Genomic DNA, 57,186 nt, shown 5'->3' on the forward strand with positions numbered 1-57,186 from the left:
ACCGTCCAGATCGACACGGTGCGGGCAGCCAGTTGCCAGGACAGGCAACGGTCGTCGAACGGCTGCGCCGCGTCGCGACGGAACCGGATCGGTTTGCCCTCGGCGGCCTGGCGCCTCTTCGAGGCTGGCTTGCCGAGGTTGCCGGCCTGGATGTTGGCCGTCAGGGTGGCGTACGCGCCGGACACCTTCCGGGCGACGTGGATGGCCGGCTGCGCGGACAGACCCATGTCCTTCAACTGGCCGTAGGTGAGCCGCTGCAACGACTGCTTGGCGAACACCCGCCGCTGGTACGCCAGCCCGGAGGCGACGTTCGCGGCGTCGTTGCACCGGTCCAGAGTGGCCCGCAACGCCGCCTGCTGAGCGGCGTCCGGGAACAGCCGGACCTGCACGACAATCTTCACCGGGCGTCTTCGTCGTCCGCGTAGTCCTCTTCGGCTGCCATCGACTTCGGCTTCGGCCAGCGGCACCACGCGGCCCGGTCAGCTTCGTCCTCGGAGCAGCGTGTCTCGATCATCAGGTGGGTCAGGGCGCCGTCGATGTACAGCACCGCCTGGTCGGCCGTGCCGAGGTCCGGCGCGTCGTACCCGAGACGTGCCAGTGCGACGTCCAGCTCCGCTGCCCGCGCCTCGCTGGCCTGCTGCACGCTGGCCGCGTGGCGGCGTCGCGCTTCGGTCAGCCAACCGGGCCTGCTGTCACGCAGCGACCGCACGTCCCGTTGGGTCCAGGGGCGGTCGAGTTTCGGCAGGTCCGCGTAGTCGATGCCGAGGACCTTGGCCGCCCATCTCGGCTTCACGACCTTGTCCAGTTTCGCAGGCATGCCCACACCGTCTCATCTTATCTATGTCACCACGATGGACCCCGGACCCGCATAGTCGCAGAGGTAGAAGCGTTGTCCACAACCTGCACGTACATCTTGTCTTCGTCACCACGTATCGGCGGGACGTCCTCAACGACGCGATGCTCACCCACTGCGAACAGATCATGCGGCAGGTCTGCGCCGACCTGGGCGCCGAGCTGCGCGAGTTCAACGGCGAGGACGACCACGTCCACCTGCTCGTGCACCACCCGCCCAAGCTACCGATCTCCACGCTGGTCAACCGACTCAAGGGCGTCTCGGCGCACTACCTGCGCAAGGAGTTCACCGGCCGGATCAACCGGCACATCATGCACGGGCATCTGTGGTCCCCTTCGTACTTCGCCGCGTCCTGCGGCGACGCCCCACTGGAAGTGATCAAGGACTACATCAAAGGGCAGAGACATCCCGGTCCGTAACGCGATTCCTCCCGGCCCTCAAGGACCGGGATTCTCGCTACATCCGGTTGAAGCCGATGTTGGCGGTGGCGCCGGCACCGAGGTTGCCGTTCCACGACTCGTTGGTGGCGGTGACCTGGTTGCCGGTCTGGCTCCACCGCGCCGACCAGCCCTGGGTGACCCGCTGGTTTCCGGGGAAGGCGAACATCAGCGCCCAGCCGGTGAGCGGGTCGCCGAGGTTCTTGATCGTCATGTTGGCGCTGAGGCCGGTGCTCGGACCCGCGTCGACGCGATCTGGCCCCTGTCGCATTGAATCGACAGTCAACCATGGAAGCGTTCCCACAACAAGCGCGCAGCGAGCCGAATAAGCCCCATGTTTCGATCTCGTTTTGGGTCTTTCACAAAGCCGTGACGGGCGTTACAGTCGCATCATCATCGATGGGAGCGCTTCCATCGATGATGGTTCCAAGTAGAAGATCACCGGGACCGTCTCTGACGAGCCCGGGGAACCAGCCCGAGGGCTGACGACGGGCCAGCCCGGACGCCGCCGTCAGCCATCATCCCGCCACAGGGAGGGAGGTGGAACCAGAGCCACTCGCGTGGCCCGGCTCCCGCGCGACACACACGGCAGGACCCACAATCCGCCCGTGTGTGTGCAGTTGCGGTGGGGACGGGGGTTGCCCTCCCCCGTCCCCACACTAAACCCCCGTACACGATGGGAAAAGAGGCCGACGGGACAGGCGCTCCGCGCCGCCCGGTCGGCCTCGTTCGCTGTCCGGGGCCCAGACCGCCGCAACCCGCCACCGCCGGCCGACACGACGGCCGGCTGACCGGGTCGGCCGCCCCTGCCCTATTGTGGGAGCGCTCCCGAAACTTCGGCGGTTGCCCCGTATCCACGAGGAGAATCCATGTCGATACCTACCGGGCCCGCCGGCCCGCTGCGCTTCCCCCGCGACTTCGGTTGGGGCGCGGCCACCTCCGCGTACCAGATCGAGGGCGCCGCCAAGGAGGACGGCCGCGGCGAGTCAGTCTGGGACACCTTCAGCCGCACCCCCGGGCGCACCCGCAACGGCGACACCGGCGACGTGGCCGCCGACCACTACCACCGCTACGCCGAGGACCTCGACCTGATGCGCGACCTCGGGCTGCGCAGCTACCGCTTCTCCATCTCCTGGCCCCGGATCCAGCCCGACGGCACCGGCGCGCCCAACCAGCGCGGGCTCGACTTCTACCGCCGTCTCCTGGACGGCCTGCACGAGCGCGGCATCGCCCCGATGGCCACCCTGTTCCACTGGGACCTGCCGCAGGCCCTGCAGGACGCCGACGGCTGGGAGTCCCGCGACACCGCCCACCGCTTCGCCGACTACGCCGACGCGGTGTTCCGCGCCCTCGGCGACCGCGTCCCGGTCTGGCTGACCGTCAACGAACCTAAGACCGTGGTGCAGAACGGCTACCTCGGTGGTCACCACGCCCCCGGCCGGCAGGACCCGGACGCGGCCTACCTCGTCGCCCACCACCTGCAACTCGCCCACGGGCTCGCCGTCCGGGCGCTGCGCGCCGCCGGCGGCACCGGCCGGATCGGCCCCGCGCTCAACCTGCACCCCTGCTACCCCGCCGACGATTCACCGCAGGCCGCCGCGGCCGCCCGGCTCTACGACGGCTACGAGAACCGCCTCTACCTCGACTCCCTGCTCAAGGGCAGCTACCCCTCGGATGTGCTCGCCGACCTGGGCCCGCAGAGCCGGATGGCACGCGGCATCCGCGACGGCGACCTGGCCGTGATCTCCTCGCCGGTCGACCTGCTCGCCGTGCAGTACTACACGCCCATCTACGTCACCGCCGACGGCGGCACCGTGCAACGGTGGCCGACCTCCGAAGCCGAGTGGCAGCAGATCTACCCCGACGGGATGTACGACATCCTGACCCGGGTCACCCGCGAGTACGGCCCGATCCCGCTCACCGTCACCGAGAACGGGCTGCCCACGCCGGACGCCATCGCCGCCGACGGCAGCGTCGACGACGCCAGCCGGATCAGCTTCCTGCGCGACCACCTGGCCGCCGCGCACCGGGCCATCGCCGCCGGGGTGCCGCTGGAGAGCTTCCACGTCTGGTCGCTGTTGGACAACTTCGAATGGGATGAGGGATACGACCAGCGGTGGGGACTGGTCTACGTGGACTACCCGACCCAGCGGCGGGTGCTCAAGAGCAGCGCCCACTGGTACCGCTCGGTCATCGCCGACGGCGGCTTCTGAGCGGGCCTCCGCCCGGGCCCCGGCGGCCGGCTCCGGTGAGCCGGTGACCGTCCGGGGCACGGCCGGGGCCGGTCAGCGGGGCAGCGCCTGCTGCAACTCCGCCCGCAACGCCGGGGTGAGCATCTCCCCCGCCTGCTTCGCCAGCCGGGCCATCTCGTAGCCCACCACGCCGATGTCCGCGTCCCCGGCGGCGAGGGTCGCCAGGATCGACCCGTCCCGGACCTGCATCACCAGGAAGTAGCCCCGGCCCATCTCGACCACCGTCTGCTTGACGACGTCACCGTCGAACATCTGGGCCGCGCCCGCGGTGATGCTCATCAGCCCGGAGGTCACCGCGGCGAGCTTGTCCGCGTGGTCGCGGGGCAGGTTGTCGGAGATCGCCACCAGCAGCCCGTCGGAGGAGACCACCACCGCGTGCGCCACGCCCGGCACCCGCTCCGCGAACGCGCTCACCAGCCAGCTCAGGTCCCGTGCCTCCTGGCTCAACGTCGTCACTGTCGTCGTCCCCCTTCATCGTGCCCCCCGGACGGCGGCACGGGTATCTCGGTGGTGTCCTCGGCCTTGGCACGCCGTACCCCGCTGTAGAGCCGGGAAAGCATGCCACCGACCGCTTCCGGGTCCAGGTCGTCACGCGCCGGCGCCGCCTCCGGCCGGGCCGGGCGCGTGACCGAGGAGAGCTGCGCCATCGGCACCCGCATCGGCAGGCCCTGTTCGTTCGTGCCGGCGGTCACCGGGGTTGCCGGCGGCACGACCGGCCCCGGCACCGCCGGCCCGGACGGGCCCTCCCGGGACCACCAGCCGCCGCCGTTACCCGACGAGGCCGGGGTGAGCACGTCCTCGGCGCGGACCGGCACCGGGCGGGCCTGACGCGGCACGGCGGCCCCGGGCCGGCGGCCCGCGATCGGCAGGTCCAGGGGCGCGACCGCCGGCCCGGACGCGGCCCGGGCACTCCCGGACATCCGCTGCGCGCCAACGCCCCGAGCGGCGCCGGCCGCCAGCATCCGGGCCGGGGCGGGCGGATCCAGCTCCACCGCGCCCGCCGGGGCCAGCAACGCGGCGGGCAGCGCGAGCCGGGCGACCAGGCCGTTGTGGCCGCCGTCCAACCGCACCCGCACACTGAGCCGAGCGGCCAGGTGGCTGACCACGAACAGGCCCATCCGCTCGACCGTCGCGACGTCCGCGGCCGGCGGGCTGGCCAGCACCTCGTTCGCCTCGGCCAGGGCGGCCGGGCTCATGCCCAGGCCTTGGTCCGTGATCTCGATCAGCGCGCCCGCGGCCTCGACCCGGGCGGTCACCGCCACGACGGTGTCCGGGCGGGAGAACGCGGTCGCGTTCTCCAGCAACTCGGCCAGCATGTGCACCAGCTCACCGACGGCATGCCCGACCAGGTACACGTCGCCCACCGACTCCAGGCGAACCCGCTGGTACTGCTCGATCTCAGCCGCGGCCGCCAGCAGCACCGGGCCGAGGCCGACCGGCCGGTTCCACCGGCGGGTGGACTCGGTGCCGGCGAGCACCAGCAGGCTCTCGTCGTTACGGCGCATCCGGGCAGCCAGGTGATCGAGCTTGAACAGGTTCTCCAACTGATCCGGGTCGCTCTCCTCGCGCTCCAGGTCGTCCAGCAGCTCCAGCTGGCGCTCCACGAGCACCTGGCTGCGCCGGGCCAGGTTGACGAACATCGCGTTGACGTTGCGCCGCATCGTCGCCTGCTCGACAGCGACGGTGACCGCGCTGCGGTGCACCGCCACGAACGCCTCCGCCAGCTCGCCGATCTCGTCGAGCGAGCGGACCACAGCCGGCGCGACCTCGATGCCCGGCACCCCGCCGGTGACGGTCCGCAGCCGGTCCAGCGCGTCCGGCAGCTCGACCTGCGCGATCCGCAGCGCCTGGCTGCGCAGCAACCGCATCGACCGGGCTACCGAGCGCCCGACGAGCAGCGAGATCAGCAGGGCGGCCAGCAGCACGGCGACGATCCCACCGGCCACCAGCAGGGTGGTCCTCAGCTGGCCGCTGCTGGCGCCGTCGGCCTGCCGGACAGCGTCGTCGAGCACCCCCGCCTCGACCTGGCGCAGCAGCTCCTGGCGCTGCTCACTGGCCCCCCACCACTGCTCCGAGGGCAGCACCTCGGGCGTCGCGTCACCGGCCGGCAGGCTGCGCTCCTCCAGTTGGGTGGCGACCAGGAACAACGGGTCCACCGAGGTCTCGTCGTACCGGCGGATCTGGTCGGTGGTGGCGGCCACCCGGAACGCGCCGAGCGCGGTCAGCTGCTGGGCGCGCAGGTCGGTCAGGAGCACCCGGTCCTCGGTGCCGTACCGACCGGCGCGGGCGGCGGCGTAGAGCTGGGCCCGGACCCGCGAGGAGAGCTCCTTGACCCGGGCGATCTGGACGTAGCGCAGCACCGCGTCGCTCAACGCCGGCCGCTCCTGCCCTGGCGTCGGCTCGGCGAGCAGGTCGAGCAGCGTGTCGACGGCGCGGTGGTAGTTGCTCAGGATGGTGTCGGTGCTGAGCACCGCGGGCGGGATCGCCGGCCGGATGTCGACCACCTGGTCGTACGCCTCCAGCACCTCCGAGAACGCGACCCGCCAGGACGCGTCCGCGTCGGCCAGTGGCTCAGCCGCCCGGCGCAGGTCCACGATGGCCCGATCGGTCGCCGCCTGCAACGGCTTCAGGGCGGTGGACGCGGCCTCCCGGTCACCACCCCTGCGCAGCTCGCCCAGCTCCCCCGCCGAGCGGTCCCGCTCCTGCTGGAGCTGGTGCACGACGGCGGTGATCTGCCGGCCGATGCCGACCTGCCGGGCGAAGTCGTTCAACGCCGTCGTCCGCCCCACCAGCGCGCTGGTCTGCACACCGGCGAGCACCAGGAACGCCACCGACGGCACCACCAGCACGGTGGCCAGCTTGGTGCTCATCCGCCAGTCCCGCAGCCGGAACGGCGAACGGCGCCGGTGCGGAACAACCCGGACGTCGAAGCGACGCCGGCGATGGTTCGACACCGCACCGTTCACCGGGTCGGGACCTACCGCCACCCTGCCTCCTCCGTCCTGCCGCGTCCACCGCGGTCCGGGGAGTCGCAGTCCATCCAACCAGGCTCGGGAGCGCTGTCAACGGCCCGGTCGGAGCAAAACTTGAGCAGTTGATACCGACGGGAACACCGGCCGTTTACGGCTGGGAGGAACGCCGGTATGCCCCTCACATTGGTCGCTGCTGTCATCCAGGTACTCCTTGGCGCATCCTCACAGGTGCCGGCCAAGGTACGACGGCGACCACGGGTGGTTGACCAACAGGTAACGACGAAGGGCATCGTTTCCTGTCGCAGGTAGCCGGGCCGACACGCCCCTAAAACTGTTGACCGATTTCTGGGCAGGGCGACAGTGGGCGGGTAGTGCACGAACGAATTGGATGTCATCGGTGCTGTCATTGGCTCCGCATCACGGCGGCGAAGTCTGCGCACCGTTACAGTGAGCGCGTGAAGCTGGTTGTGCCGGTGAAGCTCCTGCCGACACCCGAGCAGGCGGCGGCACTCGAATCGACCCTGCGCGCGTGCAATGCGGCGGCTTGCGACGTGGCGACGGCGGCGCGTCAGGTTGACTGCTATCGCAACTACGAACTGCGCAAACACACCTACCAGGGCATCAAGGCCGAATACCGGCTCGGCGCCCAGGCAGCGCAACACGTCATCAAGAAGGTCGCCGACGCTTACGCCACCTTGACGGCGAACATCCGGGCCGGCAACCTCGGCAAGGCCGGCTCGAGACGGCGCTGGCGGGCCGAGGTCAGCCCGATCGGGTTCCGATGGAACGCAGCCCAGCCCTACGACGCCCGGATGCTGTCCTGGCACCACGACACCCGCACCGCGTCCATTTGGACGACTGCGGGCCGGCTAAGGGACGTGGCGTACACCGGCTCCGCCGGTCAGATCAAGGCCGTCGCCACCAGCAAGATCGGCGAGTCCGACCTGGTCTACCGCGACGGCATGTGGTTCCTGCACGCCACCGTCGAGGTGGCCGAGGCGCCGATGTACGAGCCGGACGGCTTCCTCGGCGTGGACATGGGCATCGTCAACATCGTCTACGACTCTGACGGCAACCGCTATGCCGGAACGCGGCTCAATGGTTACCGCCGCAGGCAGGCCCGGCTGCGGGCCAGGTTGCAGGAGAAGGGCACCAAGTCGGCCAAGCGACTGCTGGCCCGGCGCAACAAGAAGGAAGCGCGGCACGCCGCAAACGTCAACCACCACATCGCCAAGACCATCGTGACCGAGGCTGCACGCACCGGCCGTGGCATCGCCGTCGAGGAACTGACGGCGATCCGCGATCGGGTCCGGCTGAGAAAGCCCCAACGGGTCACGCTCCACTCGTGGTCGTTCCGCCAGCTCGGCAGCTTCCTGGCCTACAAGGCCCGCCGAGCCGGTGTACCGCTGGTCGAAGTCGACCCGCGTTATACCTCCCAGACCTGCAACGGCTGCGGTCACCGCGACAGGCGGAACCGGCTGGACCAGGAAACCTTCCATTGTCGGTCTTGTGGGGTCGTTGCCCACGCAGATCACAATGCAGCCCTCAACATCGCCAAGCGCGGTGTCGAGAGCTGGGGCGCGGTCAACCGCCCGCACGCGGCACCACCTCGCAGCCAGCGAGAGGTTGATCCGCAAGCTCGCCCATTCATCGGCGGGTAGTTGACGAAGGATACTGCGGCAAGACCAGCTCGTCCGTCCGGCCGATGTCGGCGAGCTCGACCGCGTCACCGAAACGGCCCAGCGCCACCAACGCGCCGCCGGTGGCGCCGATCTCCGGGTTGCGTTGGTGCGACACCGGTCGCGGCGCGAGCGCGGAGGCGAACGCCTGCCGCCACCACACCGAGGCGGCCACCGCACCGCCGCCCAGCACCACCTCGACCGGTTTGTCGATCGTGGACTCCAGCACGGTCAGATCTTCGGCGACCAGCTCGCACAACCCCTGCATCAGCCCGGCCAGGATGTCCACCGCGGTGGTGCCGAAGCTGAGCCCGCGCACCTCGCCGGTGCCCGCCGGCGCCAACCCCGGCGCCCGGTCGCCGCCGAAGCGCGGGTCCGCCGGCCGCCCACCGCCCGCCGGCACCAGCGCCAGCGCCGCGTCCAGCTCGGCGCCCCGGGGCAGCCGCAGCTCCCGGTCGGCCCAGGCGAACAGGCTGCCGCCGCTGGAGTACGCCGCGCCGGTCACCACGTGGTCGTGGTCGACCCGGTAGCGCCACAGCCGTTCGGGCAGCCGGGGCAGCGGCCCGCCGGCCGGGACGCGCTGCATCAGTCGTACGGCGGCGGAGGTGCCGACGGTGACCGCGGCGCGGCTCGGGTCGACGCAGCCCGAGCCGACGTTCGAGGCGGCGCCGTCGCCCACCGGCGGCGACCACCGAGCCTCGGCCAGCTGCGGCCACCGGCGGGCGCGGTCGGGCCGCAGCCGGCCGTGCCACGCCAGCTCGCCCAGGGCCGGCAGCTCCCGCGGTCGCGTGCCGGCCAGCGCCAGCGCCTCCTCGTCCCAGCGCAGGTTGCCCAGGTCCAGCAGGCCGGTGCCGGAGGCCTGGGAGACCGACATGGGCGCCGCTTCGAGCAGCTCGCCCAGCACGTACTCGGGCAGGCCGACGAACCGGGTGATCGGTGTGCCGGACATCTCGCGCAGCCAGGGCAGCCGCACCGACCAGTAGGAGCGGTGCCACCAGCAGCCGGTGCGCTGGTGGAAGTCGTCCGGGTCGGCCGGGCCGGGCGCCCCGTCGAGCGGCGCCGGACGGGTGTCCAGCCAGGTGATCACCGGGCCCAGCGGGGTGCCGTCGCGGTCCAGCGGGAGCACCGAGTGCCACTGCGCCGAGACGGCCACCAGCTCGACGTCGCGCAGGTGGCCGCCCTCGGCCAGCTCGTCCAGGCACTCGATCAGGCAGGCGAGGTAGCCGGGACCGGAGAGGGTGCCGGTGCCGTCGTCGCCGAGGGCGAGGCTGACCTTCCGCCGGGCCAGGGCGCCGGGCAGCGGTTGGGTGTCCCCGTCCAGCACCAGCCCACGTACCGAGGAGGTGCCCAGGTCGAGCGCGAGAATGTTCATCGCCGGTCAAGTTACCCGGTGCCGGGCGTGTCGGAACGCTGGTCGGGCCGGGCGCACCGGTACACCCGAACGGCTACCCGGCCGCCCGGTGGGCGCGTAGGGTGGATCGCATGCTCGCGCACCTGACCTGCTGGTGGCCCGCCGACCCGGCGGCCACCTACCGCGCGTAGCTCCATCCACGCGGCCGCCATCGAGGCGGCCGCCGGATCTCCCGGCCCCGATGGCCGCCCCACCGGCGGCGCCCGGCCCGACGGAGAATCCGATGACCCACCTGACCGACCTGCTCGCCGCCGTCACCCGCGGCGTCGACCCCGGCCCCTTCGCTCTGCTGCGCCGCGACGGCGCCGATGAATTGGAGCTGTTCACCGGCCCGGTCGACACCGTGGACCGGCTGGTGGACATCCCCCTGCCGCCGGGGCCCGGGGCGCGGACGCTGGCCGTCGTGCCCTACCGGCAGATCACCGAGCGGGGCTTCGCCTGCGTCGACGACGGCGCCCCGCTGGAGTACCTCCAGATCCGCGAGCACCACCGGATCGCCCTGGCCGACGTGCTGGCCGCGCTGCCCGACGAGCCGGTGCGCGCCGTCGACGCCGCGTTCGACGTCACCGACGAGGAGTACGCGGGGACGGTGCGGCGGGTGCTGGCCGAGGAGATCGGCCGCGGCGAGGGCGCCAACTTCGTCATCCACCGCACCCTGCACGCCACCGTGCAGGGCCCGCCGCTGGTGGCCGCGCTGGCCGCGCTGCGCCGACTGCTGGTCGCCGAGCGCGGCGCCTACTGGACGTTCGTGGTGCACACCGGCGAACGGACCCTGGTCGGCGCCAGCCCGGAGCGGCACGTCAGCGTCGACGACGGGCTGGTGATGATGAACCCGATCAGCGGCACCTTCCGGCCCGCCGACGGCACGCCGGACCAGGCGGCGCTGCTGCGTTTCCTCGCCGACCCCAAGGAGGTCGAGGAGCTGTACATGGTGCTCGACGAGGAGCTGAAGATGATGGCGACCGTCGCCGAGCACGGCGGCCAGGTGATCGGCCCGTACCTCAAGGAGATGGCACACCTGGCGCACACCGAGTACCTGCTCGCCGGGCGGGGCACCCGCGACGTGCGGGAGGTGCTGCGGGAGACGATGTTCGCCCCCACCGTGACCGGCAGCCCGATGGAGAACGCCTGCCGGGTGATCGCCCGACACGAGCGGGTCGGCCGGGGCTACTACGCGGGCGTGCTGGCCCTGCTCGGCCACGACGACGCGGGCCGGCAGACGCTGGACGCGCCGATCCTGATCCGTACCGCCGAGATCTCCCCCACCGGCCGGCTGCGGGTGCCGGTGGGCGCCACCCTGGTCCGGCACTCGACGGCAGCCGGCGAGGTGGCCGAGACGCACACCAAGGCGGCCGGGGTGCTGGCCGCGCTCGGTCTCGGCCCGGCGGCGCCCGTCGGCGGACGCGGGCCGCTCGCGCGGCTGGCCGACGACCCGGCGGTACGCGACGCGCTGGCCGCACGTAACGCCCCGCTGGCGCGGTTCTGGCTCGACCAGCGGGCACCGGACGCGCCGGGCCTGCCCGGGCTGGTCGGCCGCCGGGCGCTGATCGTGGACGCCGAGGACACCTTCACCGGGATGCTGGCCCACCAGTTGGGCGCGTTGGGTCTGGCGGTCACGCTGCGGCCGTGGCACGCCGGTGGCCCCCTCGACGCCTACGACCTCGTGGTGGCCGGGCCGGGACCGGGCGACCCGGGCAGCCCGGACGAGCCGAAGATGGTGGCGCTGCGAGCGCTGCTGACCGGGCTGCTCGCGAGCGGCCGGCCGACCCTCGCGGTGTGCCTCGGCCACCAGGTGCTGGCCGGGCTGCTGGGGCTGCCGCTGCACCGTCGGGAGGCGCCCTACCAGGGGTTGCAACGCGAGGTGCCGCTGTTCGGGCACGTCCGCCGGGTGGGCTTCTACTCCACGTTCACCGCTCGCGCCGACGCGGACCGGCTGGACACCGCGTACGGGCCGGTGGAGCTGGCCCGGGACGTGCGCGACGGCGCGGTGCACGCCCTGCGTGGGCGCGGCTTCGCCGGCCTGCAGTTCCATCCGGAGTCGGTGCTCAGCCCGGACGGGCTCGCCGTGCTGACCGAGCTGCTGGGCGACCTGCTGCCGGCGCCGCACCCGGACGAGCTGTCCGCCGCCGGCGGCCGGGCATAGTCACCCCCGCCCGGGGGTACGGCGGAATCGACCGGCGGCGCGGACGGGCCGAGAGCCCCCGCCCGCGCCGCCGGTCCCCTGCTGTGGACCGCGTCCCCGCTGCGGTCAGCCGGCCAGGCCCTTCTTCAGGGCGGTGCCGATCTGCACCGCCCGCCGGGCGGTGAGCGCGGCGGCGCCCAGCGCCACGCTGTCCGGGGCGATCTCCCCGTTGTTGCTGGTGTGCGAGGCGCCGTAGGGGTTTCCCGCGATGAACTGGCTGGTGTCGGTGTAGCCGGGGGTGACCACGATCCCGCCCCAGTGGTAGAAGACGTTGAAGAGCGAGGTCAGGGTCGTCTCCTGCCCGCCGTGCGCCGTCGCCGTCGAGGTGAAGGCGGAGTAGACCTTGTTGGCCAGCGCGCCCTGGGCCCAGAGCGGGCCGGTGGTGTCGATGAACTGCTTCAGCTGGGCCGCCACCAAGCCGTACCGGGTCGGCGCACCGAGGATCGCCACGTCGGACCAGGCCAGATCGTCGACCATCGCCTCGGGCACGTCCTGGGTCTCCAGGTGGTGCGCCTGCCACCCGGAGTTGGAGCGGATCGCCTCGTCCGGCGCCAGCTCGCGTACCTTGCGCAGGCGCACGTCGGCACCGGCGTCCCCGGCGGCCTCGCAGACGGCCTGCGCCATCTGGTACGTGATGCCGGTGGCGCTGTAGTAGATCACCGCTACCTTGGTCTGGGCAGCCATCAGATGTTCCCCTTCTCGTCTGAGTCAGCTCCGGCGACTACCCCCCACCCGCACCGTCAAACGAGATCCGGCCCCGCTGTCCGCACCGAGCGGCCCGGCCGAGGCCTCAATTTCTCCGCGTAGCGCGGTCAGGGGTCTGCCGGCCGGTCCCGCCCCGCTCAGCGGACCAGGGCCGCCATCAGTCGCTCCAACTCCGCCGCCGGGTCGGCGGTGAGCCCGGTGTGCACCGGCCCGGTCTGGATCATCGTGCTGCGCGGCGCGGCCAGCCAGTGGAACCGCTCGCCGAGCCGCATCCGGGTCGCCGGACCGTCACCGGCGCAGGTCCGGTCCCAGGATTCCAGCACCGCGGCCACCGCCGGCAGGTCGACGTCGGGTGCGAGCGCGCGGACCCGGTCGGCGTCCAGGTGCGTCCGCGCGGCCAGGAAGTCGCGCTGCTGGCAGTAGAGCAGCACCCCGACGTTGATCTGCTCGCCGCGCTCGATGCGGGGCACCAGCCGGATGACGGCGTACTCGAATGGTTGTCTCATGCCGCGCTCCCCTGCGGGAGCCAGTCGGCGGTGCGGGCGACCCGGGCGGACAGGTGCGCCAGGTACGCCTCCCGCGCCGCGTCGGCCGAATCGAAGTCGGCGGCGGCGGTGAGCCACTCGTCGGGCACCAGCGCCAGCACCTCGGTGAGCAGCTCCGGGGTGACCCGTGGCGCCAGCTCCGCGTCGGCCTCGGCCAGTCGGGAGGCGTACGGCGCCAGCACGTGGTCCTCGGCCCGGTACGCCCGATGCACGGCCGCGGCGGCGCGCGGCCAGTTGTGGTGGAAGTACAGGCAGGCGCCGTGGTCGATCAGCCACAGCTCCCGGTGCCAGACCAGCAGGTTCGGGTTGCGCCAGCTCCGGTCGACGTTCTCCACGTAGGCGTCGAACCAGAGCACCCGGGAGGCCAGCATCGCGTCGACGGGGTGCGCGACCGGGTCGAAGCCCAGCGCACCCGGCAGGAAGTCCATGCCCAGGTTCGCGCCGCCGCTGTTGCGCAGCAGCTCCTGCACCTCCTGGTCGGGCTCGGCACGCCCGATCACCGGGTCGATGTCGAGCACCACCAGCGGCGGCACCCGCAACTCCAGCCGGCGGGCCAGCTCACCGCAGATCACCTCGGCGATCAGCGCCTTGGGCCCCTGCCCGGCACCGCGGAACTTCGCCACGTACGTGCCGAGGTCGTCGGCCTCCACCACGCCGGGCAGCGAGCCACCCTCGCGCAGCGGGGTGACGTATCGGATCGCGGTGACCTGGCGGAGCACGTCGCCCACCCTACTGTGATCTCCGGCCGCGCCCGCCGGAAGTGTGCCGTGGACCGCGTCAACGGACCCTCTTGTGACCGGAGACGACGTGTAACCACGCGTGAAGTCTGGACGGGCTGCCACCCATGAATCGCGTCCTTTGCTCTGCTTACTCGGACGCAACACCGCGCTGAGCAGGGATTACGCCGCAGCTTCGCGCGAAGCTGCTCGGCAGGGCCGAACCCTGAGTAACTGTTGCGCCCGCCTAAGCAGTGCAAAGGGAAATGGGACAGTGGTCGGGAGCGCGCCGCGGGTCACCCGATGTGACGGGCCGAGGTGCTCCGTCGCCCACCGCGAGGGACGTCGCGCCCGCGAGGGACGTCGCGCCCGCGAGGGCGTCCGTCCGCCGCGCCGTGCCCGTCAGGGCCCTGCCCGCCCGCCGAGGCGGACGTGCCCAGCGTGCCACCGGTGTCAGTCGAGCTTGTCGCGCAGGTCGTCGACCTGCTGCTGGAGGCGGTCCACCGCGCCCTCGTTGTTGATGAAGGTGGTGATGCCCGCGGCGAGGCCGAGGCCGATCAGCACCGCCAGGATGCTCAACACGAGGCCGCCGACCGCCACACCCCGCCCGGTCACCCCTGGTCGCGCGGCCATCTTCAGCCCGACGATGCCCAGGATGATCCCGATGATCCCGAGCACCAGACCGAGCCAGGCCAGGATCGCGGTCAACACGCTGATCAGCCCGGACACCCCGAAGACCAGGGCGAAGGTGGCGGCCGCGCTGGTCTTGGCGCCGGTGCCCGCCCGATGGCCCTGGGACCCGGCAGTCACGCCGGATCCGCGGGCCGGTTCGCTTGCGGCAGTCATGACACTCCCTTCCGCACGCGCGGCGCGCGCACTTCCGGTCGGCCGCTTCCCCACTGCGCTGGCCGTTATGCCCCCGACTGCGATCCGGCGGCGGGTGCGCGGGGTGTCGTGTCGACCCGGACGTCGGTGGGTGGCCCTAGGCTGGCGGCCCCGACAACCGGAAGGAGCACCCGATGCCCGTCGACCTCAGCGCGGCCGACGCGTTGGCGCTGCGGATGACCAGCCTTCTGCTGCGCCCGCACCCGGTCACGCGACCCGGCACCGTCGGCGAGGTGGTCGAGTGGTTCGGTGCGATGCAGGCGCAGGACCTGGCCAGCGGGCTGTGGTCGCTGGGTGCCCGGCTGCCCGGGTGGACCGTGGCCGACGTGCAGGCGGCTCTGGAACGGCGCGAGGCGCTGCGCACGTGGCCGATGCGGGGCACCGTGCACCTCGTCCCGCCCACCGACGCGCGCTGGATGCTGGAGGTGACCGGCATCCGGTCGCTGGCCGGCGCGACGACCCGACGGGGGCAACTCGGGCTCACCGACGTCGACGCGGACCGGGCGGTGGACGTGCTCGGTGCGGCGCTGGCCGGCGGTGGCCGGCTCACCCGGGCGCAGTGTCTGGCCACCCTCCGCGCGGCCGGCCTGGGCACCGACGGTCAGCGGGGCTACCACCTGCTGTGGTACGCCAGCGTGCGCGGGGTGACCTGCCTGGCGCCGAACATCGGCACCGAGCAGACCTTCGCGCTGCTCGACGAGTGGGCGCCCGGGCCACGCCGGCTGGACCGGGAGGAGGCGCTCGCCCTGCTGGCCCACCGCTACGTGCGCGGGCACGGGCCGGTCAGCGCCCGCGAGTTCGCCGGCTGGACCGGCCTCACCCTGACCGACGCGCGGCGCGGGCTGGCCGCCGCCGGCGACGCGCTGACCGTGGTGCGGGTTGACGGCGAGGAGATGTACGTCGACGCGGCGTTGGCCGACGCGCCGCGCACGCCGGTCGACGACGTGCTGGTGCTGCCCGGCTTCGACGAGTACCTGCTCGGCTACCGGGATCGCGCGCTGATGCTCGATCCCGCGCACCAGGCGGCGGTCGTGCCGGGTAACAACGGCATCTTCCAGGCCACCGTGGTGCGGGCCGGCCGGGTGGTGGGCCTGTGGAAGCGGCGCATCGCCCGGGCCGCGGTCACCGTGGCGATCCAGCCGCTGACGCCGCTGGACTCCGGTGAACGTGCCCGGGTGGAGCAGGCACTGGGTCGGTACGCGGGCTTCCTCGGCCTGCCACCCCGGTTCGACTGGCCGGTCTGACCGGGGCTCGCCTCGGCGTCAGTCCTCGGCCGGGCGGGCCGGTCGCGGGCGGGCCGCGGTGGGCAGCTCGACGGGGCCGGCGGGTGAACCCCGCCGGCCCCACCATGATGGACGCCACTCAGTTGGCGAGCGCGCCGGCCGCCCGTCCCTCGTGCAGCGTGAGGTTGCGGCCGTTGGTCGGGTCGAACAGGTGGATCTTCTCCAGGTTGAACCAGACCCGGCGCGACTGCCCCTCGGCCACCGGTGACTCGGCCGACAGCCGGGTGACCAGGTTCCCGCCACCACTGGCGAAGTCGGCGGCGCCCGCGTCGGCGGCCAGCTCCTCCAGCTCGGCGGCGCTGGCCCGCTCCCCCTCGACGGTGAAGTAGACGTACTTGTCCGAGCCCATCGACTCGACGATCTCCACCGGCGCCTCGAACTCCAGGCCCCGGCGGCGGGTGTCCTCGTCGACGAGCTCGGCGTCCTCGAAGTGCTCGGGGCGGATGCCGAGGATCAGCTCGCGCGGCGCGTCGGCCGCCTCCAGCTCGCGGCGGACCCGGTCGCCGAGCGGCACGTCGCCCAACGCGGTACGCAGCCCGCCGTCCTGCACGGCGGCGTGCAGGAAGTTCATCGACGGCGAGCCGATGAAGCCGGCCACGAAGAGGTTGCGCGGGTGGTCGTACAGCTCCTGCGGGGGCCCGACCTGCTGCACCGCACCGCCGCGCATGATGACCACCCGGTCGCCGAGGGTCATCGCCTCGGTCTGGTCGTGGGTGACGTAGACGGTGGTGGTGCCGAGCTGCTTCTGCAACCGGGACACCACGGTACGCATCTGCACCCGCAGCTTCGCGTCCAGATTGGACAGAGGCTCGTCCATGAGGAACGCCTTCGGCTGACGGACGATCGCCCGACCCATCGCCACCCGCTGGCGCTGCCCGCCGGAGAGGTTCGCCGGCCTACGGTCCAGCAGCGAGGTCAGCTCCAGCACCTTCGCCGCCTCGTCGACCTTCTGGTTGATGGTCTCCTTGTCCAGCTTCGCCAGCCGCAGCGGGAACGCCATGTTCTCCCGCACGGTCATGTTCGGGTACAGCGCGTACGACTGGAACACCATGGCGATGTCCCGGTCCCGGGGGGCCTTGTCGTTGACCCACTGGCCGCCGATGCGCAGCTCGCCGGAGCTGATGTCCTCCAGCCCCGCGATCATGTTGAGGGTGGTGGACTTGCCGCAGCCGGAGGGTCCGACCAGGATGACGAACTCGCCGTCGGCGATCTCCAGGTCGACGTCCTGCACGGCGACGGTCCCGTCCGGGAACTTCTTGCTCACCTTGTCGAGCACGATGTCAGCCACGACTACTCACCTATCCCTTGACTGCGCCGGAGGTCAGGCCGGACACGATGCGGCGCTGGAAGAAGAGGACGAACAGGATGATCGGAACGGTGATCACGACGGCGGCCGTACAGATCGCCCCGGTGGGGTCCTCGAACTGCGACTCGCCGGTGAAGAACGACAGGGCGACCGGCACCGTACGAGCCCGCTCGGTGGAGGTCAGCGTGATGGCGAACAGGAAGTCGTTCCAGCAGAAGATGAAGACCAGGATCGCCGTGGTGAACAGCCCGGGCGCGGCCAGTGGGGCGATGACCCGTCGGAACGCCTGCCCCTGGGTGGCGCCGTCCATCTGCGCCGCCTTCTCCAGGTCCCACGGGATCTGCTTGAAGAACGCCGACAGCGTGTAGATCGCCAGCGGCAGCGCGAAGGTGATGTACGGCAGGATCAACCCGGGCCAGGTGTCGAAGAGGCCGAGCTGACGCTCGATCTCGAACAGCGGCGACACCAGCGATACCTGCGGGAACATCGCGATCAGCAGGGAGACGCCGACCAGCAGCCCCTTGCCGGGGAAGTCCAGCCGGCTGATCGCGTACGCGGCCATCGCGCCGAGCACCACCGCGACCAGCGTGGCGATCAACGCGATGCCGATCGAGTTGATCAGTGCCCGGACGAACTGGTCGGTGTCGAAGATCGTCCGGTAGTTGTCCAGCGTCCACTCCCGGGGAATGAAGTTCCCGTCGGTGAGGGTGGCCGGCGTCTTGAACGACAGCGACGCGATCCACAGCACCGGGACCAGCGCGAAGACGACCACGAGGATGTCCAGGAGACCCCAGCGCACCCGGGCCCGGGTGGTGGTTTCGGTACCGGTGGCCATGTCAACGCCTCTCGGAGTCGTCGCTGCCCGGGGCAGCGGTGCCGAACAGCTTCACGAAGACAAAGGCGATGATCGCCACGGTGATGAAGATCAGCACCGACATCGTCGACCCGATGCCGAGGTTCAGGCCCCGGATCAGGTTGTTGTAGGCCAGCATCGACACCGACGACGTCTCGTTGCCGCCGGCGGTCAGCACGAAGATGTTGTCGAAGACCCGGAACGCGTCCAGGGTGCGGAACAGCAGCGCGACCAGGATCGCCGGCTTCATCACCGGCAGCATGACCTTGGTGAACCGCTGCCACGACGTCGCGCCGTCGGTGGAGGCGGCCTTGAGCAGGTCCTCCGGGACCAGCGCCAGCCCGGCCATCAGCAGCAGCGCCATGAACGGGGTGGTCTTCCAGATCTCGGCGAGCATGATGATCGCCAGCGAGCTGGCCCGCTCGGTGAGCGGCGCCCCGTCGCTGAACAGGTTGGCCAGGTAGCCGGTGCCGGGCGTCCAGGCGTACCGCCAGGAGAACGCGGCGACGACGGTGACGATGCCGTACGGGATCAGCGCCGCGGTCCGCACGATGCCCCGCCCGACCAGCGTGCGGTGCATGATCAGCGCCAGCCCCATGCCGAGCACCAGCTCGACGGCCACGGTGACCACCGTGATCAGCATGGTCACCCCGAACGCGGTCCACCAGAACTCGTTGGTGAGCACGGTGACGTAGTTCTCCAGCCCGATGAACTCGCGCTCGTCGGGGAAGCGCAGGTCGAAGCGTTGGAGCGACAACCAGACCGAGTAGAGGATCGGGTACGCGGTCACCGCGACCATGACGAGCGCGGCCGGCGCGCAGAGCAACCAACCGAGCTTGCGTTCGGCCTTCTTGTTCTCGCTCAGCGGCGGCTTGCGACGGCCGGCGCGCTGGGTGGGGACGGTCGCGTGCCGGCCGGTGGAGCGGGTGGTCTCCTCGGCGGTCACGTCCGCCCCGGTCGGGGTCGCGGGCAGACTCATGGGAGAACCCCCTTGGACTGGAGGGCATCGGCGATGGCGGAGCGCAGCTCGTCCGCGGTCTGCTGCGGACGGATCGCCGACGGCGGCGACAGGATCGCCGACATCACGGTGGAGATGCTCTGGTAGGCCGGGGTCAGCGGGCGGGTCGCCGGCTCCTTCAGCTCCTCCAGGATGGTGTCCTTCATCGGGTACGCCTCGGTCATCTCCGGCTCGTCGTAGACGGCCTCGATGGTGGGCGGGACGCCGTCGTTGATGGCGGAGAACTTCTGGTGCTCGGCGTCGCGGATGCACCGGGCCGCCTCGAAGGACAGCTCCGGGTGCTTGGAGTAGGAGCTGATTGCCAGGTTCACCCCGCCGATGGTGACCTTGCTGGGGGTGTTCTCGTCGACGCCCGGGATCCGGGCCCAGCCGACCTGCTTCGCCAGTTCGGGGTTCGCCTCCTGAAGGGCCGGATAGACGAACGGCCAGTTCACCTGGAAGGCTCCCGCACCGGACTGGAACTCCAGCCGGACCGGATCCTCGATGGCGTTGGTGAACGACGGCGAGGTCACGCCCGACGTGGCGAAACGCTGCAACTGCTCCAGCGCCCGGACCGTGCCGGCGTCCATCACGGCCTGCTTGCCGTCGTCACTGAGGATCTTCCCGCCGGCGCTCTCGGCCAGGGTGTTGTAGAGGACGACGAGGCCCTCGTACTGGGCGCCCATGGTGAGCACCTGGTACGGCTTGCCCTGCTCCTTGAGCTGCTGGGCAGCGGTGATCATCTGGTCCCAGGTCTTCGGCGGCTGCGGCACCAGGTCCTTGCGGTACCAGAGCAACTGGACGTTGGTGTTCTTCGGCGCGGCGTAGAGCTTGCCCTCGTAGCGGGCGGTGTCCAGCGGCCCGGAGAGGGTGCCCTGCTCGACCTCGGTCTTGTCCTGGCCGGTCCACTCGCGGATCCAGTCCGCGCTGGCGAACTCCTGGGTCCAGGTGACGTCCAGGCCGAGCACGTCCATCCCGGTGTCCTCGGCGGCCAGCCGACGCACCATCTGCACCCGCTGTTCGTCGGCCTGCCGGGGCAGCACCTGGTAGGCGATCTCGTACCGCCCCTGGGCCTGCGCGTTGCAGTCGTCGACGACCTTCTGCAGGTTCTGCTCCGGCGGGTAGTACAGGTTGATCGTCGGTGGGCCACCAGCGTCACCGGAACCGCAGGCGGCCATGGGCGCCACCAGCGTCAGCGCGGCGGCTGCCGCCACCGCGCGTACCCGTGGTCGCCGTCGACGTCGGGCCTCGTCAGGGTCGCTCATCACCCCTCCCCTCTTGTCGGCCAGCCGCCGGGGAAACGCACCGCGCCCCGGCGCACGGCGAGACGATCGGGGCGCTGGACCAGCGGCGCGCGACCCCGGACGTTTCGTGGCCTTCACACTGCCCGACCTGGAAAGTCGCGAAACCTGACGCCAGTGGGGACCTGGCCGGCCGGCCCGGTGTGCGCGACGTCACTTCGGTCGGGTCGGAGGGGGCCGCGTACTCGAGGGCCGGGGGCCCGGCATGCTGTGCCGGTGATCGCACGCTTCAAGGACCTCTGCCTGGACGCCGCCAACCCGCGCCTGCTGGGTGCCTTCTGGGCCCGGATCCTCGACGCCGACGTGGCCGACGCCGGCGGCGAGGACACCCGCGTCGACCCTCGTGCCGCCCGCTCGGGCGCCGAGTCGATCTGGGTGAACCAGGTGCCGGAGCCGCGTACCGGCAAGACCCGCGTACACCTGGATCTGCGGCTGGCCGGCGCGGAGCCGTCGGCGCTGATCGCGGCCGGCGCCCGGCTGCTCCGCGCACCGTCCGGGGACGTGACCTGGTGGGTGCTCGCCGACCCGGAGGGCAACCCGTTCTGCGGGTTCGCGGCCCGCAAGGACACCCGGCCGGGCCCGTTCGAGCTGGTCGTGGACTCCGCCGACCCGGCGGCCCAGGCGGCCTGGTGGGCGGGGGTGGTCGGTGGCACCGCCGAGTACGGCTCCGGTACCGCGTCGCTGGTCGGCGCGGCCGGGTTCCCCTGGGAGCGCTGGGTGTTCGACGCGGTGCCCGAGCCCAAGACGGTCAAGAACCGGATGCACTGGGACGTCGATCTGGTCGACCCGGAGCCCGCGGCGCTGATCGCGGCGGGCGCGACGCTGCTACGCGAGCCGCAGGACGAGAGCCGCTGGTGGGTCCTGGCCGACCCGGAGGGCAACGAGTTCTGCGCCTTCGCGCCGCGTCCCATCGGGTGAGCGACCGACTACCCAGCGCGGGCACTGTCGACTAGCGTCTTCCTAGCGCCACAGCCAGCGCGTTCGCCGCCGACGTCGACACGCCTCCGGCCGACCCCAGCCTGCCCGTTCGGTTGGTAATCGCGGGAAGTCCCACCGCCATTCCCCCGGTTCGGCAGGATCGTCCCAACGAGGAGGTGCCGTCGTGCAGGACACCCGCGCTCTCGCCCTGACGTTCGAGGTGAGCGGCCTGCCACCGGTCAAGACCGAAGCGTTGTCCATCTTCGCCGCCGGGCACCGGCAGGCGACGAGGGTGCGCACCCTGCTCCAGGCCGCCCTGGCGGCGGCCCAACGCACCGGCTGGACGCCGTTGCCCGGGCCGATCGAGGTCGACCTGGTCCTGCGCTGCCCGCCCGGGCACCGTACGGCCGACGCCAGCGCCCTGCTCGGCGGCGTCTGCGCGGTGTTGCAGGACAAGAAGCGGGTGACCAGCATCGGCCTGGCCCATCTCGGCGTCCTGGTGGACGTCGCTCTCTTCGACGACGACCGGCAGATCCGCCGGTTGTCGTACCACGAGGAGCCGGCGGTGGACTTCTCGTACCAGGTGCGGGTCGCCGCCGTACCGGCTGAGGTTTGACCGACGGACGCGGTGGGGTACCGCCGACGCCGACGAAGGGAGCACCATGTCGGAGCCACATGTCACGCTCGACCCGCGCGGGCTCGACCCGGTGCAGCAGAAGCTGCGCGGCCCGTTGGAGGATCAGCTGACCTCGGCGCTCCAGGCCGCCACCGACCGGGTCCGCGCCGGTTACGCCGGCGAGCCGGTCGAGCAGGTCTGCCAGCGCCTGTTGGACGAGACACGCTCCGGGCTGCATCCTGACATCGCGGCCGGCTTCAACCCCGACATGGACGAGTTCTGCCGGGTGGCGGTGGCGATCGTCCGCGGCGGCGAGGTCTCCTGATCCACCGGCCCGCCCCGGGCTCAGCTCAGTAGCGGCGCATCTGGGCGTACGGGCTGAGCACGATGCGCGGCGACAGCGCCGGGTCCAGCCAGGTCAGCACATCGACCAGGTCATCGTGTGCGAGGGAGACACAGCCGGCGGTGGCGTTGCCGGCGCTGGTGCTGAACTGGTGCAGGAAGATGCCGCTGCCCGCGTTCGGCACCGGCTTCGACACGTTCGGCGGCATGTTGTAGGTGATCACCGCGAAGTGTGTGTACGCGGGCACCTCCGTCCACAGCGCCTCGCTGGCCCCGCCGGGGTTGGTCGAGCTGTGCTGGAAGGTGTTGTACAGCGACGACGACGGGTTCTCGTTCCACCAGTCACCGCTGACCAGCCGGTGGTACGGGTACCGCACGCCCGGGTTCGCGTCGATGCCGTACATGGTCGGGCCGATCGAGTAGACCCCGGTGGGGGTGGTCGGCACACCCTCCACGTGGTTGTCGCTGAACCCCTTGGAGCCGATCCGGGCGGGCACCAACCCCGAGGCGGGCATCCAGCGACCGCTGATCCGCACGTACGCCTCAAGGGTGGCGTAGGTGGTCGTGGAGCTGGTGGTGCCGACGATGAGCACCTGCTTCGTCTGCGCCGGCAGGGTTGTCAGCCGCGCGGCCAGGTTGCGGCGCGGCCAGACCGAGCCGGTGGATGCGGACACGGTCGCGACGCCCCGGGCCGGCGCGGGTCTGCTCGCGCCGAGCGCGGGTGCCGCCGGGCTGAGCAGGGTCGGCGCGGCCAGGCCCGCCGCGGCGCCGAGCAGGAGCGATCTGCGCTTCATTCCACCATCCTGACAGTCGGCCCGGCACGCGGCTGTCCCGCCCGCCGGGAGGAGTGGTCGATTGGTTGGCCGGGTCAGGACCGGGTCCGCAACTGCCCGGCCCTGACCCCCGGTCATCCGGCATGGGAGCGGACAGCTCCAGCACCCCTGCCGCGCGCGGGCGTGGCTCAACGCCCACGCGGCTCGACAGGGAGGCCGGCCGCCCTGCACTCAGCTCCACGGTGCCCACTCGCCGGACGCCCGTTCGCCCCCGGCACACCCCGAAAGGCCGTGGACGCCGGCACAGGCTAGGCAGGCCACGGCGGGTCGGACAAGCCAGGCAGGACCGCCGGTGGCAGGACTTATCTCACGGGGAAAAACCGTCATGTCGGCGTAACGCGACCATGATCGCCGACGCTGTTCGGTCTCAGAGCGGTCAGAAGTGCCGCAGCAGGTCGCGGAACGCGGCCAAGCGCAGCACGCGGGCGTCGGTCGGGTCCAGTTCGTCGTCCTCCAGCACCCAGGTGTTCTCATTCGGAATGAACACCGCGTTCAGCCCGGCCGCGCGGGCCGGCAGGATGTCCGACTTCGGAGAGTTGCCGATCATCCAGGCGCCGGCCGGCTCGAACCCGTGCTCCCGCACCAACCACCGGTAGGTGTCGACGTTCTTCTCCGCGACGATGTGCGCGGCTCCGAAGTGGTGCAGCAGCCCGCACGCGTCCAGCTTGCGCTGCTGCTCCACCTGGTCCCCCTTGGTCAGCAGCAGCAGTTCGTGCCGACCGGCCAGCTCGTCGAGCGCGTCGGCCACCCCGGGCATCAGCTCCACCTGGTGCTCGACCAGGGCCACCGCCAGCCGCTCGATCTCCTGGCGCTCGGCGTCGGTGGCCGGTCGCTCACGCAGCCGCTCCAGGCACTCCGCCAGGCTGCGCAGGAAGACCTTGCTGCCGTAGCCGTGCGCCACCGTGTTGGCCCGCTCGATGTCGTCGAGGACGGCCCGCAGCTCCACCCGGTCCAGTGTCGGGTGGTCGAGCCAGGCCAGGAAATCGTCGATCACCCGCTCGAACACGACGTTGTTCTCCCACAACGTGTCGTCCGCGTCGAAGATCAGCACCTGCGCCTGCCGGCGCGCCGCCTGGTCCACCGTCATGCCGCCCCCCTTGTGATCAACGCTCCTGACGGTTCGGGACCTTAGGGCATGGCGCGAGGCGCACCCAAGGATTTTCCATCCGACTCGGCCGCCAGGCAGGGCCACCGCAACAACCGTTCCGCGATCATCGTCTCCCGCTCCTCCTGCGCCTCCGGACGCAACCGGCCACCCCGGGTGAGCATGACCATGCCGTGCAACAGACTCCAGCCCACCTCGGCCAGGGTGTCCGGATCACGCCCCTCGGCCAGCGGGGTCAGGGCCGCCCGCAGCTCGGCGAACACGCCGCGGGGAGCGGCCGGCACGCCGTCCACGCCGAGGGCCAGGTCGGGGGTCAGCGCGAGCATCGCGTCGTAGACCTCCGGATTCGCGTACGCGAAGTCGAGGTACGCGCTCGCCACCGCTGGCCAGACCCGTTCCGGATCGCCGGTCGCCTCCGCGTGCGCCTCGGCCAGGTCGGCGGCCAGGTCGGCGAAGGCGCACACCGCCACGGCGGCGAGCAGCGCCTCCTGATCGGCGAAGTGCCGGTAGAGGTCGCCGACGTCGACCTCGGCCCGCTCGGCCAGCCGCCGAGGGCTCACCCCCGTCCAGCCCTCGACCTCGGCCAACTCCCGCGCGACCGTGACGATGAGGTCGCGTCGGTCCTCTTCGGTGGCTCCCTCGGCAGATCCGGACACGACCACGAGCGTAAGTCGAAGACACCGACGGCAGCCGCGCGGTGACAGATTGGTGACTGTCCGTGCCGGACGGTCAGTGCCGCACCCGGCGCTTGGTCGTTAGGTGATGGGATCACCGGGACGGGAGGGCACGTGGTCATGGGACGGCACCCGGCGGGCGGATGAGTGAGAGGGGCGACGCGCGGCTGCTCCGCACCGAGAGCAGTCTCCAGCGAGCCACCTTCCTGGAACTCTTCCTCGACTTGGTCTTCGTCTTCGCGCTCACCAGGATCTCGGCCCGGTTGATCACGGATTTTACCGGTACCGAACGCGGCGCGCTCGCGGGTCTCGGTCAGGCCCTGCTGCTGCTCCTGGCCCTGTGGGCCGTCTGGTCGTTGACGGTCTGGTCGACCAGTTGGCTGAATCCGGAGGCGCCGGTAGTCCAGACCGTCATCGTCATGACGATGGCCGGCGCCATGGTGATGGCCGTCGCGGTGCCCGACGGCTTCGGCGCGCGGGCCTCCCTCTTCGCCGTCACCTACGTGACCCTCCAGATCGGCCGGGTGCTGTACTTCCACATCGCCGGACACGGCCGGCCGGATTCACGGCAAACGATCCGGGTGCTGGTCTGGCTCGGCTTGAGCGCACCGCTCTGGGTCGTCGGTGGGCTGATCGACGATGGCACGGTTCGTGGGTCGCTCTGGACCATCGCCGCGCTGGTCGACTATGTCGGGTTGTTCCTCGGGTGGCCGACACCCCGGGTCGGCGCGCAACGGATCGGCGGACAGACGATAGCGGCCGAACACCTGGCCGAGCGGTACCAACAGTTCCTCCTCATCGCGCTCGGCGAGGCGATCTTCGTCATCGGGTTGGCCTTCAGCGGCAGCCAGTTCCACACCGCGCAGACGGCCGGCTTCACGCTGGCGTTGGCGACCACCGTCCTGCTCTGGCGGATCTACTTCCACCTGGCGGGAGGCGTGCTGGGTGCGGCCATCAGCCGTTCCCGGGACGCCCCCCGCCTGGCCACCGACATGGCACTCGCCCACCTGGTCATGATCGCCGGGGTCGTGCTGACCGGCGTGGGCTTCGAGCTGTTCATCACCGAGCCACTCGGTGACCTTCCGGCGCCCTGGCTCATCGCCGTCCTCGGCGGCCCGGCGGTCTTCCTCGCCGGACGATCGGCCCTCGAATACCAGGTCTTCGGTCGGGTGTCCCGATCCCGGACAGGTGGCCTGCTGGCCCTCGTGCTGCTGACGCCGGCAACGCTCCACCTGCCGCCCCTCGCGACCGGCGCGGCCACTGCCGTGGTGCTCCTGGGCGTCACCTACGCGGACGCGCGACGCTCACACCGCCGACCAGCGGAACAACCTGCACCACCGGTCTAGCCTGGCGGGGCTCAGTGCCAGTCGCTGATCCGGACGTCGTCCGGGGCCGGCCTGCCACGCCCGGTCTCCACAAGCTCCTTGAGACTCATGAGGAACATCGCCCACTTGGTGCTGCAGTGGTGCATGAACTCGACCGGCTCGCGCCAGCCCCCGTGGGTGAACTGGATGATGGTGTACTCACCGCGCTGGTCGAGGCGCCAACCGATCTCGGTGCCGATCCACTCCTCGGGGCCGTCAATGACCCGCCACCGCACGTGGCCGGAGGGGTCGAGCTGCACGACCTCCATGTCGAAGCCACCGACGTCGCCGAACCGGAAGGCCAGGCGGCCGCCGACCTCGCTCTTGCCGACCGTGTCGGTCGTCCACCAGCCGGCGATGCCCTCTGGAGTTGCCACCGCTCGGTAGACGTCGTCGAGTGAAGCGACGACTCCGACCCGGTGCAGGATGTCCACCATGTCACTCTCCCTGGTTGTCGTTGCGGTTGTGCTCGATGGCCTCGGCGATCCGCCTGATCCGGCGGAGGCGGGCGTCCCAGGTGGCACCGACCGCTGACATCTGGGCGGCGGCGCGGGCGAGCTGCGCCTCGTCGACCTGGTAGTGCCGCTCGCGACCGGCCGGCGCGGCGTGCACCAGACCGACCCGGTCCAGGACGGCCAGATGCTTCGAGACGGCCTGGCGGGTGACGGGCAGCCGCTCGCTCAGTGACGTGGCGGTGCCCGACCGCCCGGCGAGAAGAAGGTCGATCATCGTGCGCCGGATGGGGTCGCCGATGGCCGACCACAGGTCGTCGTCGACCGCGGTGCTCATGAGGTGGCGACCAGCCGCGCAACGTATGTGCCCAGCGCGGGAATGTAGTGGTCCCACCCGTTCACGTGGTCGCGGTACTGCTCCTCGATGACAGCGACCTCCCATCCCATCTCGCGGAACCCGGTCTCGGTCATGCGGATCTGGGTCCCCGTACCGGTCGGGGCCAGCTCGAAGGTGACCAGCAGCGAGGGCCCGCTCCGGGCCGGGTCCGAGTAGCACCACCGGAAAGAGAACCGCTTCGGAGGGTCGACCTCGACGACGGCGAGGGCGACGGTGTTCGTCTCGCCCGTCGCCGCGTCGCGCCACACGAGCTCACCGGGCGCGCCCGCGACCGGCTCGAACCGCGCGTCGTCGGGCCACCACTCCCGCATGTGCTCGGGCCGACTGATCACCTCGAAGACCACCTCGGGCGATGCGTCGACGTGAATGTCCCGCTCGATGGATCCGTGTTCCATGCCACCCAACCTTTCGCAACCTTTGGTTGCGTAAGGCTATAACATCCAGGACGCGACGCGCAACCTTTCGTTGCATGTTGAGTGGCGCGGCCAGCCCGCATGATCGGTGCTCGAACCAGGATCGAGTGGCCTCCGAACGCCGGGGACACCACTACAACATTGATCGAGCACGATCATGCCGGCGCCGCCGCCGACAACGCCGACGCCGCCGCCGGACGCGCGGGCGGCGGCGGGGTCAGCGGCGCAGGGTGAGGATCAGGTCGGCCACCAGCGCCGTCCAGCCCGTCTGGTGCCAGGCGCCCAGCCCGGCCCCGTTGTCGCCGTGGAAGTACTCGGGGAACGCGATCAGGTCCCGCCAGTCCGGGTGCGTCTGGAAGATCCGGCACGCGCCGTAGATCGGCCGCCGGCCCCAGTCGTCCTGCGTGAAGAGTGAGATCAGGCGTACGGAAAGGTCGTCGGCGATCTCGTCCAGCGTGCGCTTCACCCCGGAGCGGGTCGGGTACTCCACCTGAAGGTCGTCGCCGAAGAACGCCGCGTAGTCGCGCAGCGCGCTGATCAGCAGGAAGTTCGTCGGCATCCAGATCGGGCCGCGCCAGTTCGAGTTGCCGCCGAACAGCCCGCTGGTCGACTCCGCCGGCTCGTACCCGACGGAGAACTCCTGCCCACCGAGGGTGACCGAGAACGGCTTGTCGAGATGCGCGCGGGACAGCGTACGAAGGCCGAAGTCGGAGAGGAACTCGTCGCTGTCCAGCATCCGGGCGAGCAGCCGCACGACCTGCTCCGGGCCGACCATGGACAGCAGCCGCTGCTGGCGGCCGTCCGGGCCCAGCCGGCGGGTGCCGATCACCTCGGCGTACTCCGGTCGGTTGGTGAGGAACCAGCGCAGCCGGGCGCCCAGCTCCGGCAGCTGGTGCAGGGTCCGGGCGGTGAGCCGGGTGGTGGCGGCCAGCGGCAGCAGCCCGACCACCGACCGGACCTTCAGCGGCACCTTCGTGCCGTCGGCGAGCCGCAGCACGTCGTAGAAGAAGGCGTCCTCGTCGTCCCAGAGCCCCTGCTCGTACGCGGCGGCGGCGATGTACGCGAAGTGCTCGAAGAACTTGGTGGCCGTGTCCACCCAGGTGCGGTCGTGCTCGGCCAGCACGATCGCCATGTCCAGCATGTTCAGCGCGTACATGGCCATCCAGCCGGTGCCGTCGGACTGCTCCAGCACACCGGCCACCGGCAGCGCCGCCGACCGGTCGAACGGCCCGACGTTGTCCAGCCCGAGGAAGCCGCCCTCGAATACGTTGTTGCCGCCGGTGTCCTTCCGGTTGACCCACCAGGTGAAGTTGAGCAGCAGCTTGTGCATCACCCGGGCCAGGAACTCGTAGTCCCGGCCGCCGTCGATCTCGAACACCTTGAGCGCCGCCCACGCGTGCACCGGCGGGTTCACGTCACCGAACGCCCACTCGTACGCCGGGATCTGCCCGTTGGGGTGCAGGTACCACTCGCGCAGCAGGAGCAGCAGTTGCGCCTTGGCGAAGCCCGGGTCGACCCGGGCGATGCTCACGCAGTGGAAGGCCAGGTCCCAGGCCGCGTACCAGGGGTACTCCCAGGGATCGGGCATGGAGATGACGTCGAAGCTCGTCATGTGCCACCAGGCGCTGTTGCGCCCGTGGCGACGCCCGGCCGGCGGCGTCGAACCCGGGTCGCCGTCCAGCCAACGCTTGACGTCGAAGTGGTAGAACTGCTTGCCCCACATCAGCCCGGCGATGGCCTGCCGGGCCACGAGCGCCTCGTCGGGCGTGGCGGCCTCCGGGATCACGCCGGCGAAGAAGCGGTTCGCCTCGGCACGCCGCGCCCACACCACCGCCTCGAAGCCGTCGCCGAGATCCGCCCGGGGCGGCGGGGCGGCGGCCGGCGGCGACGCGGTGCGGGTCAGCCGCAGCCGGATCTGACGCTGTCCGCCGGCCGGCACGTCGAGCACGTAGTGCAGTGCGCCCTTGGTGCCCTCCCTGGCCGGGTTGACCGTGGCGGCGCCGTTGACCACGTGGTCGTTGATGCCGTCCTTCGGGTAGCGGGACCGGCCGGGCAGGCCCCAGAGACGCTCGGCGTTGGTGTCGTTGTCGCAGAGCAGCGGCACCGGGTCTCCGTCGCCCTCCAGCAGCAGTTGGCCGAGCACCCGGTGCTCGCCGACCAGCCGCGCGCCCTCACCGGTCAGCCGGGGAATCCGGTCAGCGCCGGGCAGGCCCCAGGCCCAGGTGTTGCGGAACCACAGGCTGGGCAGCACGTGCAGGGTGGCGGCCCGGTCGCCCCGATTGGCCACGGTCACCACCATGCACAGGTCGGTCGGGGACGCCTTGGCGTAGTCGACGCTGACCGCCCAGTACCGGTCGTCGTCGAAGATCCCCGTGTCCACCAGCTCGTACTCGGTGTCGTCCCGGCCGCGCTGCGCGTTCACCGCGACCAGCTCGTCGTACGGGAAGGCGGCCTGCGGGTAGTGGTAGCGCCAGCGCATCCAGGAGTGGGTGGGCGTGGAGTCCTCGTACCACCAGTACTCCTTGACGTCCTCGCCGTGGTTGCCGCCGTCACCGCCGAGGCCGAACATCCGCTCCTTGAGGATCGGGTCCCTGCCGTTCCACAGCGCCAGGGCGAAGGCGAACGTCTGCCGGTCGTCGCAGACGCCGGCCATCCCGTCCTCATTCCAGCGGTAGGCTCTGGACCGCGCGTGGTCGTGCGGGAAGTAGTCCCAGGCCGTACCGTGCTCGCTGTAGTCCTCCCGCACCGTCCCCCACGCCCGTTCGGACAGATAGGGACCCCATGCGCGCCAGTCCTGCTCCCCCGAGTCGGCCTGGGCGAGCCGGAGCCGCTCGGCGTCGGGTGGCGAGGCGTCGGAGGACGAACGGTCAGAGATCACGTGCACATCTTTGACGTCGCCGCGGTACTTGACCACAGCAGCCATTCTCGTCGTGGCGTGTTACACCCCGCCGCCGGTGGAGGAAAGTTGATCGACATTCACTTCGGCCCGCAGGTGTGCGGCGAGCTGACCAGCGCGGCCAGCCGGGAGTGGCTGGTGCCCGACGGCGTCGGCGGGTACGCGATGGGCACCGTCGCCGGGCTGCGGACCCGGCGCTACCACGGTCTGCTGGTGGTGCCCGGTGAGACGCCGGCGTCCCGCCGGGTGGGACTGGTCAGCCTCGACCCGTCGGTCACCCTGCCGTCCGGCGCGCGGGTCCGGCTCGGGGCGCACGAGTGGTCCTCCGCGGACGTCGACCCGCGCGGCTTCGAGCTGCTGGAGCGCTTCGACCTGGTCGACGGGCTGCCCCGGTGGCGGTGGCGGATCGGCGCGGTGGTGATCGAGCGGGAGCTGGCGATGCTGCCCGGCCGCTCCTGCGTGGCGGTGGTGCACCGGCTGGTGGCCGGCGGGCCGGTCCGGCTGGAGCTCTCCGCCGCCTGCACCTGGCGTGACGCGCACGGCGAGCGGCGGGCCGACGGCCCGACGCCGCAGGTCGAGGCGGTGGCCGACGGCGCGGTGGTCGAGGGGGCGTACCGGCTGGCCGGCCCGGGCTGGACGCCCGAGGGGCAGTGGTGGCTGGGTGTGCACCACCGCGAGGAGGCGAGCCGGGGGCTGCACCCCGACGAGGACCTCTGGTACGCGGGCCGCTTCGCCGGCGATCTGCGGCGCCCCGGTGACACCGTGTCGGTGCGGGCCTGGGCCGGCCGGCTCGACGAGGAGCCGCCGCCCGCCCCGGAGATCGTGGCGACGGCCCGGCGGCGTAACCGTCAGGTGGTGGCGACGGCGAAGCCGGCGGACCCGGTGGAGGCGACGCTCGCGTTGGCCGCGGACGCGTTCGTGGTGCGTACCGGCCGCACGGCGGTCGACGTGGTCGCCGGCTACCCGTGGTTCGGCGCGTGGTCGCGGGACACGATGATCTCGTACGAGGGGCTGTTCCTCTGCACCGGCCGGGCGGACGAGGGTCGGGAGCTGCTGCGGGCGTACGCGGCGACGCTGTCCGAGGGGATGCTGGCCAACACGGCCGACACCGGGCGGGTGGAGTACAACACCGTCGACGGCACGCTGTGGTTCCTGCACGCGGTGAGCCGGCACGTCACCGTCACCGGTGACACCGACCTCGGCGACGAGCTGCTGCCCGCGCTGCGCACGGTGATCGACGCGCACGTTGCCGGCACCCGCTACGGCATCGCCGTCGACCCGGCCGACGGGCTGCTCACCCAGGGTGCCCCGGGCACCGCGCTGACCTGGATGGACGCCCGGGTGTACGGGGTGCCGGTCACCCCGCGTTCCGGCAAGCCGGTCGAGGTCAACGCGCTGTGGATCAACGCGCTGGCCGGGCTCGCCGAGCTGACCGAGCTGGCCGGTCGGGACGCGGCCGAGCTGCGGCGACGGCACGGGCAGGCCACCGCCTCGTTCCGGGACCGCTACCCCGCGCCGGGCGGCTGGCTGCACGACGTGCTGGACGCGCCCGCACCGGCGTACCCGCTGGGCGGGGCCGCCCTGCACGACGACGACTCGCTGCGCCCCAACCAGCTGCTGGCCTGGTCACTTCCGTTCGCGCCGCTGGAGCCGGACGAGGCGACGCTGCGCCGGGTCGCGGCCGGGCTGCTCACCCCGCTCGGGCCGCGCAGCCTCGCCCCGGAGTCGCCGGAGTTCGTCGGCCGGCACCGGGGCGGCCCGGCCGAGCGGGACGGCGGCTACCACCAGGGCACCGTCTGGCCGTGGCTGCTCGGCCCGTACGTGGACGCCTGTCGCCGGGGCAAGATGTCGGTCGATGACGTGTTCGTCGGTATTGAGTCCCATCTGACCGAGTTCGGGCTAGGCTCGGTGAGCGAGACGGCCGACGGCCTCGCGCCGCACGCCGCGACCGGCTGCCCGTTCCAGGCATGGTCGGTGGCCGAGCTGCTGCGGGTGCGCCGAAAGGGCCAGTAGCGCTTTACACGACCGCAACGGCGGTGTCTCCGCTGGTTATCTCGCCCCCGGCAGGATTGGTCCGAGATCCAGACGCGACGGCGGGCACCGGCTCCGGTGCGGTCGGCGCGCGCCCGGACACAACCAGAGGGGGCCGCATGTCACCCGACGCCCACGTGATCGACATCCACCCCGCCCGGCAGCTGCGGGTGCTGATGCTCTCCTGGGAATACCCGCCGGTGCTCGTCGGCGGCCTCGGCCGACACGTCCACGCCCTCTCCGTCGCCCTCGCCACCGCCGGCCACGACGTCACCGTCGTCACCCGCCACACCGACGGCGCACCCCTGGAGGAATACGCCGACGGCGTCCGCATCCTGCGCGCCCCCGAAGACCCCGTCACCTTCCCCCTGGCCACCGAATCCCTCCTCGCCTGGACCATGGCCTTCAACCACACCCTCACCCGCACCGCCCTACGCGCCACCGAAGCCGGCACCTACGACGTCATCCACGCCCACGACTGGCTCGTCGCCCACACCGCGATCACCCTCGCCGAGCACCTGGACCTGCCCCTGGTCACCACCATCCACGCCACCGAGGCCGGCCGGCACCAGGGCTGGCTGCCCGAGGAGATGAACCGCACCATCCACGGCGTCGAGCACTGGCTCAGCGGCTCCTCCACCCGGGTGATCACCTGTTCGGCGTACATGCGCGAGCAGGTGACCGCGCTGTTCGACCTCCCGGCCAGCCAGGTCGACGTGGTACCCAACGGGGTCGACAACCGGGCCTGGCGGGCCCGGCCACGCGCGGTCGCCTCGGCCCGGGCCCGGTTCGCCGCGGACGGCCCGCTCGTCGGGTACGCCGGCCGGCTGGTCTACGAGAAGGGCGTACAGCACCTGGTGCACGCGGTGCCCCGCCTGCGCGAGCGGCATCCCGGGCTGCGCGTGGTGATCGCCGGCGACGGCCCGTACCGCGCCGAGCTGGAGGACGAGGCCCGCCGGCTCGCGCTCTGCTCGACCGTCCACTTCACCGGCTTCCTCGACGCCACCCAACTGCCGGCGGTGCTCGGCGCCACCGACGCCACCGTGGTGCCCAGCCTCTACGAGCCGTTCGGCATGGTGGCGCTGGAGGCGGCGGCCGCCGGTGCGCCACTCGCGGTGGCCCGCACCGGCGGGCTCGCCGAGATCGTCGAGCCCGGCGTGACCGGCGTGACGTTCCCGCACAGCGACCCGGACGCCCTCGCCGGCGCGGTGGGCCACCTCCTCGGCGACGAGGTCTTCGCCCGGCGGGTCGCCCGCCGGGCGCGCAGCATGGTCGTCGAGCGGTACGGCTGGGCCACCATCGCGGCCCGCACCGCCGCCAGCTACACCACCGCCAGACGCGAGCACGGCCCACTTCAGGCCCGCCGGATCGCCGCCCGACTGGCGGGCGGACGTACCCGGATCGCCATCCCGGAGGGCAATCTGCTCGCCGCGGCCGACCACGCCGCCTGCTGAGCCGAGGCGGACGACCGATAGGTGACTCCCGATCCGCTGGTTAGGGTGTATCCCGGACAGCGGCTGAGGAGGAGCGTGCGCAGGTGCTGATCGCCGGTCGGTACCGGCTGCTCGACCTGGTGGGTCGCGGGGGCATGGGCCGCGTGTGGCGGGCCCGCGACGAGATGTTGCACCGAGAGGTCGCGGTCAAGGAGGTCGTGCCGCCGAGTTGGCTGGCCGACCACGAGCGGGCCGAGCTGCGCTCGCGCACCCTGCGGGAGGCGCGCGCCGCGGCCCGGCTCAACCATCCCGCCGTGGTCCGGCTCTACGACGTCGTCCCGGCCGAGGACAGCCCCTGGATCGTGATGGAGTACGTCCCGTCCCGCACCCTGCAGGACGTGCTGGACGCCGGGGGGCCGTTGGCTCCGGCCGAGGCGGCCCGGATCGGCCTGGCCCTGCTCGGCGCGTTGCGGGCCGCGCACACGGCCGGGGTGCTGCACCGCGACGTCAAACCGCAGAACGTGCTCATGGCACATGACGGGCGGGTGCTGCTCACCGACTTCGGGCTGGCCACGTTCGACGGCGGCGACGGGGCGATGACCCGCCCCGGCATGGTGCTCGGCTCCCCGCAGTACGTCGCCCCGGAGCGGGCCTCCGAGGCGGTGTCCACCGTGGCCGCCGACCTGTGGTCGCTCGGGGCCACCCTGCACACCGCCGTCGAGGGCCGCTCCCCGTACGCCCGCAGCACCGCGATGGCCACGCTGAGCGCGCTCGCGGCCGGGCCGCCGGACCCGGCCCCGCACGCCGGGCCGCTCGCGCCGGTACTGGCCGGGCTGCTGCGCCGTGACCCGCGCGACCGTCTCGACCACGAGGCGGCCCACCGGCTGCTCACCGCCGCCGCGACCGGCCGCACCGGCCCGCTCCCGGTGCCCGACGGGACAGAGTCGGCAGCGGATCCGGTCGATCATCCCGACACGTCCACCGACCTGTCCGATCAGGATCCCGCCATCCCGTTGCCCGAACCTGGCCGACCCACCGCCGCCCGGGCCGGGGCCCCGGGTGATCCGCCCGCCGGAGACGCCGCCGAGCGGACCGACACCCCTGGCGGGCAGGCGCCCGCTCGGGCGGTCGGACGACCGGCCGGGCGGACAGCCCGCCGGGCGGGGCTGGTCGTCACGGCGCTGCTGGTGGCGGCCGCTGCCGGCGTCGGCACCGCGCTGGCCGTCAGCGACGACGAACCGGCGGACACCGCCGAACGGCCGACCAGCGCGCCGCCGACCGACCGTCCGCCCGACGGTGACGGCCCGGGTGGGCCGCTCGGTCACGGACCCGACCGGCCGGGCCGGCCGCCGGGCGGGGGCGCCTTCCCCCCGCCACCGTTTCCGTGCGTCCGCCCGGACGCCGTCGGTGCGCCGGCGCCGCCCGCGTCGCCGCCTCCCGGCGAGCGCTTCCGGCCGCCGGCCGGCTGGGTCTGGCACGCCGACCCCAGCGGCTTCCGGGTCTCCGTGCCCGCGACCTGGCATTACTCCCGTGACGGCGAGGTGGCCTGCTTCCAGGACCCGGCGACCGGACGGGCGTTCAGCGTCGCCGAGGGCGGCGCCACCGACCCGCTGGCTCGGCTGACTGCGATGCGGGACGCGGCGGCGGAGGTCGGGGCGCTGCCGGAGTACGACGAGGTCCGGCTCGCCGGGGGCGACGGCGGGGCGGAGTGGGAGTCCCGGTGGGCGGCGCCCTACGGCGCCCGGCTGCACGCCCGGCAGCATGTCGCCGGAGCACCCGCCGGTAACGGCCGCTGGACGCTGGGCTGGATCACCGACGACCGGGACTGGACCGGCGCCACCGCGGACTGGACGACGGTGCGAACGAGTTTCCGACCACCCCGTTGACCTGCACCGTGTGGGCCGGTTCGGTGTGCGGTCCGGGGTGGATCGAGGCCGCGCGGTGGATGAGAAAAGCCGCGCCGGTGGCTATCGTGTAACACGGGGTGACCGAGGGGGAGCGACTGTGCAGCAGTTGCTGATCGCGGGTCGGTACCGGCTGCTCGATCTGGTCGGCGCCGGCGGCATGGGCCGGGTGTGGCTGGCCCGCGACGAGATGCTGCACCGCGACGTCGCGGTGAAGGAGGTCGTGCCACCGTCCTGGCTGGCCGAGACCGAACGAGCCGAGCTGCGGCTGCGGACCCTGCGCGAGGCGCGTACGGCGGCCCGACTCAACCACCCCAACGTGGTCCGCATCTACGACGTGGTGCACGACCGGGAGAGCCCCTGGATCGTGATGGAGTACGTACCGTCCCGGTCGGTGCAGCAGATCATCGGCGCGGAGGGGCCGCTGAGCCCGCAGCGCACCGCCCGGATCGGGCTGGCCGTTCTCGCCGCGCTGCGGGCCGCGCACACCGCCGGTGTGCTGCACCGCGATGTGAAGCCGCACAACGTGCTGGTCGCCGACGACGGGCGGGTGGTGCTCACCGATTTCGGGCTGGCCACGTTCGTCGGCGGCGACGGGGCGATGACCGAGCCGGGCATGGTGCTCGGCTCGCCGCAGTTCGTCGCGCCGGAGCGCGCCCGCGAAGGGGTGTCGAATCCCCGTACCGACCTGTGGTCGCTGGGTGCGACGCTCTACGCGATGGTCGAGGGGCGTTCGCCGTACGCCCGCTCCAGCGCGATGGCGACGCTCAGAGCGCTGGCCACCGAACCGCCGGACCCGATGCGCCGGGCCGGGTCGCTGCGCCCCGTGCTCACCGGCCTGTTGCAGCGCGACCCCTGGCGGCGGTTGACCGCGGCGGAGGCGGAGCCGCTGCTGCGCGGCGCGGCGGCGGACGACGACCCGCCCACCGAGCCGGCCCGCGCCGCCGCGGTGGCGGCTGTACGCAGCGCGGGCCGCGCCGCCGTGCCCGCCGCTCCGACCGGTTGGCCCTCCCCGCCCGGCGACCCGCCGGCGTCGACCGACCGGCCGGCGACCCGACCCGGCCGCTGGCGTCGGCGGATGCTCACCCTGGGCGGCGCGGCGACCGCGCTGCTCGCCGCCAGCGGTGTCGCGTTGGCGCTGGTCAACCGCAACGACGGCCGGACGCCACCGTCCGGCGCCGGGGGCGGCGAGGCCACCCCCCGCCCGGCCGCATTCGCCTGCGCGACGCCCCCGCCACCGACGGCCACCCCGGTGCCGTCGGTGCCGCAACCGGCCGACGCGCGGTACCGGCTGGTGAAGGGCTGGACGTGGCACGACGACCCGGCCGGGTTCCGGATCGCCGCGCCGGTGGGCTGGCTGCGCTGGACCGAGGAGTCGACGACCTGCTTCCGGGAGTCCGGCGGGCCTCGGATCCTCAGCGTCGAGGCGGGGCCGGCCCGACCCGACCCGGTGGCGTACTGGAAGGCGGAGGAGGCCCGGCTCACCGGCGGCGAGGCGCTACCGGGCTACCGCAAGGTGGACATCTCGGCGCTGGACATCTTCGAGGGCGGCGCGATCTGGGAGTGCGGCTGGAAGAACGCCGCCGGCGAGCGGGTGCACAGTTTCCGGCTGCTGGCCAACACCTCGGCCGGGCGCGCCTTCACCGTCTCGTGGTTGACAAAAGAGTTCGACTGGCAGGTCAACGCGACATACTTGCCGATGATCCGGCAGAGCTTCACCCCCGCACTCTGACGTTGTCCACCGTGGACCGACCGGAGGATGCCCCTGCGGCGCCGCCGCTAACTACAGTGGCGTAGTTTTGGCGCTCAAGATCCCTGGGGAGGGTGAGCCGAGATGATGGGACCGTCGCACGCGCTGTCCGGCGCGGCGGTGTGGTTGGCCGGGTCCTGGGCACTGGACCAGTTCGCCGACTACCACCAGTCGCCACTCGCGTTGGCGGTGGGCACCGCGGTGTGCGCGGGTGGCGCGCTCTTTCCCGACCTCGACATGTCGGGCAAGGTGACCCGCAACCAGGGTGGCGCGACCGTGGCCCGCACCTTCGGGGTCTTCTCGCTCTTCGCCGCCGAGGTGATGGAGAAGATCTCCCTCGGGGTCTACTACGCCACAAAGCTCAGCAAGGACCCGCGCCGCAACAACGGGCACCGGACGCTGACCCACACGCTTCCGTTCACGGTTCTGATCGGGTGGGGCACCACCGCGCTCTGCGCCGCGTACGGCAAGTGGGCGGTGATCACCATCCTGTTCTTCATGTTCGGCCTGGCCCTGCGCGGGCTGTTCGACAAGTGGGCCGAGCGGGCGGGGTGGGTGATCATCACCCTCGCGTCGGCCGGAGCGGCCTGGTTCACCTTCGCGAACCTGCCGGGTGGGCGCGGCTATCCGCTGATCGGTACCGCCGTCGGCGTGGGCTGCTTCGTCCACATTCTCGGTGACATGATCACCCGAGCCGGCGTGCCGATCCTCTGGCCGATCCCGATCAAGCGGCGCATGTGGACGATGATCGGCCTGCCGAACGGCATCGCCCTGCGTACCGGCAGCAAGGCCGAGGTGGTCGTGCTGCGTGCCGTGCTGACCGTCGTGGCGGCGCTCGCCATGGCGGGCCTGGTCGCGCCGTCGGTGTTGCAACGGTTCAACATCGAGATATGACCGACCCGGGCGCGCAGTCACCTCCGGAGGCTGACGAGCGGGTGCCGGATTTCTGGCGCGCACTGGGGCTGCCAGGGCTGGCCGACGTGCACGTGCACTTCCTGCCGCCGCGACTGCTGCGCCGGGTGTGGGCGTACTTCGACGCGGCCGGCCCGCTGGTCGGCACCGAGTGGCCGATCCGTTACCGGTGGAGCGACGCCGACCGGGTGGCGCACCTGCGCCGGCTCGGGGTACGCGCGTTCAGCGCGTTGGCGTACCCGCACCGGCCGGGCATGGCGGCGGACCTGAACCGCTGGACGTTGGAGTTCGCCCGCGCCACCCCGGGCTGCCTGCCCTCGGCCACCTTCTTCCCCGAGCCGGACGCTCCCGGCTACGTCGAGGAGGCGCTGACCGGCGGGGCCCGGCTGTTCAAGGTGCACGTGCAGGTCGGCGGGTTCGCGCCGACCGACCCGGCGCTGGACCGGGTGTGGGGGCTGCTGGCCGACGCGCGTGTGCCGGTGGTGGTGCACGCCGGGCACGCCCCGGTGGGGACCACGCACACCGGGCCGGACCTGTTCGCCGCCCTGCTCGCCCGCCACCCCCGGCTGACCGCCGTGGTGGCGCATCTCGGCGCCCCCGACTACCGGGCCTTCCTTGATCTGGCCGAGGCGTACGAGCGGGTCCGGTTGGATACCACGATGGCATTCACCCCGTTCTTCGACCGGTTCGTGCCGTTCCCCGCCGACGAGCTGCCCCGGCTGCGCGATTTGGGGCTGGCCGGCAAGGTGTTGCTGGGCAGCGACTTCCCGAACATCCCCTACCCGTACGCCGACCAGTTGACCGGGCTGGCCCGGCTGGACCTCGGCGACGACTGGCTGCGTGCGGTCTGCTGGGACAGCGCCGCCACCCTGTTCGACCTGCGCTGACGCGCCACCCGCCCGAGCCCCACGCGCTCCCGGCTCCCGGCTCCCGGCTCCCGGCTCCCGGCTCCCGGCTCCCGGCTCCCGGCTCCCGGGATTGTGCTGGATCCCTCGGGATGTTGCGCGATCCGGCGGGCCGGGCGGGGTCCCTCGATTGCCTTTGCTCTGCTTCAACGACCGCAACACCCACTGTCCGGATACCGGACGGCAGGTGTTGCGTGGAGTGAAGCAGAGCAAAGGCGGCCACAGACCACCCGTGGGCCGGGGCCGGGGCCGGGGCCGGGGCCGGGGCCGGGGCCGGGGCCGGGGCCGGGGCCGGGGCCGGGGCCGGGGCCGGGGGCCCGGGGGCCGGGGCCGAAGCTACGAGGCCGCCGGGCACAGGACACCGCAGGACGCCGGGCAGGACGCGGGATGCGCGGCGACGGGCCCGGCTAGCGGGCCAGGTGCAGGGCACGGGCGGGCCAGGTGCGGGCTGCCGAGGAGGGCCCGCGGGGCAGCGGCGTCTTTTCGACATCGGCTATTGACGTCGCCGTAACAGGTGGCCTAGCGTCTGTCGAAACGCTTCGTCGAAACGCTTCGACGATCATTCGGGAGCGATCCCACGCCGGGCCGGAGGAGGTGCGCGGTGGCCACCATGCACGACGTCGCCCGCCTCGCCCGGGTCTCGGTCAGCACCGTGTCGTACGTGCTCACCGGCACCCGACCGATCTCCCAGGCCACCCGGGACAAGGTGCTCGCGGCGATGGCCGAGCTCGACTACCAGCCCAACGCGATGGCCCGTGGCCTGGCCAGCCGGCGCAGCCGGATCCTCGGTCTGCTGATGCCGATGGACGAGCGGGGCCTGGGCGCGACCGAAACGGCCTTCGTCACCGGCGCCGCCGCCGCGGCCAGCGCGGCCGGCTACCACCTGGTGCTCTCCCCCGTCGGCGGCGGCGACCTCGACGACCTGCGGCGGCTGGCCAGCCAGCGGATGCTCGACGGGGTCGTGCTGATGGAGGTGCAGCTCGCCGACGAGCGGGTCACCGTCCTGCGGGACGCCGGCGTCCCGCTGGTGTTGATCGGCCGCACCGGCGACACCAGCGGGCTCTCCTACGTCGACATCGACTTCGAGCAGACCGTGCGGGAGGCCGTCGCCCACCTGGTCGGCCTGGGCCATCGGAGCATCGTCTACGTCAACCACTCGGCCGCCACGCTGGCCAGCGGCTACGGCCCAGCCTTGCGTACCCGGCACGCCTTCGTCGCGGCGATGACCGGCCACGGCCTGGAGCCGTTGATGATCCCGGCCGAGGACAGCGCCGCCGGTGGGCGGGCGGCTCTGGCCGCCGCGTTCGCGCAGGCTCCGGAGCTGACCGCCGTGCTGGCCATGAACGAGACCGCGATCTTCGGCATCCTCGGCGAGCTGACCGGTCGGGGCCTCTCGGTGCCCGAGGACGTCTCGGTCGTCTCGATGGTCACCTCGCCGCAGGTCGCCGAGCTGGCCACCCCGGCGCTGACCGCGATGACCTCGCCCGGCTCGGCCCTGGGGCGGATCGCGATCGAGGCGCTGCTGCGCCACCTGGACGGTCCCGGCGACGAGCGCCACCAGCAACTGCTGCCATGCGCGTTGGAGATCCGGGGATCGACCTCCGTGCCACGACGGCCCGCACCGGACGCACCTCGGCGGTCGCCGATCGGCGGGGGCTGACCAGCGAAAACGGCCCGCCGCCGCGCGGCAACGCGACGACGGGCCCAGTGAAGTACCGGCTAGATACTCAACGAGGAGGATAGCAATGCAGCGATTCCGCCGGATCGTCGCCGCGATCGCCCTGGCGGCGACCGCGACGACCACCGTGGCCGCGTGCGGCGGTGGTGACAGCGGGGACGACAGCGGGGCCAAGACCCTCAAGCTCTGGCACTACGAGAGCGCCAACAGTGCCATGGGGGTCGCCTGGGACCGGGCGATCGAGATCTTCAAGGCCGAGCACCCGGGCGTCGAGGTGCGCTTCGAGCGCAAGGCGTTCGAGCAGATCCAGCAGAACGCCGGGATGATCATCAACTCGTCCGAAGGCCCGGACATCATGGAGTACAACAAGGGCAACGCGACCGCCGGCCTGCTCTCCTCCCAGGGCCTGCTCACCGACCTGAGCGCCGAGGCCGACAAGCGCGGCTGGGCCGGCAAGCTCAGCCCCAGCCTGCAGACCACCGCCCGCTACAGCGACAAGGGCGTGATGGGCTCGGGCAACTGGTTCGGCGTGCCGAACTACGGCGAGTACGTCACGGTCTACTACAACAAGGACCTCTTCGACAGGTACGGCGTGAAGGTGCCGACCAGCATGGCGGAGATGACCGCCGCGATGGACACCTTTGTCGGCAAGGGCGTCGCCCCGCTGGGCATGGCCGGCGCTGAGTACCCGGCCGGTCAGCTCTTCTACCAGCTGGCGCTGGCCAAGGCGGACCGGCAGTTCGTCGACAACTACCAGCTCTACAAGAACCCGGTGGACTTCAAGGCCGACCCGCTGAAGTACGGCGCGGACACCTTCGCCGACTGGGTGGGGAAGGGTTACGTCGCAAAGGACTCGGCGAGCCTGAAGGCCGAGGACATGGGCACCGCGTTCATCGGCGGCAAAACCCCCATGATCGTCTCCGGTAGCTGGTGGTACGGCCGGTTCAAGGCCGAGATGAAGGCCAACTGGGACACCTTCCTCTTCCCCGGCAACACCCTGCACGCCGGCTCGTCCGGCAACCTCTGGGTGGTCCCGGAATCCAGCAAGGCCAAGGGCCTGGCGTACGACTTCATCGACATCACCCTGCGTCCGGAGATCCAGGACCTGATCGGCAACAACGGTGGCGTCCCGGTGGCCGGTGACCCGGCGAAGATCAGCGACCCCAAGGACCGGAAGTTGATCGAGGACTTCAACACGGTCAGCAAGCAGGACGGCCTGGCCTTCTACCCGGACTGGCCGGTTCCCGGCTACTACGACGTGCTGGTCTCCGGCTTCCAGGGCCTGATCAACGGCTCCAAGTCGCCCGACCAGGTCCTCGACTCGATCGCCGGGCCGTACGCCGACGGCGTCAAGGAGATCACCGGCAAGTGACACGGCGAGTGGCGGGCGTGACCGGCACGACCGGAGCGCCCGCCCGCTCCACCGGGAAGGATCTTCGATGGCAGCCTCCGAGACCGTCGCCGCCCCGCACCCGCCGGCGACCCCGACCCAGCCCCGGCCCGACCGCGGGCGTCGCGGCCGCAACGCGGCGTACTGGCTCTATCTGCTCCCCGGAGCGGTGCTCTTCATCCTGGTCATCGGCGCACCGCTGGTCGGCACCGGCTACCTGTCGCTGACCAAGTGGTCCGGGGTGGGCGACCCCACCTGGGTCGGCCTGGACAACTACCAGCAGTTGCTGCACGACGAGGTGTTCTGGGCGTCGTTCCGGAACACCGTCGCGATGCTCGTCGCGATGGTGGTGGTGCCGACCCTGCTCGGGCTGGTGCTCGCCTCGGTGCTCTTCGACGTCATCGGCCGGCGGTTCCGGCCGCGCACCGCCGCCGCGCTGCGGGCCGCGTTCTACCTCCCGCAGGTGCTGCCCGTCGTGGTGGCCGGCATCGTCTGGGGCTGGATCCTGCGCCCCGACGGCGCGTTCAACAGCCTCCTCGACGCGGTGGGTCTCGGCGCGCTCCGGCACGACTGGCTCGGCGACCCGGACACCGCGCTGCCCGCTGTGATGGCGGTGATGATCTGGGTGCAGATCGGCTACCCGGTGGTCGTCTTCATGGCGGCGCTGCAACGGGTCGACCCGGAGCTGTACGAGGCGGCCGAGGTCGACGGCGCGAACTGGGCCCACCGGTTCCGGGCGATCACTCTTCCGCAGATCCGGCCGGAGACCTTCGTGGTGGCCCTGACCTGCACCATCGCGGCGTTGAAGGTGTTCGGGCCGATCTTCGCCCTGACCCGGGGCGGCCCGGAGAACGCCACCAACGTGCCGTCCTACTTCGCGTACTACACGTTCTTCAAGAAGCTCCAGGTCGGCTACGGCTCCGCGATCTCCACGGTGCTCACACTGATCATCATCGTGGTGGCCGTGGTCTTCATCTGGATGCAGGCCCGCAGCGAGCGCCGGGATCGGGGGTTCTGAGATGGCCGTCACGCTCATCCCGGCCGAGGGCTCGGTGCTGGCACCGCGCCAGAGCAGGCCGGGCCGTGACCGGCACCGCCGCGGCGCCGCCCGCTGGGTGGTGCTCGCCGTGGTCACGATCGCCGCGCTCGCCATGCTGGTGCCGTTCGCGTTCATGCTGCTCAACGCGTTCAAGTCGCCGACCGACTACTCCTCGGGCGGTCCGCTGAGCTGGCCGACGGAGTTCTACACCAAAGGTCTGCGGACGTACTGGACCACGGTGAACTTCCCGCTGAAGCTGTGGAACTCGGCGCTCATCGCCGGTTCGGTGGCGGTGCTCGGCGTCGTCGTCTCGCTGCTCAACGCGTACGCCCTGGGCATCGGCCGGGTCCGCGGCCGGCTCTGGATCGTCGGGCTCTTCCTGCTGGCCAACATGCTGCCGCAGGAAGCGCTGATCTATCCGCTCTACTACGTGGCAAAGGAGATCGGCCTCTACAACACCCGACTCTCGGTGATCATCATCTTCACCGTGATCCAGAGCGCGTTCGGCACCTACCTGCTCGCCTCGGTGCTGAGCACGTTCCCGCGCTCGCTGCTGGAGGCCGCCTCGCTGGACGGGGCCGGCAAGTGGACGGTGCTGTGGCGGGTGGTCTTTCCCAACCTGCGGCCCACCCTCGCGGTGCTGCTCATCTTCTTCTTCATCTGGACCTGGAACGAGTTCCTGATCCCGCTGGTCATGCTGATCGACAACCAGACGCAGACCATCCCGGTCGCGCTCGCGTCGTTGCAGGGCGACCGCCTGATGGACGCCCCGACCACCAACGCCGGCTCGCTGATCAGCCTGGTGCCGGCCATCATCTTCTTCCTCATCTTCCAGCGCACTCTGGCGCGCGGCATCACGGCAGGAGCCGAGAAGTGAAATTCACCGACGGGTACTGGCAACTGCGCCCCGGCGTCAGCGTGCTGCGCCCCGGCACAGTGGAATCGGTCGAGCCGGACGAGCGCGGCTTCACCGTCTTCGCGCCGGCCGGCCAGCTCACCGGGCGCGGCGACACCCTCAACCGGCCCGTGGTCACCGTCCGGTTCTTCTCCCCCGCCCCGGGTGTCGTCGGCGTGACCATCGGCCACCACAGCGGCGGTCTGCCCCGCGAGCCCCACTTCGGGCTGGCCACCGACGACGAGCATCCGGTGACCGTCGACATCACCGGGATCAGCGCGTCGCTGACCACCGGCGAGTTGACCGCCCGGGTCGCGCTCATCGACGGGTGGCGGGTCGACTTCCTGCACGGCGACCGGCTGGTCACCGCGTCCACCGGGCGCAGCGTCGGCGTCGTCACCGACGGCGAGGGCCGCCGGCACGTGCACGAACGGCTCGCCCTCGGCGTCGGCGAGACGGTGTACGGGCTGGGCGAGCGGTTCGGCCCGTTCGTGAAGAACGGCCAGACCGTGGACATCTGGAACGCCGACGGGGGCACCGCCAGCGAGCAGGCGTACAAGAACGTGCCTTTCTACCTCAGCAGCGCCGGCTACGGGGTGTTCGTGGACCACCCGGAGCACGTGTCGTTCGAGGTCGGCTCGGAGGTCGTCACGCAGGCCCAGTTCAGCGTCGAGGGGCAGTCGCTCACCTACTACGTCATCGACGGGCCCACCCCGAAGGACGTGCTGCGCCGCTACACCGCGCTGACCGGCCGTCCGGCCCGGGTCCCCGCCTGGTCATACGGGCTGTGGCTGTCCACGTCGTTCACCACCTCGTACGACGAGAAGACGGTGACGGAGTTCGTCGACGGGATGGCCGAGCGGGACCTGCCGCTGTCGGTGTTCCACTTCGACTGCTTCTGGATGCGCCAGTTCCACTGGGTCGACTTCGTCTGGGACCCGGCGACCTTCCCGGACCCAGAGGGGATGCTGCGCCGGCTGCACGAGCGTGACCTGAAGGTGTGCGTCTGGATCAACCCGTACATCGCGCAGCGTTCGTACCTGTTCGAGGAGGGCCGGCAGGCCGGCTACCTGGTGCGCAACCCGGACGGGTCGGTCTGGCAGTGGGACAAGTGGCAGGCCGGCATGGCGCTGGTCGACTTCACCAACCCGGACGCGGTCCGCTGGTTCACCGGAAAGCTCAAGGTGCTGCTGGACATGGGCGTCGACTGCTTCAAGACGGACTTCGGTGAGCGCATCCCGACCGAGGTGGTGTGGCACGACGGCTCGGACCCGCAGCGGATGCACAACTACTACTCGTACCTCTACAACAAGGCGGTCTTCGAGCTACTGGAGGCCGAGCGTGGGGAGGGTGAGGCGGTGCTGTTCGCCCGCTCGGCCACCACCGGGGGGCAGCAGTTCCCGGTGCACTGGGGCGGCGACTGCGAGTCGACGTTCGTGGCGATGGCCGAGTCGCTGCGCGGCGGGCTGTCCCTGGCGGCGTCCGGCTTCGGCTACTGGAGCCACGACATCGGCGGCTTCGAGGGCACCCCCGACCCGGCCGTGTTCAAGCGGTGGATCGCCTTCGGGCTGCTGTCCTCGCACTCCCGGCTGCACGGTTCCGGCTCGTACCGGGTGCCGTGGGCGTACGACGAGGAGGCCGTCGACGTGCTGCGGCACTTCACCCGGCTCAAGCTCAGCCTGATGCCGTACCTGGCGGCCGCCGCACAGGAGGCGCACCGCGACGGCATCCCGATGATGCGGCCGATGATCCTGGAGTTCCCGGACGACCCGACCGCCGCGCACCTGGACCGGCAGTACATGCTCGGCTCCGACGTGCTGGTCGCGCCCGTGCTCAGCGCCGACGGGGAGGTCACCTTCTACGTGCCCGCCGGCACCTGGACGCACCTGGTGACCGGCGCGCAGCTCACCGGGCCGGCGTGGGTCACCGAGAAGCACGAGTTCGACAGCGTGCCGGTGCTCGCCCGGCCGGGTGCGATCATCCCGTTCGGGGCGCGCTCGGACCGGCCCGACTACGACTGGGCCGACGGCGTGCAGCTGCGGCTCTACACACCGGCCGAGGGTCAACGCCAACGGGTACGCGTACCGGCGCCCGGGGGCGGGCCCGGCGCGGAGTTCGAGGTGAGCTTCCGCGACGGGGTGGCCACCGCCGAGCTGGTGGCGGGCGCCTCGTCGGCGTACCACTGCGTGGTGGCCGGCACGGAGGTGGCGGCGCGATGATGTCACGTACCTTCCCGGAGAGCTTCGTCTGGGGCTCGGCCACGGCGGCGTACCAGATCGAGGGCGCGGCCACCGAGGACGGGCGCGGGCCGTCCATCTGGGACACCTACAGCCACACCCCCGGCCGGACCTTCAACGGCGACACCGGCGACGTGGCGGCCGACCACTACCACCGCTGGCAGCAGGACCTGGACCACATCGCCGAGCTGGGCCTGGGCGCGTACCGGTTCTCCATCTCGTGGCCGCGCGTGCAGCCGGGTGGCTCTGGCCGCTTCAACCAGGCCGGCCTGGACTTCTACTCCCGGCTGGTGGACGGGCTGCTGGAGCGCGGGGTTCGCCCGGTCGCCACGATGTACCACTGGGACCTGCCGCAGGAGCTGGAGGACGCCGGCGGATGGCCGGTGCGGGAGACCGCGCTGCGCTTCGAGGAGTACGCCGCCGGCGTCGTCGCCGCGCTCGGCGACCGGGTGCACACCTGGACCACGCTGAACGAGCCGTGGTGCTCGGCGTACCTGGGCTACGCCTCCGGCGTGCACGCGCCGGGGCGTAGCGAACCGGCGGCGGCGCTGGCCGCGGTGCACCACCTCAACCTGGCGCACGGCCTGGCCGGGCGGGTGGTCCGCGAGCTGGCGCCGGCGGCCGAGCTCTCGGTGACGCTGAACCTGCACGTGATCCGGCCGGAGTCGGACTCGCCGGCGGACGCCGACGCGGTGCGGCGCATCGACGCGCTGGCCAACCGGTCGTTCCTCGGGCCGATGCTCGGCGGGGCGTACCCGGCGGACCTGCTGGCCGACACGGCGAGCGTCACCGACTGGTCGTTCGTCCGCGACGGCGACGAGAAGGTGGCCGCCGTCCCGTTGGACATGCTCGGCGTCAACTACTACTCCAGCACCCTGGTCCGGGCCTGGGACGGGCACTCGGCCCGCTCGGACGCCGACGGTCACGGCGCTTCGGCGCACTCACCGTGGGTCGGCGCCGACGACGTCGACTTCCTGCCTCAGCCCGGCCCGTACACGGCGATGGGCTGGAACATCGACCCCGCCGCGCTGACCGGGCTGCTGCTGCGGCTGCGCCACGAGTACCCCGGTCAGCCCTTGATGATCACCGAGAACGGCGCGGCGTTCGACGACGTCGTGTCGGCCGACGGCACGGTGCACGACGAGCGGCGCGTCGACTACCTGCGCCGGCACATCGCCGCCGTGGCCGATGCCCGCGAGCAGGGCGCGGACGTCCGGGGCTACTTCGTCTGGTCGCTGCTGGACAACTTCGAGTGGGGCTACGGCTACGACCGGCGGTTCGGGGTCATCCGGGTCGACTACGACACCCAGGAGCGCACCTGGAAGGACAGCGCGCACTGGTACCGGCGTCTGGTCGAGACCGGGACGCCGGACCAGCCGGCGGACTGACCACGGCCGAGGTGTCACTATCCGTGGGTATGACGTCATGGCGCCACGGTGGTCCCGCCTGCAGACTGGGACCATGGCCGAGCCCGTCACCGTCGTCGCCTTTCCGGGCGTGCAGTCCCTCGATGTCACCGGTCCGTGGGAGGTCCTGGCGGGGGCGAATCAGCACCGGGCGGCACGCGGAGGGCGTCCCGCGTACGACCTGAGGCTGGTGGGTGCGGAGGCCGAGGTGGCGTCCGAGAGCGGCCTCGTCCTGGCGGCCGACGCGCTCGGAGAACCGGTCCGGGCCGGCACCCTCGTCGTGCCCGGTGGCCGCACGGCGGCGGCCGAGGATGCGCACGCCGATCTCGTCGCCTGGTTGGCAGCATGCCGCCCCACGCGGTTGTTGTCCGTCTGCTCCGGGGCGTTCCTGTGCGCGCGGGCCGGGTTGCTCAGTGGTCGCAGGGTGGCCACCCACTGGTCCGTGTCCCGGGACCTCGGTCGGCGGTTTCCCGACGTCACCGTCGACCACGACGCCCTCTACGTGCACGACGGCCCGGTGTGGACCTCCGGTGGGGTCACATCAGGAATCGACCTGGCACTGGCCGTCGTGGCCGCCGATCATGGAGCACGAGTCGCCCAGGAAATCGCCCGCTGGCTCGTGATGTTTCTGCACCGCCCCGGACACCAGGCTCAGTTCTCCGGCCCGGTGTGGTTGGAACGCGCCACCGAGAAGCGGATAGCCGCCGCCCAACGGGCCATCGACGCCGATCCGGCCGCGACACACCGGGTCGACGACCTTGCCGCGCAGTTCGCCATGTCGCCCCGGCACTTCCAGCGCCTGTTCGCATGTGAGACGGGCCTCACCGTCGGTCGTTACCTCACCGAGCTTCGCCTGGAGACCGCCAAACGCCTGCTGGTGCAGTCCGACCTCGGCCTCGACACGGTGGCGGCCAAGGCGGGACTCGGATCCGCCGAGTCGCTCCGACGCGTGTTCGGTGAACGACTCGGCACGACCCCGGGCGCATTTCGCGCGCGCTTCTCGACCCTCTGACCGCGGACACCTTGCTCATCCCTCTCGACCGGAAGGACCTCCGATGACCCATGTCGTCATTCCGCTCTACGAGCGTTTCACCGCGTTGGACGTCATCGGCGTCTACCAGCCACTGGCCCTCACCCCGGGCATTGACGTGGTCCTGGTCGCCGAACGCCCCGGTCCCGTCCGGGACGACTGCGGGATGGTCTCCCTCGTGGCCGAGTCCGCGCTTGACGACGTCGAAGCGACCGACGTTCTCATCGTCCCGGGCGGGCCGGGGACCATTCCGGCTCTCACCGGGCCCCTGCCGGCCTGGATCAGGCGGATCCACGACACGACGACGTGGACGACGTCCGTGTGCTCCGGCTCGATCCTCCTGGGGGCCGCCGGCCTGCTGCGGGGACGACGGAGCACCAGCCACTACCTCGCGGCGCAGGAGCTGATCCGCTTCGGCGCCGAACCGGCAGACCAGCGGATCGTCGAGGAACCGGACGCACACATCATCACGGCCGCCGGAGTGTCCAGCGGCATCGACATGGGGCTGAGACTCGTCGAACTCCTCACCGACCGGACGACCGCGGAGGCCGTCCAGCTCTGGATGGAGTACGACCCACAACCGCCGTTCGACAGCGGCCACCCCTCCCGCGCGACCCCCGAGGTGGTCGCACGGGCGGCGGCGTACGACAGCGCGGCCAGAGTGGCGCGGTGACCTGCCGGTCACCGACCCCCTAGACCCCGACCCGCTGCGGCGGGACGGTCAGGCCGTAGAGCGCCATCAGCTCCGGGGTGTCGACCCGGCTGCCGTCGGCCACCGAGTCGCAGCCGATGTCGACGATCTGGTCCTTGTGCGCCAGCAGGTACGGTCGGGCGCCCACGTCGGCGCTGGCCAGCGTGGCGATGCCGGGCCAGTGCCGGCGACCGAAGAGCATCGGGTAGCCGCGCAGCCCGTCGTAGGTGGCGCAGACCAGCACGTCCGGGTACGGCAGTGCGGCCACTCGCCGGACAGCGGCGGCGGTCAGGCCCGGCATGTCGACCGGGACCACCACCACTGCCTCGATTCCCTCGTCCTCCATGGCGGCCAGGCCGGCGCGGATGGACGAGCCGACCCCGGTGCCCCACGCTTTGTTGATGACCACCGTGGCCCTGCCCAGGTCGGCGGTTTCCCGGACCTGGTCGGCGGCGGCACCCAGTACGACCACGATCTGCTCGCAGCCCGCCTCGGTCATCGTGTCGATCATCTGGTTGACCAGGGGCTTCTCCCCCTGGTGCAGCAGCGCCTCGGGACCACCGATGCGGCGCCCCCCGCCCGCGGCGATGATCATTCCTGCGATCCGGTTCAGCTGGGCCCCCTCCACCGTGGAGCGGACCGGGCACGGCGGCACCCGGTCCGTCCCGTCCTACGGACACCGGATGCAACGAGTGCGGCAGGCCTCGGGTAGCGGGGCAAATAGGAAAATCGTCCGCTATGCCGCGTCGGCGTAGCAGTCGACGATGGACAGATCCAGCGGAAATCGCACCGGAGTGTCGCCGAACAGCAGCGCGGTGGCCCGCTCACCGCTGCGACCGACCGCCTCCGCCACCGCCTCGGCCTGTGCCGCCGGACAGTGCACGACCACCTCGTCGTGCTGAAAGAAGACCAACTCGGCGTCGGTGCCGGCCAGCTCGGTGCGCAGCGTGGCCAGCAGCGTCGAGGCCCACTCCGCGGCGGTGGCCTGGATGACGAAGTTGCGGGTGAAGCGCCCCCGCGACCGGGCGGCGCGGGCCCGGGGACTCTGCGGGTCGGCCACGCCATCGGGGTCGGTCGCCCCGTCCGGGTCGCCGAACCCGGCCGAGCCGGGCGGGCAGGTGCGCCCCAGCCACGAGCGCACCAGCCCGCCCGCCTCACCCGTGCGCGCCGCCGCCTCGACGTAGCCGAACGCCGTCGGGTAGCTGCGCTTCAGCACCGCCAGCGCGGGCACCGCCGCCCCGCCGGTCTGCCCGTACATCGCACCGAGCAGGGCCACCTTGGCCCGGGCCCGATCACCGGCGAAGGCGTCCCGGGCGAGGGCGGCGTACAGGTCACCGGCCCCACCCGCCGCCGCCAATCGGACGTCACCGGACACCGCCGCCAGCACCCGGGGCTCCAACTGGCCGGCGTCGGCCACCACCAACCGCCGGCCCGGGTCGGCCACCACCGCCCGGCGGATCACCTTCGGGATCTGCAACGCGCCACCGCCCCGGGTGGCCCAGCGGCCCGAGACCACCCCGCCCGGGACGTACTCCGACTGGAACCGCCCGTCGCGAACCCACTGCTCGCGCCAGGACCAGCCGTGCGCCGTCCAGATCCGGTAGAGCTCCTTGTATTCCAGCACCAGCGGCACCGCCGGATGGTCCACCCCGCGCAGCACCCAGGCCCGGGTGTTGGGCAGCTCCACCCCAACCCGGGCGAACGCCTTCAGCAGCTCCGCCGGGGAGTCGGCGTGCAGCTGGCGGACGCCGAACGCGTCGGCGATCCGGGCGGCCAGCTCGGCCAGCCGGCGCGGCGGGCCGCCGACTGGTGACGGCTCACCGAGCAGCTCGGCGAGGATCGCGTCGTGCACCTCGGCCCGCCACGGCAGCCCGACGACACCCATCTCCACCGCGATCAGCGCGCCGGCCGACTCGGCGGCCACCAGCAGCCGGAACCGACCCGGATGCTCGGTGACGGCGACCCGGGCGACCTGGTCGGCGTACACCCGGGTCAGGGCGTCGACCCCCGGGCCCGGCGGGCCGGGCAGCGCGTCGAAGAGCGCCCCCTGCCCGTGCCCCGGCGGCGCGACCGGGCGCGGCGGCGGGTCGGGTGGCACCGGCGCACCGCTGAGCCGGGCCCAGGCGGCGGCGAACGAACGCGGCTCACCCCAGCGGCCGGCGTGGCCGAGCAGCAGAGCCTCGGTCAGCTCCACGTCATGGCAACGCTCGACGCGCACCCCGGCCCGCAGCAACGCCGGATAGACCGCGCCGGCGGTCGGCCAGACCCAGCGCGGACGCTCGGCGGCCTCCCGCGCCGCCACCGCCGCGGCCAGGTCGGTGACGACCTCGGTCGGACCGGTGGGGTGGCCGGCGGCGTCCAGCGGGCGCAGCTCTCCCCCACCCCGCTCATCCGCCACCACCGCCACCAGCACAGATGCGATTCTGCCTCGCCCCTGTGACAGGAATGGAAAGGTGCCCTTCCTTACATCTCGGCGCGTGCCGGCAAACGGGTCGATGGGTCGTGAAAGGGCTCGGTAGCGTGGCCGGGTGCCCCCGCAGATTCCGCATTCCGATCCTGGCACTCCGGACACCGGGGGTCCGATGCGGTACCTCTGGTGGCTGGTCCGCCGCCAGCCCTGGCGGGTGCTGCGCGGCAGCCTGCTCGGGACGGCCTGGATGATCGGGCTGTCGGTCCGGCCCTACCTGATCGCCCGCGCCGTCGACGACGGGCTGCGCGCGGGCGACACCCAGGCCCTGGCGTTCTGGGTGGCGGCGATCCTCGTCGCGGGTGCGGGGCTGTCGTACCTGGGCATCATGCGGCACCGCACCATGACCTTCATCCGGGAGGACGCCAAGGCCCGCTCGGCCGCCGTCGTACTGCGGCAGCTGTCCCGGATCGGCGCGGTGCTGCCGCGCCGGGTCGCCGCCGGCGAGGTGGCCACCATCGGCGGCTCCGACATCGACTGGTCGGCGCAGGTGCTCACGCTGACCGGGCCGGGGGTCGGCGCGATCGTCGCGTACGCGGTCATCGCCGTGGTGCTCTGGTCGATCTCCCCGGTGCTCGCGCTCTGCATCCTGGTGGGAGTGCCCGCCGTCGGGCTGGTCGTCGGTCCGCTGCTACGCCGCCTGGAGCGGGCCGAATCGGTCTACCGGAAGCAGCAGGGCGCGCTCACCGCCCGATCCGGCGACATCGTGGCCGGGCTACGGGTGCTCGCCGGGGTGGGCGGTCGGGACCTGTTCGCCCGCCGGTACGCGGCCAGATCCCGCGACCTGCTCGCCGAGGGCTACCGGGTCGGCGCGGTCAACAGCTGGATCGACGCGGCGACCGTCGCCATCCCCGGGTTGTTCCTGGCGGCGGTGGTGTGGCTGACGGCCCGGATGGCGGTGGCCGGTGATGTCACGATCGGTGAGCTGGTCGCCATCTACGGCTACGTGGCGACCCTGATCGTGCCGGTCTGGTTCCTGCTCGAAGGCAGCCACCAACTGATCCGCGGGCGGGTCGCCGCCCGGCGGATCGTCGCCCTGCTCAAGCTGACCCCGGACGACGTCGGCGGCCCGCGCAGCGCACCGGATCGGCGGGGTGGCGTTCCGGATCGACGCCGCCGGGACGTCGTCTCCGCGCCGGAGCACCCCGCGGACCTGCACGACCCGGTGACCGGGCTGACCGTTCCCGTCGGCCGGCTGACCGGCGTGGCCGCCGACGATCCTTCGGCGGCGCTGGCCCTGGCCGACCGGCTCGGCCGGTACGTGGCCAGCGAATCCACCTGGGGCGGCGTGCCGCTGACCGGGATCGCCCTGGACGAGATCCGCGCGCGCATCGTGGTCGCTGATCACGACTCGTACCTGTTCCCCGGCACGCTGCGGGAGGTCCTGCTCTCCCGAACCGAGTCCGACGACGACCGGCTGAACGACGACGACCGGCTGAGGGTCGACGACGGTCGGATCAGCGCGGCTCTGCGGGCCGCGTCGGCCGAGGACATCGTCGATGCGCTGCCGGCCGGGCTGGACACCGTGATCGACGCCCGGGCCCGGACGCTCTCCGGCGGCCAGCGCCAACGGGTACGCCTGGCCCGGGCGCTGCTCGCCGAGCCGGAGGTGCTGATCCTCGTCGACCCCACGTCGGCCGTGGACGCGCACACCGAGGCGCGGATCGCCGAACGGCTACGTGCCGCGCGAGCCGGCCGCACGACGGTCGTGCTCGCCACCTCGCCGCTGCTGCTCAGCCGGACCGACCTCGTCGCTCACCTGCGTGCGGGCCGGATCGTCGCCACCGGCACCCACACCGACCTGCTCCACCAGGACCCCGGCTACCGGCACCTGGTGGCCCGGGACAGCGCCGATCCCGACGTGGACCGACCCGCCGACGTCGAGGGGGCCTATCCGTGAGCCGACTGCCGGTGGCGGACCGCAGGACGGTACGCCGGGCGCTGCGGGACCTGATCGGCCGGCACCGGCGCTCGGTCGGCGTCGTGCTGGCGCTGCACGGCGCCGCCGCGGTCGCCGGGCTGGCCCCGCCGTGGCTGCTGGGCACCATCGTCGACCGGGTCAGCGCGGGTGCGAGCGTGACCACGGTGGATCGCCTGGCCCTGGCGATCGGCGGGTGCGTCCTGGTGAGCGCGCTGCTCTCCCGGTACGCGCAGTACGCCGGCCACCGGTTCGGGGAGCGGGCCGTCGCCGAGTTGCGCGAGGAGTTCGTCGACAGGACGCTCGGGCTGCCCGTCTCGGTCGTCGAGCGGGCAGGTTCCGGGGACCTGGCGACCCGCAGTTCCGTCGACGTGTCGACGGTCGGCACCACGGTCCGGGACGTGGTGCCCACCATGGTCATCGCCTCGGTGCAGCTGACGCTGCTGTTCGGGGCGGTCTTCCTGCTGCACCCGCTGCTCGGGCTGGCGGCGCTGGCCGGGCTGCCGTCGATCTGGGCGGTGACCCGCTGGTACCTCCGGCGGGCCAGCTCCGCGTACCTCACCGAGGGCGCGGCGGCCGCGGAGCTGACCGAGACGCTGACCACCACCGCCGAGGGCGCCCGCACGGTCGAGGCGCTGCGGCTGGCCGACGACCGTATCCGGCACGGCACCACCCGCATCACCCGGCTGTGGCGGGCCCGGCGGGCGACCCTCGCGCTGCGTACGGTGTTCTTCAGCGTGGTGGAGGCCAGCTATCCGCTGCCGATCGCCATGGTCCTGCTCGTCGGCGGGTATCTGCTCGCCGAGGAGATGGTGTCGCTCGGCGCGGTGGTCGCCGCCGCGCTCTATCTTCAGCAGGCGATCGATCCGCTGGACCGGCTGCTGCAGTGGACCGAGCAGGCGCAGCGCGGCTTCGCGTCGTTCGCCCGGGTGCTCGGCGTCGGCCTGGTCCCACCGGAGCCGCCCGGCACGGTCGCCACGTCACGGGGAGAGCGACTCGTCGTGCGCGAGGCGCGGTTCTCGTACGGCGGGGGGCGCGACGTGCTGCACGGCATCGACCTGGAGGTGCGGCCCGGGGAGCGGCTGGCCGTCGTCGGCCCGTCGGGGGCCGGCAAGTCCACCCTGGCCCGGCTGCTCGCCGGGATCGACGCGCCGCGCCGCGGCGTCGTCAGCATCGGTGGCTGCCCGGTGACCGACCTCGACCCGGCCGAGCGTCGTCGCCGGATCGCCCTGGTCACCCAGGAACACCACGTCTTCATCGGCTCGCTACGCGACAACCTCGCCTTCGCCGCCCCGGACGCCTCCGACGAGCAGATGCGCGCCGCGCTGGTCACGGTGGGCGCCGACTGGCACGCCGACCTGCCCGACGGCCTGGACACCGCGCTCGGGGACGGGGCCCGGCAGCTCGGCGCCGCCGAGGCGCAGCAACTGGCGCTGGCCCGGTTGGTGCTCGCCGACCCGCACACGCTGATCCTGGACGAGGCGACCGCCGCGCTCGACCCGACGACCGCCCGGCGTACCGAGCGGGCGCTGGCCGCCTTGCTCGTCGGGCGGACCGTCATCGCCATCGCGCACCGGCTCAACACCGCGCACGACGCCGACCGGGTCGCCGTCCTGGCCGACGGCCGGATCACCGAGATCGGCAGCCACGACGAGCTGGTGGCGGCCGACGGGGCGTACGCCGCGCTGTGGCACTCCTGGCACGCCCACGCCGACGACCACCCGAGGTGAAAGGAAGGGCACCTTTTTAACGCCTCCGGTAGAGGAAGGGCCCCCTATTAACAAACCCCCGCAGCACGCGCAGGCGCTGGAGTCGGCACCGGCCGAGGAGGTGTTGTTAATAGGGGGCCCTTCCTATGCACCAGGCGTTAAGAAGGTGCCCTTCCTTACTTCACGGCGCCGGAGGTGAGGCCGGCCTGGATCTGACGCTGAAAGATCGCGTACACGATGATCATCGGGAGGATCGCGATGGTCAGCGCGGCGAACAACCCGGACCAGTCCGCCTCGTAGCCGGCGTTGACCGAGATGTCCGCGATGCCCTGGGTGAGCACCCACTTGTCCTTCGCGTTCGAGAGCAGCACCAGGGGAAGTTGGTACTGCGCCCACTGACCGATGATGTTGAAGATCGCCACGCTGATCAGACCCGGCTTCGCCATCGGCATCATGACCTGGAAGAACAGCCGGGTGTGCCCGCAGCCGTCGATCAGCCCCGCCTCCGCCACCGACGACGGCAGCGTCTTGAAGAACGCGGCCAGGAAGAAGATCGTGAACGGCAGCGAGTACGCGATGTAGACCAGCACCACCCCGGTGTGGGTGTCCAGCAGGCCCAGGTTCTTCACCACGAAGAAGAGCGGCACCAGGGCCAGGAAGACCGGGAAGGCCAACCCGGAGACGAAGAGGTAGTAGATCGCCCGGTTGCCCCAGAACTTGTACCGGGCCAGCACGTACGCCGCCATCGAGCCCAGCAGCATGGTGCCGAAGGTGCTGCACGTGACCACAATGACGCTGTTGAGGAAGTACCGGCCGACGTGCGCCTTGGTCCAGGCCCGGCCGAAGTTCTCCCAGCGCAGTTCCGCCGGGAGCGTCCACGGGCTGCTGAAGATCTCGGTCGTGTTCTTGAACGCGGCGAGGAACGTCCAGAGGATCGGCACGATCACGATCACCGCCCACACGGCGAGCGCGATGTGCCCCAGGCCGGCGAAGAGCCGTGCCTCCGAGCGGGGGCCCTTCGACCCTCGTCCACCGGGGGCGCCCGGGTCGCCGGTCTTCGGCGGTAGCGCCGCCGGCGTCGGCGGCAGCGTCGACTGCGGGTTCATCAGTACTCCACGCTTTCCCGCTTGGTGAGCCGCAGCGTCAGCGCCGCGAACGTGAGGGTCAGGAAGAAGAGCGCCACACCCATCGCGGAGGCGTAGCCGTATTTCGAGTAGACGAACGCGTTGCGGTAGATCTCCATGGCCAGCACCGTGGTGGCGCCGTCCGGGCCGCCACCGTCCACGGAGAGCACCGCGACGATGGCGAACGCGTCGAACGCCGCGATGCCCAGGTAGACCCAGGCGACCTGGAGGGTGTCCCAGAGCAGCGGCAGGGTGACCCGGAAGAACAGGGTCACCTTGG

49 protein-coding genes and 1 pseudogene (1 of these 50 only partly in view) are annotated in these 57,186 nt (G+C 71.9%); 25 read left to right on the forward strand and 25 right to left on the reverse strand.

The window, feature by feature from the left end:
* Both ACFYPS_RS29280 and ACFYPS_RS29285 read right to left on the reverse strand, forming a co-directional pair.
* Nucleotides 1–401 (reverse strand): hypothetical protein (locus ACFYPS_RS29280; protein ID WP_387328539.1); only part of this gene is annotated, 401 nt, incomplete at its 3' end.
* Complete coding sequence (locus ACFYPS_RS29285) at nt 398–817, reverse strand: hypothetical protein (RefSeq protein WP_387328542.1); 420 nt, start codon at nt 815–817, stop codon at nt 398–400. The genes ACFYPS_RS29280 and ACFYPS_RS29285, both read right to left, overlap by 4 nt.
* Before the next feature lie 23 nt (nt 818–840).
* Here ACFYPS_RS29285 and tnpA point away from each other — a divergent pair, with 23 nt between their 5' ends.
* On the forward strand, nt 841–1,272 hold the full coding sequence (gene tnpA, locus ACFYPS_RS29290) for an IS200/IS605 family transposase (protein WP_387328545.1): 432 nt from the start codon (nt 841–843) through the stop codon (nt 1,270–1,272).
* Nucleotides 1,273–1,318: 46 nt separating this feature from the next.
* On the opposite strand, the pseudogene ACFYPS_RS29295 reads toward tnpA, so the two are convergent.
* Nucleotides 1,319–1,522, reverse strand: a pseudogene (locus tag ACFYPS_RS29295) (cellulose binding domain-containing protein); the annotation flags it as partial.
* Nucleotides 1,523–2,159: 637 nt separating this feature from the next.
* Here ACFYPS_RS29295 and ACFYPS_RS29300 point away from each other — a divergent pair.
* Complete coding sequence (locus ACFYPS_RS29300; RefSeq protein WP_354967574.1) at nt 2,160–3,503, forward strand: GH1 family beta-glucosidase; 1,344 nt, start codon at nt 2,160–2,162, stop codon at nt 3,501–3,503.
* A 72-nt stretch (nt 3,504–3,575) separates the two neighbouring features.
* Here the strand turns inward: ACFYPS_RS29300 and ACFYPS_RS29305 are convergent, their stop codons facing one another.
* Together ACFYPS_RS29305 and ACFYPS_RS29310 are read right to left on the reverse strand one after the other, a co-directional pair.
* Nucleotides 3,576–3,989 (reverse strand): roadblock/LC7 domain-containing protein, encoded by a 414-nt coding sequence (locus tag ACFYPS_RS29305; RefSeq protein ID WP_197701306.1) that lies wholly within the window; start codon nt 3,987–3,989, stop codon nt 3,576–3,578.
* Between the two features lie 5 nt (nt 3,990–3,994).
* Nucleotides 3,995–6,529, reverse strand: a complete 2,535-nt coding sequence (locus ACFYPS_RS29310; RefSeq protein WP_354967573.1) for a nitrate- and nitrite sensing domain-containing protein — start codon at nt 6,527–6,529, stop codon at nt 3,995–3,997.
* 440 nt (nt 6,530–6,969) lie between these two features.
* Here ACFYPS_RS29310 and ACFYPS_RS29315 point away from each other — a divergent pair, with 440 nt between their 5' ends.
* On the forward strand, nt 6,970–8,175 hold the full coding sequence (locus tag ACFYPS_RS29315) for an RNA-guided endonuclease InsQ/TnpB family protein (protein WP_387328550.1): 1,206 nt from the start codon (nt 6,970–6,972) through the stop codon (nt 8,173–8,175).
* Here ACFYPS_RS29315 and ACFYPS_RS29320 read toward each other — a convergent pair.
* The gene (locus ACFYPS_RS29320) at nt 8,162–9,565 is read right to left on the reverse strand and encodes an FGGY family carbohydrate kinase (protein WP_354967571.1); all 1,404 of its coding nucleotides are present in this window, start codon (nt 9,563–9,565) and stop codon (nt 8,162–8,164) included. The two genes, ACFYPS_RS29315 and ACFYPS_RS29320, sit on opposite strands and share 14 nt — an antisense overlap.
* A 262-nt stretch (nt 9,566–9,827) precedes the next feature.
* On the opposite strand from ACFYPS_RS29320, the gene ACFYPS_RS29325 reads away from it, so the two are divergent.
* A complete protein-coding gene (locus ACFYPS_RS29325; RefSeq protein WP_354967570.1) occupies nt 9,828–11,747 on the forward strand; it encodes a chorismate-binding protein in 1,920 nt (639 codons plus the stop codon).
* Between the two features lie 105 nt (nt 11,748–11,852).
* Here the strand turns inward: ACFYPS_RS29325 and wrbA are convergent, their stop codons facing one another.
* The 4 genes from wrbA to ACFYPS_RS29345 all read right to left on the reverse strand — a co-directional run bounded on the left by wrbA (nt 11,853) and on the right by ACFYPS_RS29345 (nt 14,562).
* Nucleotides 11,853–12,470: an NAD(P)H:quinone oxidoreductase gene (wrbA, locus tag ACFYPS_RS29330; protein ID WP_354967569.1), complete on the reverse strand. Its 618-nt coding sequence runs from the start codon at nt 12,468–12,470 to the stop codon at nt 11,853–11,855.
* A 158-nt stretch (nt 12,471–12,628) separates the two neighbouring features.
* Entirely contained in the window at nt 12,629–12,997 is a 369-nt protein-coding gene (locus ACFYPS_RS29335; RefSeq protein WP_354967568.1) for a DUF3037 domain-containing protein, read from the reverse strand.
* Nucleotides 12,994–13,755 (reverse strand): HipA family kinase, encoded by a 762-nt coding sequence (locus ACFYPS_RS29340; RefSeq protein ID WP_354967567.1) that lies wholly within the window; start codon nt 13,753–13,755, stop codon nt 12,994–12,996. The genes ACFYPS_RS29335 and ACFYPS_RS29340 overlap by 4 nt, the downstream gene beginning before the upstream one ends.
* Before the next feature lie 450 nt (nt 13,756–14,205).
* Nucleotides 14,206–14,562, reverse strand: a complete 357-nt coding sequence (locus ACFYPS_RS29345; protein WP_354967566.1) for a hypothetical protein — start codon at nt 14,560–14,562, stop codon at nt 14,206–14,208.
* A gap of 209 nt (nt 14,563–14,771) precedes the next feature.
* Between ACFYPS_RS29345 and ACFYPS_RS29350 the strand changes: the two genes are divergently transcribed.
* Nucleotides 14,772–15,881 carry a winged helix DNA-binding domain-containing protein gene (locus ACFYPS_RS29350; protein ID WP_387328556.1) on the forward strand — a complete coding sequence of 370 codons (1,110 nt, stop codon included), beginning with the start codon at nt 14,772–14,774 and terminating at the stop codon, nt 15,879–15,881.
* Between the two features lie 118 nt (nt 15,882–15,999).
* Here ACFYPS_RS29350 and ACFYPS_RS29355 read toward each other — a convergent pair whose 3' ends face one another.
* Genes ACFYPS_RS29355 through ACFYPS_RS29370 form a run of 4 tightly spaced genes read right to left on the reverse strand, consistent with a single transcriptional unit; the run spans nt 16,000 to nt 20,341 of the window.
* Nucleotides 16,000–17,208 carry an ABC transporter ATP-binding protein gene (locus ACFYPS_RS29355; protein WP_387328558.1) on the reverse strand — a complete coding sequence of 403 codons (1,209 nt, stop codon included), beginning with the start codon at nt 17,206–17,208 and terminating at the stop codon, nt 16,000–16,002.
* Nucleotides 17,209–17,218: 10 nt separating this feature from the next.
* Nucleotides 17,219–18,061 (reverse strand): carbohydrate ABC transporter permease, encoded by an 843-nt coding sequence (locus ACFYPS_RS29360; RefSeq protein ID WP_387328561.1) that lies wholly within the window; start codon nt 18,059–18,061, stop codon nt 17,219–17,221.
* A gap of 1 nt (nt 18,062) precedes the next feature.
* Complete coding sequence (locus ACFYPS_RS29365) at nt 18,063–19,058, reverse strand: carbohydrate ABC transporter permease (protein WP_387328564.1); 996 nt, start codon at nt 19,056–19,058, stop codon at nt 18,063–18,065.
* Nucleotides 19,055–20,341 carry an ABC transporter substrate-binding protein gene (locus ACFYPS_RS29370; RefSeq protein ID WP_387328567.1) on the reverse strand — a complete coding sequence of 429 codons (1,287 nt, stop codon included), beginning with the start codon at nt 20,339–20,341 and terminating at the stop codon, nt 19,055–19,057. The genes ACFYPS_RS29365 and ACFYPS_RS29370 overlap by 4 nt, the downstream gene beginning before the upstream one ends.
* Before the next feature lie 252 nt (nt 20,342–20,593).
* Here ACFYPS_RS29370 and ACFYPS_RS29375 point away from each other — a divergent pair, with 252 nt between their 5' ends.
* The 3 genes from ACFYPS_RS29375 (at nt 20,594) to ACFYPS_RS29385 (ending at nt 22,236) form a co-directional block, all read left to right on the forward strand.
* Nucleotides 20,594–21,295, forward strand: coding sequence for a VOC family protein (locus ACFYPS_RS29375; protein WP_387328570.1), 702 nt, complete (start codon nt 20,594–20,596; stop codon nt 21,293–21,295).
* A gap of 184 nt (nt 21,296–21,479) precedes the next feature.
* Nucleotides 21,480–21,911, forward strand: a complete 432-nt coding sequence (locus tag ACFYPS_RS29380) for a hypothetical protein (protein WP_387328573.1) — start codon at nt 21,480–21,482, stop codon at nt 21,909–21,911.
* 46 nt (nt 21,912–21,957) lie between these two features.
* A complete protein-coding gene (locus ACFYPS_RS29385; RefSeq protein ID WP_121655610.1) occupies nt 21,958–22,236 on the forward strand; it encodes a hypothetical protein in 279 nt (92 codons plus the stop codon).
* 25 nt (nt 22,237–22,261) lie between these two features.
* On the opposite strand, the gene ACFYPS_RS29390 is transcribed toward ACFYPS_RS29385, so the two are convergent.
* The 3 genes from ACFYPS_RS29390 to ACFYPS_RS29400 form a co-directional block, all read right to left on the reverse strand.
* Complete coding sequence (locus ACFYPS_RS29390; RefSeq protein WP_354967559.1) at nt 22,262–23,047, reverse strand: L,D-transpeptidase family protein; 786 nt, start codon at nt 23,045–23,047, stop codon at nt 22,262–22,264.
* Between the two features lie 415 nt (nt 23,048–23,462).
* Nucleotides 23,463–24,173, reverse strand: a complete 711-nt coding sequence (locus ACFYPS_RS29395; protein ID WP_354967558.1) for an HAD family hydrolase — start codon at nt 24,171–24,173, stop codon at nt 23,463–23,465.
* Between the two features lie 41 nt (nt 24,174–24,214).
* Nucleotides 24,215–24,847 (reverse strand): WHG domain-containing protein, encoded by a 633-nt coding sequence (locus ACFYPS_RS29400; RefSeq protein WP_354967557.1) that lies wholly within the window; start codon nt 24,845–24,847, stop codon nt 24,215–24,217.
* 161 nt (nt 24,848–25,008) lie between these two features.
* Here ACFYPS_RS29400 and ACFYPS_RS29405 point away from each other — a divergent pair, with 161 nt between their 5' ends.
* Nucleotides 25,009–26,211, forward strand: coding sequence for a low temperature requirement protein A (locus tag ACFYPS_RS29405; RefSeq protein ID WP_387328578.1), 1,203 nt, complete (start codon nt 25,009–25,011; stop codon nt 26,209–26,211).
* An 11-nt stretch (nt 26,212–26,222) separates the two neighbouring features.
* Here ACFYPS_RS29405 and ACFYPS_RS29410 read toward each other — a convergent pair whose 3' ends face one another.
* The 4 genes from ACFYPS_RS29410 to ACFYPS_RS29425 form a co-directional block, all read right to left on the reverse strand.
* The gene (locus ACFYPS_RS29410; protein WP_387328581.1) at nt 26,223–26,666 is read right to left on the reverse strand and encodes an SRPBCC domain-containing protein; all 444 of its coding nucleotides are present in this window, start codon (nt 26,664–26,666) and stop codon (nt 26,223–26,225) included.
* Between the two features lies 1 nt (nt 26,667).
* Nucleotides 26,668–27,018, reverse strand: coding sequence for an ArsR/SmtB family transcription factor (locus tag ACFYPS_RS29415; protein WP_387328584.1), 351 nt, complete (start codon nt 27,016–27,018; stop codon nt 26,668–26,670).
* Nucleotides 27,015–27,473, reverse strand: coding sequence for an SRPBCC domain-containing protein (locus ACFYPS_RS29420; protein ID WP_387328586.1), 459 nt, complete (start codon nt 27,471–27,473; stop codon nt 27,015–27,017). The genes ACFYPS_RS29415 and ACFYPS_RS29420 overlap by 4 nt, the downstream gene beginning before the upstream one ends.
* A 235-nt stretch (nt 27,474–27,708) precedes the next feature.
* The gene (locus ACFYPS_RS29425) at nt 27,709–30,414 is read right to left on the reverse strand and encodes a glucosidase (RefSeq protein ID WP_387328589.1); all 2,706 of its coding nucleotides are present in this window, start codon (nt 30,412–30,414) and stop codon (nt 27,709–27,711) included.
* 42 nt (nt 30,415–30,456) lie between these two features.
* Between ACFYPS_RS29425 and ACFYPS_RS29430 the strand changes: the two genes are divergently transcribed.
* From ACFYPS_RS29430 to ACFYPS_RS29495, 14 genes are all read left to right on the forward strand, one after another.
* Nucleotides 30,457–32,400 (forward strand): amylo-alpha-1,6-glucosidase, encoded by a 1,944-nt coding sequence (locus ACFYPS_RS29430; protein WP_387328592.1) that lies wholly within the window; start codon nt 30,457–30,459, stop codon nt 32,398–32,400.
* Nucleotides 32,401–32,537: 137 nt separating this feature from the next.
* Entirely contained in the window at nt 32,538–33,872 is a 1,335-nt protein-coding gene (locus tag ACFYPS_RS29435; RefSeq protein WP_387328595.1) for a glycosyltransferase family 4 protein, read from the forward strand.
* 83 nt (nt 33,873–33,955) lie between these two features.
* A complete protein-coding gene (locus ACFYPS_RS29440; RefSeq protein WP_387328598.1) occupies nt 33,956–35,737 on the forward strand; it encodes a protein kinase in 1,782 nt (593 codons plus the stop codon).
* A 118-nt stretch (nt 35,738–35,855) separates the two neighbouring features.
* The gene (locus ACFYPS_RS29445) at nt 35,856–37,487 is read left to right on the forward strand and encodes a serine/threonine-protein kinase (RefSeq protein WP_387328600.1); all 1,632 of its coding nucleotides are present in this window, start codon (nt 35,856–35,858) and stop codon (nt 37,485–37,487) included.
* A gap of 102 nt (nt 37,488–37,589) precedes the next feature.
* On the forward strand, nt 37,590–38,399 hold the full coding sequence (locus ACFYPS_RS29450; protein ID WP_354967547.1) for a metal-dependent hydrolase: 810 nt from the start codon (nt 37,590–37,592) through the stop codon (nt 38,397–38,399).
* Complete coding sequence (locus tag ACFYPS_RS29455) at nt 38,396–39,304, forward strand: amidohydrolase family protein (RefSeq protein ID WP_354967546.1); 909 nt, start codon at nt 38,396–38,398, stop codon at nt 39,302–39,304. The genes ACFYPS_RS29450 and ACFYPS_RS29455 overlap by 4 nt, the downstream gene beginning before the upstream one ends.
* Nucleotides 39,305–39,932: 628 nt before the next feature.
* Nucleotides 39,933–40,982: a LacI family DNA-binding transcriptional regulator gene (locus tag ACFYPS_RS29460; protein WP_354967585.1), complete on the forward strand. Its 1,050-nt coding sequence runs from the start codon at nt 39,933–39,935 to the stop codon at nt 40,980–40,982.
* An 85-nt stretch (nt 40,983–41,067) separates the two neighbouring features.
* On the forward strand, nt 41,068–42,372 hold the full coding sequence (locus ACFYPS_RS29465; RefSeq protein ID WP_354967545.1) for an extracellular solute-binding protein: 1,305 nt from the start codon (nt 41,068–41,070) through the stop codon (nt 42,370–42,372).
* A gap of 67 nt (nt 42,373–42,439) precedes the next feature.
* Complete coding sequence (locus tag ACFYPS_RS29470; protein ID WP_354967544.1) at nt 42,440–43,408, forward strand: sugar ABC transporter permease; 969 nt, start codon at nt 42,440–42,442, stop codon at nt 43,406–43,408.
* Between the two features lies 1 nt (nt 43,409).
* The gene (locus ACFYPS_RS29475; RefSeq protein WP_354967543.1) at nt 43,410–44,306 is read left to right on the forward strand and encodes a carbohydrate ABC transporter permease; all 897 of its coding nucleotides are present in this window, start codon (nt 43,410–43,412) and stop codon (nt 44,304–44,306) included.
* Nucleotides 44,303–46,543 (forward strand): alpha-xylosidase, encoded by a 2,241-nt coding sequence (gene yicI / locus ACFYPS_RS29480; protein ID WP_387328606.1) that lies wholly within the window; start codon nt 44,303–44,305, stop codon nt 46,541–46,543. Before ACFYPS_RS29475 ends, yicI begins: the two co-directional genes overlap by 4 nt.
* Nucleotides 46,540–47,949, forward strand: coding sequence for a GH1 family beta-glucosidase (locus ACFYPS_RS29485; protein ID WP_387328609.1), 1,410 nt, complete (start codon nt 46,540–46,542; stop codon nt 47,947–47,949). The genes yicI and ACFYPS_RS29485 overlap by 4 nt, the downstream gene beginning before the upstream one ends.
* 73 nt (nt 47,950–48,022) lie before the next feature.
* A complete protein-coding gene (locus ACFYPS_RS29490; protein ID WP_387328612.1) occupies nt 48,023–48,979 on the forward strand; it encodes a GlxA family transcriptional regulator in 957 nt (318 codons plus the stop codon).
* Nucleotides 48,980–49,022: 43 nt separating this feature from the next.
* Entirely contained in the window at nt 49,023–49,670 is a 648-nt protein-coding gene (locus tag ACFYPS_RS29495; RefSeq protein ID WP_354967539.1) for a DJ-1/PfpI family protein, read from the forward strand.
* A gap of 19 nt (nt 49,671–49,689) precedes the next feature.
* On the opposite strand, the gene ACFYPS_RS29500 is transcribed toward ACFYPS_RS29495, so the two are convergent.
* The gene (locus tag ACFYPS_RS29500; RefSeq protein ID WP_354967538.1) at nt 49,690–50,283 is read right to left on the reverse strand and encodes an NTP transferase domain-containing protein; all 594 of its coding nucleotides are present in this window, start codon (nt 50,281–50,283) and stop codon (nt 49,690–49,692) included.
* A 141-nt stretch (nt 50,284–50,424) separates the two neighbouring features.
* Nucleotides 50,425–52,131, reverse strand: a complete 1,707-nt coding sequence (locus tag ACFYPS_RS29505) for a bifunctional 3'-5' exonuclease/DNA polymerase (RefSeq protein WP_387328701.1) — start codon at nt 52,129–52,131, stop codon at nt 50,425–50,427.
* A 139-nt stretch (nt 52,132–52,270) separates the two neighbouring features.
* On the opposite strand from ACFYPS_RS29505, the gene ACFYPS_RS29510 reads away from it, so the two are divergent.
* Together ACFYPS_RS29510 and ACFYPS_RS29515 are read left to right on the forward strand one after the other, a co-directional pair.
* Nucleotides 52,271–54,055, forward strand: coding sequence for an ABC transporter ATP-binding protein (locus ACFYPS_RS29510; RefSeq protein ID WP_387328615.1), 1,785 nt, complete (start codon nt 52,271–52,273; stop codon nt 54,053–54,055).
* Nucleotides 54,052–55,803 carry an ABC transporter ATP-binding protein gene (locus tag ACFYPS_RS29515; protein ID WP_387328618.1) on the forward strand — a complete coding sequence of 584 codons (1,752 nt, stop codon included), beginning with the start codon at nt 54,052–54,054 and terminating at the stop codon, nt 55,801–55,803. Before ACFYPS_RS29510 ends, ACFYPS_RS29515 begins: the two co-directional genes overlap by 4 nt.
* Nucleotides 55,804–55,958: 155 nt before the next feature.
* On the opposite strand, the gene ACFYPS_RS29520 is transcribed toward ACFYPS_RS29515, so the two are convergent.
* Nucleotides 55,959–56,888, reverse strand: coding sequence for a carbohydrate ABC transporter permease (locus ACFYPS_RS29520; RefSeq protein WP_387328621.1), 930 nt, complete (start codon nt 56,886–56,888; stop codon nt 55,959–55,961).
* Nucleotides 56,888–57,186, reverse strand: partial view of a sugar ABC transporter permease gene (locus ACFYPS_RS29525; protein ID WP_354967534.1) — the 3' portion only. It continues 610 nt past the right edge of the window; only the last 299 of its 909 coding nucleotides appear in the window; the start codon falls outside the window, past its right edge; its stop codon occupies nt 56,888–56,890. Before ACFYPS_RS29525 ends, ACFYPS_RS29520 begins: the two co-directional genes overlap by 1 nt.

Origin of the sequence: Micromonospora sp. NPDC005087 (assembly GCF_042872965.1) — a bacterium.
In the GTDB taxonomy this organism is placed as follows: Bacteria; Actinomycetota; Actinomycetes; order Mycobacteriales; family Micromonosporaceae; genus Micromonospora.

What these genes read in the sequence shown, in the direction of transcription:
- ACFYPS_RS29285 (WP_387328542.1), bottom strand. Translation starts at nt 817, where the DNA reads ATGCCTGCGAAACTGGACAAGGTCGTGAAGCCGAGATGGGCGGCCAAG.
- tnpA (WP_387328545.1), top strand. Translation starts at nt 841, where the DNA reads ATGTCACCACGATGGACCCCGGACCCGCATAGTCGCAGAGGTAGAAGC.
- ACFYPS_RS29300 (WP_354967574.1), top strand. Translation starts at nt 2,160, where the DNA reads ATGTCGATACCTACCGGGCCCGCCGGCCCGCTGCGCTTCCCCCGCGAC.
- ACFYPS_RS29320 (WP_354967571.1), bottom strand. Translation starts at nt 9,565, where the DNA reads ATGAACATTCTCGCGCTCGACCTGGGCACCTCCTCGGTACGTGGGCTG.
- ACFYPS_RS29325 (WP_354967570.1), top strand. Translation starts at nt 9,828, where the DNA reads ATGACCCACCTGACCGACCTGCTCGCCGCCGTCACCCGCGGCGTCGAC.
- wrbA (WP_354967569.1), bottom strand. Translation starts at nt 12,470, where the DNA reads ATGGCTGCCCAGACCAAGGTAGCGGTGATCTACTACAGCGCCACCGGC.
- ACFYPS_RS29335 (WP_354967568.1), bottom strand. Translation starts at nt 12,997, where the DNA reads ATGAGACAACCATTCGAGTACGCCGTCATCCGGCTGGTGCCCCGCATC.
- ACFYPS_RS29350 (WP_387328556.1), top strand. Translation starts at nt 14,772, where the DNA reads ATGCCCGTCGACCTCAGCGCGGCCGACGCGTTGGCGCTGCGGATGACC.
- ACFYPS_RS29360 (WP_387328561.1), bottom strand. Translation starts at nt 18,061, where the DNA reads ATGGCCACCGGTACCGAAACCACCACCCGGGCCCGGGTGCGCTGGGGT.
- ACFYPS_RS29365 (WP_387328564.1), bottom strand. Translation starts at nt 19,058, where the DNA reads ATGAGTCTGCCCGCGACCCCGACCGGGGCGGACGTGACCGCCGAGGAG.
- ACFYPS_RS29370 (WP_387328567.1), bottom strand. Translation starts at nt 20,341, where the DNA reads ATGAGCGACCCTGACGAGGCCCGACGTCGACGGCGACCACGGGTACGC.
- ACFYPS_RS29385 (WP_121655610.1), top strand. Translation starts at nt 21,958, where the DNA reads ATGTCGGAGCCACATGTCACGCTCGACCCGCGCGGGCTCGACCCGGTG.
- ACFYPS_RS29390 (WP_354967559.1), bottom strand. Translation starts at nt 23,047, where the DNA reads ATGAAGCGCAGATCGCTCCTGCTCGGCGCCGCGGCGGGCCTGGCCGCG.
- ACFYPS_RS29395 (WP_354967558.1), bottom strand. Translation starts at nt 24,173, where the DNA reads ATGACGGTGGACCAGGCGGCGCGCCGGCAGGCGCAGGTGCTGATCTTC.
- ACFYPS_RS29405 (WP_387328578.1), top strand. Translation starts at nt 25,009, where the DNA reads ATGAGTGAGAGGGGCGACGCGCGGCTGCTCCGCACCGAGAGCAGTCTC.
- ACFYPS_RS29410 (WP_387328581.1), bottom strand. Translation starts at nt 26,666, where the DNA reads ATGGTGGACATCCTGCACCGGGTCGGAGTCGTCGCTTCACTCGACGAC.
- ACFYPS_RS29415 (WP_387328584.1), bottom strand. Translation starts at nt 27,018, where the DNA reads ATGAGCACCGCGGTCGACGACGACCTGTGGTCGGCCATCGGCGACCCC.
- ACFYPS_RS29420 (WP_387328586.1), bottom strand. Translation starts at nt 27,473, where the DNA reads ATGGAACACGGATCCATCGAGCGGGACATTCACGTCGACGCATCGCCC.
- ACFYPS_RS29425 (WP_387328589.1), bottom strand. Translation starts at nt 30,414, where the DNA reads ATGGCTGCTGTGGTCAAGTACCGCGGCGACGTCAAAGATGTGCACGTG.
- ACFYPS_RS29435 (WP_387328595.1), top strand. Translation starts at nt 32,538, where the DNA reads ATGTCACCCGACGCCCACGTGATCGACATCCACCCCGCCCGGCAGCTG.
- ACFYPS_RS29450 (WP_354967547.1), top strand. Translation starts at nt 37,590, where the DNA reads ATGATGGGACCGTCGCACGCGCTGTCCGGCGCGGCGGTGTGGTTGGCC.
- ACFYPS_RS29455 (WP_354967546.1), top strand. Translation starts at nt 38,396, where the DNA reads ATGACCGACCCGGGCGCGCAGTCACCTCCGGAGGCTGACGAGCGGGTG.
- ACFYPS_RS29460 (WP_354967585.1), top strand. Translation starts at nt 39,933, where the DNA reads ATGCACGACGTCGCCCGCCTCGCCCGGGTCTCGGTCAGCACCGTGTCG.
- ACFYPS_RS29465 (WP_354967545.1), top strand. Translation starts at nt 41,068, where the DNA reads ATGCAGCGATTCCGCCGGATCGTCGCCGCGATCGCCCTGGCGGCGACC.
- ACFYPS_RS29470 (WP_354967544.1), top strand. Translation starts at nt 42,440, where the DNA reads ATGGCAGCCTCCGAGACCGTCGCCGCCCCGCACCCGCCGGCGACCCCG.
- ACFYPS_RS29475 (WP_354967543.1), top strand. Translation starts at nt 43,410, where the DNA reads ATGGCCGTCACGCTCATCCCGGCCGAGGGCTCGGTGCTGGCACCGCGC.
- ACFYPS_RS29485 (WP_387328609.1), top strand. Translation starts at nt 46,540, where the DNA reads ATGATGTCACGTACCTTCCCGGAGAGCTTCGTCTGGGGCTCGGCCACG.
- ACFYPS_RS29490 (WP_387328612.1), top strand. Translation starts at nt 48,023, where the DNA reads ATGGCCGAGCCCGTCACCGTCGTCGCCTTTCCGGGCGTGCAGTCCCTC.
- ACFYPS_RS29495 (WP_354967539.1), top strand. Translation starts at nt 49,023, where the DNA reads ATGACCCATGTCGTCATTCCGCTCTACGAGCGTTTCACCGCGTTGGAC.
- ACFYPS_RS29500 (WP_354967538.1), bottom strand. Translation starts at nt 50,283, where the DNA reads ATGATCATCGCCGCGGGCGGGGGGCGCCGCATCGGTGGTCCCGAGGCG.
- ACFYPS_RS29510 (WP_387328615.1), top strand. Translation starts at nt 52,271, where the DNA reads ATGCGGTACCTCTGGTGGCTGGTCCGCCGCCAGCCCTGGCGGGTGCTG.
- ACFYPS_RS29520 (WP_387328621.1), bottom strand. Translation starts at nt 56,888, where the DNA reads ATGAACCCGCAGTCGACGCTGCCGCCGACGCCGGCGGCGCTACCGCCG.